The organism is Micromonospora sp. NPDC005197 (genome assembly GCF_040608295.1).
Taxonomy (GTDB): domain Bacteria; phylum Actinomycetota; class Actinomycetes; order Mycobacteriales; family Micromonosporaceae; genus Micromonospora.
The window spans coordinates 1-55,920 of sequence record NZ_JBEXHY010000012.1; the positions used below are offsets into that span (position 1 = coordinate 1).

The 55,920-nt window shown below is 72.2% G+C and carries 53 protein-coding genes, 1 pseudogene and 1 riboswitch (1 of these 55 only partly in view); of the genes and pseudogenes, 29 read left to right on the plus strand and 25 right to left on the minus strand.

From position 1 onward, the window contains the following. Window positions 1-662, plus strand: a 662-nt coding sequence (locus ABZU46_RS07075; RefSeq protein WP_354855535.1) for a type VII secretion protein EccE, incomplete at its 5' end; no start/stop codon positions are given. Between the two features lie 22 nt (window positions 663-684). On the opposite strand, the gene eccD is transcribed toward ABZU46_RS07075, so the two are convergent. Beyond that, a complete protein-coding gene (gene eccD / locus ABZU46_RS07080; protein ID WP_354855536.1) occupies window positions 685-2,082 on the minus strand; it encodes a type VII secretion integral membrane protein EccD in 1,398 nt (465 codons plus the stop codon). A 166-nt stretch (window positions 2,083-2,248) separates the two neighbouring features. On the opposite strand from eccD, the gene eccCa reads away from it, so the two are divergent. From eccCa to ABZU46_RS07110, 6 genes are all read left to right on the plus strand, one after another. After that, entirely contained in the window at window positions 2,249-6,211 is a 3,963-nt protein-coding gene (gene eccCa / locus ABZU46_RS07085) for a type VII secretion protein EccCa (RefSeq protein ID WP_354855537.1), read from the plus strand. Window positions 6,212-6,486: 275 nt separating this feature from the next. Continuing rightward, on the plus strand, window positions 6,487-6,795 hold the full coding sequence (locus ABZU46_RS07090; protein ID WP_354855538.1) for a WXG100 family type VII secretion target: 309 nt from the start codon (window positions 6,487-6,489) through the stop codon (window positions 6,793-6,795). Window positions 6,796-6,820: 25 nt separating this feature from the next. Beyond that, a complete protein-coding gene (locus tag ABZU46_RS07095; RefSeq protein WP_354855539.1) occupies window positions 6,821-7,099 on the plus strand; it encodes a WXG100 family type VII secretion target in 279 nt (92 codons plus the stop codon). 117 nt (window positions 7,100-7,216) lie between these two features. Then, a complete protein-coding gene (locus tag ABZU46_RS07100; RefSeq protein WP_354855540.1) occupies window positions 7,217-8,638 on the plus strand; it encodes a S8 family serine peptidase in 1,422 nt (473 codons plus the stop codon). Window positions 8,639-8,675: 37 nt separating this feature from the next. Next, window positions 8,676-9,239, plus strand: a complete 564-nt coding sequence (locus ABZU46_RS07105; protein ID WP_354855541.1) for a hypothetical protein — start codon at window positions 8,676-8,678, stop codon at window positions 9,237-9,239. A gap of 18 nt (window positions 9,240-9,257) precedes the next feature. Beyond that, on the plus strand, window positions 9,258-10,598 hold the full coding sequence (locus ABZU46_RS07110; RefSeq protein WP_354855542.1) for a WXG100 family type VII secretion target: 1,341 nt from the start codon (window positions 9,258-9,260) through the stop codon (window positions 10,596-10,598). 90 nt (window positions 10,599-10,688) lie between these two features. Here ABZU46_RS07110 and mycP read toward each other — a convergent pair whose 3' ends face one another. Continuing rightward, on the minus strand, window positions 10,689-11,921 hold the full coding sequence (mycP, locus tag ABZU46_RS07115) for a type VII secretion-associated serine protease mycosin (protein ID WP_354855543.1): 1,233 nt from the start codon (window positions 11,919-11,921) through the stop codon (window positions 10,689-10,691). Between the two features lie 222 nt (window positions 11,922-12,143). Beyond that, window positions 12,144-12,473, minus strand: a complete 330-nt coding sequence (locus ABZU46_RS07120; protein ID WP_354855544.1) for a MarR family winged helix-turn-helix transcriptional regulator — start codon at window positions 12,471-12,473, stop codon at window positions 12,144-12,146. A gap of 248 nt (window positions 12,474-12,721) precedes the next feature. Here ABZU46_RS07120 and ABZU46_RS07125 point away from each other — a divergent pair, with 248 nt between their 5' ends. Continuing rightward, entirely contained in the window at window positions 12,722-13,450 is a 729-nt protein-coding gene (locus tag ABZU46_RS07125; protein ID WP_354855545.1) for a carbonic anhydrase, read from the plus strand. An 88-nt stretch (window positions 13,451-13,538) separates the two neighbouring features. Here ABZU46_RS07125 and ABZU46_RS07130 read toward each other — a convergent pair whose 3' ends face one another. Together ABZU46_RS07130 and ABZU46_RS07135 are read right to left on the minus strand one after the other, a co-directional pair. Beyond that, entirely contained in the window at window positions 13,539-14,558 is a 1,020-nt protein-coding gene (locus tag ABZU46_RS07130; protein ID WP_354855546.1) for a hypothetical protein, read from the minus strand. Between the two features lie 4 nt (window positions 14,559-14,562). Beyond that, window positions 14,563-14,693: riboswitch (cyclic di-AMP (ydaO/yuaA leader) on the minus strand. A gap of 166 nt (window positions 14,694-14,859) precedes the next feature. After that, window positions 14,860-16,224, minus strand: coding sequence for a YibE/F family protein (locus tag ABZU46_RS07135; RefSeq protein WP_354855547.1), 1,365 nt, complete (start codon window positions 16,222-16,224; stop codon window positions 14,860-14,862). Window positions 16,225-16,686: 462 nt separating this feature from the next. Here ABZU46_RS07135 and ABZU46_RS07140 point away from each other — a divergent pair, with 462 nt between their 5' ends. Next, window positions 16,687-18,648: a heavy metal translocating P-type ATPase gene (locus tag ABZU46_RS07140; RefSeq protein WP_354855607.1), complete on the plus strand. Its 1,962-nt coding sequence runs from the start codon at window positions 16,687-16,689 to the stop codon at window positions 18,646-18,648. Window positions 18,649-18,653: 5 nt separating this feature from the next. Here ABZU46_RS07140 and ABZU46_RS07145 read toward each other — a convergent pair whose 3' ends face one another. After that, window positions 18,654-18,950: a metal-sensitive transcriptional regulator gene (locus tag ABZU46_RS07145; protein WP_030329541.1), complete on the minus strand. Its 297-nt coding sequence runs from the start codon at window positions 18,948-18,950 to the stop codon at window positions 18,654-18,656. Between the two features lie 62 nt (window positions 18,951-19,012). On the opposite strand from ABZU46_RS07145, the gene ABZU46_RS07150 reads away from it, so the two are divergent. From ABZU46_RS07150 to ABZU46_RS07165, 4 genes are all read left to right on the plus strand, one after another. Then, complete coding sequence (locus ABZU46_RS07150; protein ID WP_354855548.1) at window positions 19,013-19,222, plus strand: copper ion binding protein; 210 nt, start codon at window positions 19,013-19,015, stop codon at window positions 19,220-19,222. A gap of 14 nt (window positions 19,223-19,236) precedes the next feature. Beyond that, on the plus strand, window positions 19,237-20,184 hold the full coding sequence (locus tag ABZU46_RS07155) for a hypothetical protein (protein WP_354855608.1): 948 nt from the start codon (window positions 19,237-19,239) through the stop codon (window positions 20,182-20,184). A gap of 12 nt (window positions 20,185-20,196) precedes the next feature. Continuing rightward, window positions 20,197-22,446 carry a heavy metal translocating P-type ATPase gene (locus tag ABZU46_RS07160; RefSeq protein ID WP_354855549.1) on the plus strand — a complete coding sequence of 750 codons (2,250 nt, stop codon included), beginning with the start codon at window positions 20,197-20,199 and terminating at the stop codon, window positions 22,444-22,446. 75 nt (window positions 22,447-22,521) lie between these two features. Continuing rightward, on the plus strand, window positions 22,522-22,695 hold the full coding sequence (locus ABZU46_RS07165; RefSeq protein WP_139583988.1) for a CsbD family protein: 174 nt from the start codon (window positions 22,522-22,524) through the stop codon (window positions 22,693-22,695). Window positions 22,696-22,731: 36 nt separating this feature from the next. Here ABZU46_RS07165 and ABZU46_RS07170 read toward each other — a convergent pair whose 3' ends face one another. The 3 genes from ABZU46_RS07170 to ABZU46_RS07180 form a co-directional block, all read right to left on the minus strand. After that, window positions 22,732-24,039, minus strand: coding sequence for a DUF6596 domain-containing protein (locus ABZU46_RS07170; RefSeq protein WP_354855550.1), 1,308 nt, complete (start codon window positions 24,037-24,039; stop codon window positions 22,732-22,734). Then, on the minus strand, window positions 24,036-24,392 hold the full coding sequence (locus ABZU46_RS07175; protein ID WP_354855609.1) for a YciI family protein: 357 nt from the start codon (window positions 24,390-24,392) through the stop codon (window positions 24,036-24,038). Before ABZU46_RS07175 ends, ABZU46_RS07170 begins: the two co-directional genes overlap by 4 nt. Window positions 24,393-24,540: 148 nt before the next feature. Next, window positions 24,541-25,782: a DUF2786 domain-containing protein gene (locus ABZU46_RS07180; RefSeq protein ID WP_354855551.1), complete on the minus strand. Its 1,242-nt coding sequence runs from the start codon at window positions 25,780-25,782 to the stop codon at window positions 24,541-24,543. Between the two features lie 138 nt (window positions 25,783-25,920). Between ABZU46_RS07180 and ABZU46_RS07185 the strand changes: the two genes are divergently transcribed. Further along, window positions 25,921-26,412, plus strand: coding sequence for a DUF2243 domain-containing protein (locus ABZU46_RS07185; protein WP_354855552.1), 492 nt, complete (start codon window positions 25,921-25,923; stop codon window positions 26,410-26,412). Further along, window positions 26,409-27,263, plus strand: coding sequence for a cytochrome c oxidase assembly protein (locus ABZU46_RS07190; protein ID WP_354855553.1), 855 nt, complete (start codon window positions 26,409-26,411; stop codon window positions 27,261-27,263). The genes ABZU46_RS07185 and ABZU46_RS07190 overlap by 4 nt, the downstream gene beginning before the upstream one ends. On the opposite strand, the gene ABZU46_RS07195 is transcribed toward ABZU46_RS07190, so the two are convergent. The 9 genes from ABZU46_RS07195 to ABZU46_RS07235 all read right to left on the minus strand — a co-directional run bounded on the left by ABZU46_RS07195 (window position 27,264) and on the right by ABZU46_RS07235 (window position 36,046). Further along, entirely contained in the window at window positions 27,264-27,542 is a 279-nt protein-coding gene (locus ABZU46_RS07195) for a hypothetical protein (protein ID WP_354855554.1), read from the minus strand. 14 nt (window positions 27,543-27,556) lie between these two features. Then, window positions 27,557-28,636, minus strand: a complete 1,080-nt coding sequence (locus ABZU46_RS07200; protein WP_354855555.1) for a hypothetical protein — start codon at window positions 28,634-28,636, stop codon at window positions 27,557-27,559. Beyond that, complete coding sequence (locus ABZU46_RS07205) at window positions 28,620-28,961, minus strand: hypothetical protein (protein ID WP_354855556.1); 342 nt, start codon at window positions 28,959-28,961, stop codon at window positions 28,620-28,622. Before ABZU46_RS07205 ends, ABZU46_RS07200 begins: the two co-directional genes overlap by 17 nt. A 3-nt stretch (window positions 28,962-28,964) precedes the next feature. After that, the gene (locus tag ABZU46_RS07210) at window positions 28,965-29,411 is read right to left on the minus strand and encodes a YbaB/EbfC family nucleoid-associated protein (RefSeq protein ID WP_354855557.1); all 447 of its coding nucleotides are present in this window, start codon (window positions 29,409-29,411) and stop codon (window positions 28,965-28,967) included. Window positions 29,412-29,499: 88 nt separating this feature from the next. Next, a complete protein-coding gene (locus ABZU46_RS07215; protein WP_354855558.1) occupies window positions 29,500-30,621 on the minus strand; it encodes a CaiB/BaiF CoA-transferase family protein in 1,122 nt (373 codons plus the stop codon). After that, window positions 30,618-32,759 (minus strand): 3-hydroxyacyl-CoA dehydrogenase NAD-binding domain-containing protein, encoded by a 2,142-nt coding sequence (locus ABZU46_RS07220; protein ID WP_354855559.1) that lies wholly within the window; start codon window positions 32,757-32,759, stop codon window positions 30,618-30,620. Before ABZU46_RS07220 ends, ABZU46_RS07215 begins: the two co-directional genes overlap by 4 nt. 17 nt (window positions 32,760-32,776) lie before the next feature. After that, window positions 32,777-33,991 (minus strand): acetyl-CoA C-acetyltransferase, encoded by a 1,215-nt coding sequence (locus ABZU46_RS07225; RefSeq protein ID WP_354855560.1) that lies wholly within the window; start codon window positions 33,989-33,991, stop codon window positions 32,777-32,779. Continuing rightward, a complete protein-coding gene (locus ABZU46_RS07230; RefSeq protein WP_354855561.1) occupies window positions 33,981-35,141 on the minus strand; it encodes an acyl-CoA dehydrogenase family protein in 1,161 nt (386 codons plus the stop codon). The genes ABZU46_RS07225 and ABZU46_RS07230 overlap by 11 nt, the downstream gene beginning before the upstream one ends. A 32-nt stretch (window positions 35,142-35,173) precedes the next feature. Next, window positions 35,174-36,046: an alpha/beta fold hydrolase gene (locus ABZU46_RS07235; RefSeq protein WP_354855562.1), complete on the minus strand. Its 873-nt coding sequence runs from the start codon at window positions 36,044-36,046 to the stop codon at window positions 35,174-35,176. A 61-nt stretch (window positions 36,047-36,107) separates the two neighbouring features. Here ABZU46_RS07235 and ABZU46_RS07240 point away from each other — a divergent pair, with 61 nt between their 5' ends. After that, on the plus strand, window positions 36,108-36,422 hold the full coding sequence (locus ABZU46_RS07240) for a hypothetical protein (protein WP_354855563.1): 315 nt from the start codon (window positions 36,108-36,110) through the stop codon (window positions 36,420-36,422). Window positions 36,423-36,473: 51 nt separating this feature from the next. Here ABZU46_RS07240 and ABZU46_RS07245 read toward each other — a convergent pair whose 3' ends face one another. Further along, on the minus strand, window positions 36,474-36,692 hold the full coding sequence (locus ABZU46_RS07245) for a hypothetical protein (RefSeq protein ID WP_354855564.1): 219 nt from the start codon (window positions 36,690-36,692) through the stop codon (window positions 36,474-36,476). A 113-nt stretch (window positions 36,693-36,805) separates the two neighbouring features. Here ABZU46_RS07245 and ABZU46_RS07250 point away from each other — a divergent pair, with 113 nt between their 5' ends. Beyond that, complete coding sequence (locus ABZU46_RS07250; RefSeq protein ID WP_354855565.1) at window positions 36,806-37,063, plus strand: hypothetical protein; 258 nt, start codon at window positions 36,806-36,808, stop codon at window positions 37,061-37,063. A gap of 78 nt (window positions 37,064-37,141) precedes the next feature. Here ABZU46_RS07250 and ABZU46_RS07255 read toward each other — a convergent pair whose 3' ends face one another. Next, entirely contained in the window at window positions 37,142-38,098 is a 957-nt protein-coding gene (locus tag ABZU46_RS07255) for a YafY family protein (protein ID WP_354855566.1), read from the minus strand. Between the two features lie 120 nt (window positions 38,099-38,218). On the opposite strand from ABZU46_RS07255, the gene ABZU46_RS07260 reads away from it, so the two are divergent. Then, window positions 38,219-38,617 carry a VOC family protein gene (locus tag ABZU46_RS07260; protein ID WP_354855567.1) on the plus strand — a complete coding sequence of 133 codons (399 nt, stop codon included), beginning with the start codon at window positions 38,219-38,221 and terminating at the stop codon, window positions 38,615-38,617. Window positions 38,618-38,712: 95 nt separating this feature from the next. Further along, window positions 38,713-39,345 (plus strand): TetR/AcrR family transcriptional regulator, encoded by a 633-nt coding sequence (locus tag ABZU46_RS07265; RefSeq protein ID WP_354855568.1) that lies wholly within the window; start codon window positions 38,713-38,715, stop codon window positions 39,343-39,345. 20 nt (window positions 39,346-39,365) lie between these two features. Here ABZU46_RS07265 and ABZU46_RS07270 read toward each other — a convergent pair. Continuing rightward, window positions 39,366-39,702 (minus strand): annotated as a pseudogene (locus ABZU46_RS07270) (pyridoxamine 5'-phosphate oxidase family protein). A gap of 137 nt (window positions 39,703-39,839) precedes the next feature. On the opposite strand from ABZU46_RS07270, the gene ABZU46_RS07275 reads away from it, so the two are divergent. Further along, window positions 39,840-41,318, plus strand: a complete 1,479-nt coding sequence (locus ABZU46_RS07275) for an NAD(P)/FAD-dependent oxidoreductase (protein WP_354855569.1) — start codon at window positions 39,840-39,842, stop codon at window positions 41,316-41,318. A 7-nt stretch (window positions 41,319-41,325) separates the two neighbouring features. Here the strand turns inward: ABZU46_RS07275 and ABZU46_RS07280 are convergent, their stop codons facing one another. Beyond that, window positions 41,326-42,150 carry a zf-HC2 domain-containing protein gene (locus tag ABZU46_RS07280; RefSeq protein ID WP_354855610.1) on the minus strand — a complete coding sequence of 275 codons (825 nt, stop codon included), beginning with the start codon at window positions 42,148-42,150 and terminating at the stop codon, window positions 41,326-41,328. A gap of 72 nt (window positions 42,151-42,222) precedes the next feature. Between ABZU46_RS07280 and ABZU46_RS07285 the strand changes: the two genes are divergently transcribed. The 8 genes from ABZU46_RS07285 to ABZU46_RS07320 all read left to right on the plus strand — a co-directional run bounded on the left by ABZU46_RS07285 (window position 42,223) and on the right by ABZU46_RS07320 (window position 53,196). Further along, a complete protein-coding gene (locus ABZU46_RS07285) occupies window positions 42,223-43,263 on the plus strand; it encodes an SAM-dependent methyltransferase (protein ID WP_354855570.1) in 1,041 nt (346 codons plus the stop codon). A 383-nt stretch (window positions 43,264-43,646) separates the two neighbouring features. Then, entirely contained in the window at window positions 43,647-43,736 is a 90-nt protein-coding gene (kdpF, locus tag ABZU46_RS07290; protein WP_036390805.1) for a K(+)-transporting ATPase subunit F, read from the plus strand. Beyond that, window positions 43,736-45,391, plus strand: coding sequence for a potassium-transporting ATPase subunit KdpA (gene kdpA / locus ABZU46_RS07295; protein WP_354855571.1), 1,656 nt, complete (start codon window positions 43,736-43,738; stop codon window positions 45,389-45,391). The genes kdpF and kdpA overlap by 1 nt, the downstream gene beginning before the upstream one ends. A 20-nt stretch (window positions 45,392-45,411) precedes the next feature. Further along, window positions 45,412-47,607 (plus strand): potassium-transporting ATPase subunit KdpB, encoded by a 2,196-nt coding sequence (gene kdpB, locus ABZU46_RS07300; protein ID WP_354855572.1) that lies wholly within the window; start codon window positions 45,412-45,414, stop codon window positions 47,605-47,607. Continuing rightward, a complete protein-coding gene (locus tag ABZU46_RS07305) occupies window positions 47,607-48,488 on the plus strand; it encodes a potassium-transporting ATPase subunit C (protein ID WP_354855573.1) in 882 nt (293 codons plus the stop codon). Before kdpB ends, ABZU46_RS07305 begins: the two co-directional genes overlap by 1 nt. A 73-nt stretch (window positions 48,489-48,561) precedes the next feature. Beyond that, window positions 48,562-51,114 carry a DUF4118 domain-containing protein gene (locus tag ABZU46_RS07310; RefSeq protein WP_354855574.1) on the plus strand — a complete coding sequence of 851 codons (2,553 nt, stop codon included), beginning with the start codon at window positions 48,562-48,564 and terminating at the stop codon, window positions 51,112-51,114. Continuing rightward, window positions 51,111-51,791, plus strand: a complete 681-nt coding sequence (locus ABZU46_RS07315; RefSeq protein ID WP_354855575.1) for a response regulator — start codon at window positions 51,111-51,113, stop codon at window positions 51,789-51,791. The genes ABZU46_RS07310 and ABZU46_RS07315 overlap by 4 nt, the downstream gene beginning before the upstream one ends. Window positions 51,792-52,050: 259 nt before the next feature. Continuing rightward, on the plus strand, window positions 52,051-53,196 hold the full coding sequence (locus tag ABZU46_RS07320; protein ID WP_354855576.1) for an XRE family transcriptional regulator: 1,146 nt from the start codon (window positions 52,051-52,053) through the stop codon (window positions 53,194-53,196). A gap of 427 nt (window positions 53,197-53,623) precedes the next feature. Here the strand turns inward: ABZU46_RS07320 and ABZU46_RS07325 are convergent, their stop codons facing one another. The 3 genes from ABZU46_RS07325 to ABZU46_RS07335 all read right to left on the minus strand — a co-directional run bounded on the left by ABZU46_RS07325 (window position 53,624) and on the right by ABZU46_RS07335 (window position 55,041). Continuing rightward, window positions 53,624-54,043 carry an SAV_915 family protein gene (locus ABZU46_RS07325; RefSeq protein ID WP_354855577.1) on the minus strand — a complete coding sequence of 140 codons (420 nt, stop codon included), beginning with the start codon at window positions 54,041-54,043 and terminating at the stop codon, window positions 53,624-53,626. A 426-nt stretch (window positions 54,044-54,469) separates the two neighbouring features. Further along, window positions 54,470-54,634 carry a hypothetical protein gene (locus ABZU46_RS07330; RefSeq protein ID WP_354855578.1) on the minus strand — a complete coding sequence of 55 codons (165 nt, stop codon included), beginning with the start codon at window positions 54,632-54,634 and terminating at the stop codon, window positions 54,470-54,472. Continuing rightward, on the minus strand, window positions 54,631-55,041 hold the full coding sequence (locus tag ABZU46_RS07335) for a hypothetical protein (protein WP_354855579.1): 411 nt from the start codon (window positions 55,039-55,041) through the stop codon (window positions 54,631-54,633). Before ABZU46_RS07335 ends, ABZU46_RS07330 begins: the two co-directional genes overlap by 4 nt. 163 nt (window positions 55,042-55,204) lie before the next feature. Between ABZU46_RS07335 and ABZU46_RS07340 the strand changes: the two genes are divergently transcribed. Beyond that, on the plus strand, window positions 55,205-55,920 hold the 5' portion of the coding sequence (locus ABZU46_RS07340; RefSeq protein ID WP_354855580.1) for a dienelactone hydrolase family protein. The gene runs 40 nt beyond the window's last position; the window shows 716 of its 756 coding nt (coding positions 1-716); its start codon is at window positions 55,205-55,207; its stop codon lies beyond the right edge, outside the window.

Below are 55,920 nucleotides of genomic sequence, written 5' to 3' on the forward strand. Positions count from 1 at the left end.
ACTTCCCGGCCCCGGGGGCCAGGGCCCAGGTGGTCGCGCCCACCCTGGTCTGGTACCCGCCCCCCGGGGCGCCGCCGGCGGCGCACCGGACCGTCTGGGTGGCGCTGCGGCTCACGGTCCACGATGCGCGGGTCGAGACGGTGAGCCGGGGCGGCGGGCTGCCCGGCGTCCACCGGACGCTGGCCGCCGGAATCGGCCGGTTGGGCAAGGCGCTGACGGCGGCCGGGTTGGCCCACCGGCCGCTGGGTCGCGACGAGCTGCGCGCCGCCGTGGTGTCGGCCGCCGGGCTGGACCTGGTGCCGGAGCCGCCGACGGAGAGCTGGCGGGGGCTGCGCGGCGGCGGCTGGACGCACCGCTGCCTGACCCTGCGGGGCCGCCCGGACGCGCCGCTGGGCCCGCTGGTGGACGCGATCACCGCCACGTCGGCCCCCTCGCACACGGTGGCCGCGGCGGTGTCGCCCGACGGGCGCATGGCGGCACCGCTGCTCCGGGTCGCGGCCATGGACAACCACGTCGAGGCGCTGGTCAAGGTCGTCCGGGACGTCGCGCACCGCGCCGGCACGCCGGCCCGGCCGATGGACGGGCAGCACGGCCCGGGCGTCTACGCCAGCGCGCCGGTCGCGTCGGCGCTGGGCGGCGCCGGTCGTCGGCAACCCCGCTGACGGCGCGCTGGAGCCTCCCCGGTCAGGGCCGCAGGTTGACGATCCAGCCGTACAGGCCGCAGACCCAGACGGCGAGCGGCACCAGCGCGATGATCAGCATGATCTCGACGATGTCGAGCAACCGGCCCCACACCGGCGAGATGCGCTTGCCGACGACGGTCAGGCCGTAGATCAGGCTGACCACGGCAGCCAGCAGCAGGCCACCGAGGATCAGACCGAGCCGGACCGGAAGCGATCCACCGGCGAAGGTCGCCGCGGCGGCCAGGCCCAGTCCGACGGTGCCGGCGAGCAGCACCGGAACGCGCTGGGCCCGACCCAGGAGCGGACGCGCCCGCAGCAACGACAGCAGGGCCAGCACCAGGCAGAGCAGCACCGCCGGCAGGCGGCCGTCCAGGGCCAGCACGAGCTGCGCGCCGAGCACCAGCAGCGAGACCGTCCACAGCAGACCGGTGAGGAACTGGTCGGCCCGGTCGCTCCGCTCGAGCACCTGCCGCCCGTCCACCGACTCGCTGTCGGTCTTCAGGTCGTCCGGGCCGGTCGGGATCGACGGCACCGGCAGCCGGGCCAGCCGGTAGGCCACCATCGGCAGCGCCGGCACCACGCCGAACGCCACCGCCGCCACCACCGCGGCCCCGGCCGCGGCGTCGATGCGGAGGGCCAGGCAGAGCAGCGCGCCCAGACCCGTCCCCGCGCCCACCCCGATCGCGGCGAAGAAGAGGGGGTACCGGTCACCGACGGCCAGCACGGCCACCGCCCCGGCGACCACCACGGCGGTGGCCGCGAGCAGGACGTGCGGACTGGCCAGCTCGGTCAGCTTCCGGTCACCGGCGAGCAGCAGCAGGCCACCGGTGCCCGCGTGCACCAGCCCGACCATCGCCAGCACCGAGCCCGTCCCGCTGTCACCCGCGGCCCGGGCGAGCACCGCCGCGCCGACCAGCAGCGCCACCGCGACCAGCAGGGCGGCCAGCGTGCCGGGCAGGTGGGGAGGGCCGGTGAACAGGGCGGCCAGGGCGCCGCCGCCGAACGCCGCGGCGGCGAACAGCACCGCGAACGATCGGGTCGCCCCGACCTGCCAGGAGCCCGGCCGCCGGGTGGTCGCGGTGGCGACCGCGTCCACCACGTCGTCGAATACGACCTCCGGCGCGGAGGCGGACCGGGGCTTGAAGTACAACACCTCGCCGTCGCGGACACCGAGCTGCGCGGCGGTACGACCACCCTCCAGAGGTGCGCCACCCAGGCGGGACAGCGCCCAGCCGCCGTGCCGCACCCCGTCGTCGGCCAGGTCCTCCCCGGCGTAGCGCAGCAGGGTGGGCAGAAGGTCCGCCATCGGCACGTCCGACGGCAGGGCCAGATCAATCCGGGTACGGGGGGCCACAATGGTGATCCGGCTCAGACCACCGGTCGCCGTCTTCGTCGCCACAGTGGCCTCCTGGTGTCCATCTACGATCGGCGGGCCGGGGTCCCGCGGTGCGGGTGCACCGCGCCCACGGGAGATTACCTACGATGACGGGCACGTACAGTGCCCACCCGCGGGCTTCGGGCCGCGCCGGCACGACAGCAGGGCCGCTTCTGGGGAGGAGACAGCCGTGAGCACGGTCGTGTTCCGCCGACCTCCGCGCCAGCCGGGGCCGGCCTTGCCGCGCGGTGAGGTGCTGCTGGAGTCCCCGCCCGAGCTGCCCGAGCCGACGCCCCGCGGGATGGGGCAGCTGCTCATGATCCTGCCGATGGTCTGCGGTGTCGGTGCGATGGCGTTCCTCTACGCCGGCCGGGGCGGCGGCATGATGACGTACGTCGCGGGTGGCCTGTTCGGCGTCTCGATGCTCGGCATGGCCATCGGCTCGCTCAGCAACGGTGGCAACGACAAGGCCGAGCTGAACGCGGACCGCCGCGACTACATGCGTTACCTGGCACAGATGCGCAAGCGCACCCGGCGGGCGGCGGCCCAGCAGCGGGACGCGATGAACTGGCGGCACCCGGAGCCCGACGCGCTCTGGTCGATCGCGGCGTCCCGCCGGCTGTGGGAGCGGCGGATCACCGAGCCCGACTTCGGTGAGACCAGGATCGCGCTCGGCCCGCAGCGGCTGGCCGTGGAAATCGTCCCCCCGGAGACCAAGCCGGTCGAGGACCTGGAGCCGATGAGCGCCATCGCGCTGCGTCGGTTCGTCCGCGCACACTCCACTGTGCCCGGCCTGCCGACCGCGCTGTCGGTGCGCGCGTTCAGCCGGGTGGTGCTGCGCGGCGACCGGGAGCCCGTGCTCGATCTGACCCGGGCGGCCCTGGGCCAACTGGCGACGTTCCACGCCCCGGACGACCTGGTCGTCGCCGTGGTCGCCGCGCCCGACCGGCAGTTGGCCTGGAACTGGGTGAAGTGGCTTCCCCACGCCCACCACAGCGGCCGGACGGACGCGGCCGGCGCGCGCCGGCTGGTCTTCGCCAGCCTGGCCGAGGCCGAGGCGTCTCTCGCGGCCGAGCTGGCCGGGCGACCCCGGTTCGCCGCCGAGGCCAAGCCGCTGACCACCGCGCCACACGTGGTCGTGGTGGTCGACGGTGGCGAGATCTCCCCGACCTGCCAGCTGGTGGGCCAGGGGCTGCTCGGCGTCACTCTGATCGACCTCTCCGGGACGGTGCCGCGCGACGTCGGCCGCTGGCTGCTCTGCCTGGACGTGGGCGACGGCACCACCCTCGACCTGATCCGGGGCAGCTCGTCGTCGCGGCTCGGACGACCCGACCGGCTCACCGCCGAGGCCGCCGAGGGGCTGGCCCGGCAGATCGCGCCGTACCGGCTGTCGCAGCAGCAGACCAGCAACGAGGAGCCGCTGGCCCGCAGCACGGAGCTGCCCGACCTGCTCGGCGTCGGTGACGCCGCCGCCGTGGACGTGCACCAGACCTGGCGGCCGCGCGGTCACCGGGACCGGCTGCGCATCCCGCTCGGCGTCGGCCCGGACGGCAACGTCGTCGAACTCGACTTCAAGGAGTCGGCGCACGAGGGTATGGGCCCACACGGCCTGGTCATCGGCGCGACCGGCTCGGGCAAGAGCGAGCTGCTCCGTACGGTGGTGGCCGCCCTGGCGGTGACCCACTCGTCGGAGGAGCTGAACTTCGTCCTGGTGGACTTCAAGGGCGGCGCGACGTTCGCCTCCCTGGAGGCGTTGCCGCACACCAGCGCGGTGATCACCAACCTGGCCGACGAGCTGCCGTTGGTCGACCGGATGCGCGACGCGCTGGCCGGTGAGATGGTGCGCCGGCAGGAGCTGCTGCGCGCGGCGGGCAACTACGTGTCCCGGTTCGAGTACGAGAAGGCCCGGGCGGCCGGTGAGCCGTTGGCGCCGATGCCGAGCTTGTTGATCATTTGTGACGAGTTCAGCGAGTTGCTGGCCGCGAAGCCGGACTTCATCGACCTGTTCGTGATGATCGGCCGGCTGGGTCGGTCGCTCGGTGTGCACCTGTTGCTGGCCTCGCAGCGCCTGGAGGAGGGCAAGCTGCGCGGCCTGGACACCCACCTGTCGTACCGGATCGGTCTGCGCACCTTCTCGGCGGTGGAGAGCCGGATCGTGCTCGGCGTGCCGGACGCCTACGAGCTGCCGAACGCGCCCGGGCACGGCTACCTCAAGACGGACACCAGCACCATGCTGCGGTTCCGGGCCGCGTACGTCTCGGGGCCGTACCGGGCGCCCGGCCAGCAGGCCTCCGCGTCGCAGGCCCTGGTGCAGCGCCGGATCGTGCCGTACGGCGTCAGCTTCATTCCGGCGCAGGCCACGCAGGTGTCGGTGGACGCCATGCCGGAGCCGGAGCAGCCGGCCGACGGCAAGGCCGTCGCGATGCTGGACGTCCTGATCGACCAGCTCAAGGGTCGGGGCCGCCCCGCGCACCAGGTGTGGCTGCCGCCGCTGGCGGAACCGCCGGGCCTGGGCGAGCTGCTCGGTCCGCTGGCCGTCGACCCGACCTACGGGTTGTGCACGGCGTCCTGGCCGGGCCGGGGTCGCCTCACCGTGCCGGTGGGCGTGGTGGACCGCCCGTACGAGCAGCGCCGCGACCCGATGATGGTCGAGCTGGCCGGAGCGGGCGGCAACGTCGTCATCGTCGGCGGTTCGCTCAGCGGCAAGAGCACCATGCTGCGGTCGCTGCTGGCCTCGCTGGCGCTCACCCACACGCCGCGCGAGGTGCAGTTCTTCTGCCTGGACTTCGGCGGTGGCGCGCTGCGCAGCCTGGAGCGCCTGCCGCACATGGCCGGGGTGGCCGGCCGGCGCGACGTCGAGGCGGTGCGGCGCACGGTGGCCGAGGTGGTCGCGGTGCTGGACGAGCGGGAGATGCGCTTCGCCCAGTACGGCATCGACTCGGTGGCGAGCTACCGCCGTCGCCGGGCGGCCGGCGAGTTCGCCGACGACCCGTTCGGCGACGTGTTCCTGGTGGTGGACGGCTGGAACACCCTGCGCCAGGATTACGAGGAGCTGGAGCAGACCATCACGACGCTCGCCAACCGGGGTCTCGGCTTCGGGGTGCACGTGGTGCTCACTGCGGTGCGCTGGGCGGAGATCCGGATCAACATGCGCGATCTGCTCGGCACCAAGCTGGAGTTGCGCCTGGGCGACGCGGCGGAGTCCGAGATCGACAGGCGCTCGGCGATGAACGTGCCGGAGAAGTCGCCCGGTCGCGGCCTGACCCGGGACAAGCTGCACTTCCTCACCGCGATCTCGCGGATCGACGGTCGGCGCGACATCGAGGATCTGAGCGAGGCGTCGGTCGCGCTCGCCGGGCACGTGGCGGCGAACTGGCCGGGGCGTCCGGCGCCGAAGGTGCGGCTGCTGCCGCGCCGGCTGCCGGTGTCCGAGCTGGCCCGGATCATCGACCGGTCGGCCCCCGGTCTGCCGATCGGCGTCAACGAGTCGGCGCTCGCGCCGGTCTACCTGGACCTGGCCAACGAGCCGCACCTGACCGTCTTCGGCGACGCCGAGTGCGGCAAGACCAACCTGCTGCGGCTGATCGCCCGGGGCATCACCGAGCGGTACACGCCGGCCCAGGCGCGGCTGGTGATCGCCGACTACCGGCGTGGGCTGCTGGGCGCGGTTGAGGGCGATCACCTGCTCGACTACGCGCCGTCCAACCAGGCGTTCGCGCAGGGGCTCGGCTCGATCCGCAGCGCGCTGTCCAACCGGCTGCCCGGCCCGGACGTGACCACCGCCCAACTGCGGGACCGCAGCTGGTGGAAGGGCCCGGACCTGTACATCCTGGTGGACGACTACGACCTGGTGGCCTCCGGTGGCAGCAACCCGCTGAGTGCCCTGCACGAGCTGCTGCCGCAGGCCCGTGACATCGGTCTGCACCTGATCGTCACGCGTCGGGTCGGCGGGGTGTCCCGGGCGCTCTACGAGCCCGTGCTGCAACGGCTCCGCGAGCTGGACTCGCCCGGCCTGCTGATGTCCGGCAACCGGGAGGAGGGCACCGTCTTCGGCACGCTGCGTCCGAGCCCGCAGCCACCCGGCCGGGGCACGCTCGTCCGCCGACGCGACGGCCAGCAGTTGATCCAGACGGCCTGGTCCGAGCCAGCCTGACCGAGCCGTCACGGGGCTCGCTGAGCCGGCGGTCCGGAATCGGCGGGTGACCATGCGTGGTCGCGGGGCCGTTCGGGTCGGATTCCCGTCCGAACGGGCCGCACAAACGACGCGATTCACCGCCATCCATGGAACGCGGCCGGTCAGGGCTGCGATGGCTGGACAGATTCCGCTACGGTCTCAGGTGGAGTGTCCGTCGGTGGGGTGTTGCTGCCTTGCCGCGGGGGAGGGGCGCGGCAAAGCCGCCGCCACAACATGACGGAAGGGTGTGAAGCATGGCGTTCGAGGTCGAAGCTGCGACTCTGCATACCGCCGCGAGTGACGTGCGGTCCACGCGCAGCGAGGTCGACGGCGAGCTGAAGAAGCTGTGGAACGTAGTCGACGACCTGGCCATGGCGTGGAAGGGTCAGGCGTCCACGGGGTTCCAGTCGCTCATGGCTCGCTGGAACGAGGACACGGTGGGCCTGCTGACCGCGATGGACAACATCGCGGACCTGCTCGACAAGTCGGGTACGACGCACCAGGTCAACGACGAGGAGCAGCAGCAGATGCTGGACAAGTTCCACTCTGCGCTCAACCCGTGATCCGTAGCCAGCAGAGGAGGAAGTCGTGACGATCAAGGTTGACTACGCGGTCCTCGAGAGCAGCAACCAGCAGATGCAGGCCATCTCGAAGACCATCGACGAGAAGCTGGACACGCTGCGGTCGATGCTGTCCAAGCTGCAGTGGGAGGGCGAGGACCGCACCGCCTACGAGCAGCACCAGGCGAAGTGGGACTCGTCGGTCCGGGACATCAACCGGATCCTGAACGAGATCGGTGGTGCCGTCGGCATCGCCCGCGAGAACTACGTCTCCACCGAGATGAGCAACTCCAAGGTGTGGGGCTGACACAATCACCGATGCGGCTCCGGTCCGGCTCGACCGGGCCGGAGCCGCATCGTGTTGGCGTCGGTGAGATACGGGAGAGCGATGCGTACGGGGAAGCCTTTCCGATCGACACGGGCCGTGGGCGCGGCCGCGCTGGCGCTGTGCGCCGCGCTGGCCCCCGCGGTGACAGTCGCGCCGGCGCCGGCTCGGGCCGCTGACACGGTCCGTGGCCTTCAGTGGTACCTGGACTACCTCAAGATCCCCGCCGCGCACAAGATCACCAAGGGCGCGGGTGTCGTGGTCGCCGTCGTCGACACCGGGGTCGAGGCCAGTCATCCGGACCTGCGCGGGCAGGTGCTCGCGGGGCACGGCACCAACGCCACGGCCGCCCCGGACGGCCGGCGTGACGACGACAAGGTGAAGGGGCACGGCACCTCGATGGCCGGCATCGTCGCGGGACGCGGCGGTGGCGAGATGCACGAGTTGGGCATCGCCCCGGCCGCGAAGATTCTCCCGGTCTCGATGGGCGCCAATTTCGATAACCAGGACGTGGTCCTGGGAATCCGTTGGGCTGCCGACAACGGCGCTGACGTCATCAACCTCTCGCTCGGCGACGAGGGGACGGCTCAGCCGGAGCTGGTGGACGCCATCAACTACGCGCTGAGCAAGGACGCCGTGGTGGTCGCCTCGGCGGGCAACATCGAGCAGGGCGACCGACAGGTCACCTCACCCGCCAACATCCCGGGCGTCATCGCCGTCTCCGGGTTCGACAAGCGCGGCGGGTTCTTCGCCGGCTCGGTGCAGGGCCCGGAGATCGTGATCGCGAGTCCGATGGAGAGCATCATCGCCCCGGCGCCCAAGGCGGTCTCGCCGAACGGCTACACGCTGGCCAGCGGCACCAGTTCGGCGGCCGCCATCATGTCCGGTGTGGTGGCGCTGATGCGCTCGAAGTACCCGAAGCTCGATGCGCCCAACGTCATCAGCCGTCTGATCGAGACCGCCCGCGATGCCGGTCCGGCCGGCCGGGACCCGCAGTTCGGCTTCGGCCGAGTCGACCCGATAGCCGCCCTGACCCGATCGGTGCCGGCCGTGACGGCGAACCCGCTGTTGGAGGGCGCGGCGGCCGGTCCGACCCGCTCCGGCGGGGCCGCCCGGCCCGGCAACGACGACGACGGACCGGCGGTCGAGTTCGGCGTCTCGAACAAGGCCGGCGCGATCGTCCAGGTGGGACTCTGCCTCGGCGTGCCGATCATCGGGCTGATCGTGCTGCTGGTGGTGCTGCGACGCCGCAAGCGGCGCGCACCGCCGGCCGCCGTCGGCCCGTACCCCGGCGCACCCGGCGTGCCGCCACCCGGCTGGCCCGCCCAGCCGCCACCGGCCTACGGCCCGCCGCCGCAGCCCGTCCCCGGGTACGGTCCGCCACCGGGCCAGCCCGGGCAGGGATACCCGCCGCCCGGCCATCCCGCGCCGGGTCATCCGCCCGCGCCGACCGCTCCGGCGCCGGGCGCGCCCGGCTGGCCGGGCTCGGGCCCGCCGCCGAACGGCCCACAGCAGCAGTGAACGCAGACCACCAGTCAGGGTTTCGGGGAGGGGACCGATGACGGACGACAGGACCACCCAGCCGGCACGGTACGTGAACGACGACCTCTACATCCCGATCCCGGTGGGCGGGATGCCGACGTCGGGCCTCGCCCTGACCGGCCTGGAGATGGACAACGTCGACCACGCCGCGACGCCGAAGGGCCTGGTCACCGCGCCCGGTGAGGCAGGCGTCAAGACCGAGTGGGACGCGACCAGCCTGGACTCGGCCATCACCTGGCTGGAGACCCACGCCGCCTACCTGAACAAGCTCTCCTACGACATGGTCGACATCCAGGACCTGATGGGTGGCGCGGCCAGCGGCGTGGCGGGTGGGGCGGGCGGCCAGCCGAGCCCGCTCGGGGGGTTCGACTGGGCGGCCCGGTTGGCCGCCAAGCACCAGGGGCTCTACCAGGGCACCGAGTCCGGTGTCCGGAAGCTCTCGCAGAGCCTGTACGACGCGGCGGAGGCGCTGCGCCAGGTCAAGCAGAACTACGAGACGGCGGAGGAGCAGAACAGGATGTCCGCCGCCGACATGCAGCGTGTCTTCGGCGACGTGGCCGGCAATGGCGACGGACGCTAGGACGGGGGAGGACGGCAGATGGGCCTGAGCTGGGAAGAGATGTGCCAGAAGGTCGTCATCGACGGCCGGCCGGGTGACGTGGAGAGCGCCGCCCTCGGCTGGGAACAGCTGATCAAGAATCTCAACAACGTCAAGCAGAGCCTCGACACCAACATCAAGGACCTGGGTACGACCTGGAAGGGTCCGGCGTACGAGGCGTTCAAGGGTCACATCGAGCAGATCTCCAAGGACACCGGGCAGATCGTGGCGGACGCGGAGAAGGGCACCGGCATCGTCCAGTCGCTCAAGACCGCCGCCGACAAGCTCACCGCGGCCCAGCGGGACTTCCCGGTCCCGGCGACCTGCGTCAACGACGTGTTGGAGGCGCGTAACGCCAAGCTGACCCTCGGGGTCGGCTTCTTCGAAGCGAAGGTCTCGCCGGACTTCCTGGGCTGGTTCGACCCGGTGACCGCGATCGCCGACTGGATCAACGACCAGTCGGAGGACGCGGCCCGGGTCTACGAGCAGGTGAGCGGTGACTACCAGGCCATCGCGCCCGGCACTCCGGGCGATGCCGGCCCCCCCACCACACAGAGCCCGACGACCGAGATTCCCGATCTGGGCACCGGTGGTGGCGGTGGTGGCGGTGGCGGTGGCGTGCCGAAGCTCGGCGGCGGCCCGTCCACCGGCGGCCTGGGGGCCACGCCCTCGATCGGCGCCACCGACATGCCGGGCACGGGCAACCTGCCCAGCGGGTCCGGTGCCCATCCCGACCTCTCGGGCGGGTACGACTCCGGCACGGGCACCTACCCGAGCACCGGTGGCGTCCCGGGCGTCGGCGGTGCGGACGACGAGTTCAGCAGTGGCCTCGCGGGTGCGGGTGGTGGCGGTTCGCCCGGTCTCGGCTCCGGTCTCGGAGGCGGCCTGGGCTCGGGTGGCCTGGGCTCGTCCAGCGGGCTCGGCAGCGGCGGTGGCGGCCTGGGCGGCGCCGGTGCCCTCGCGGGCGGCGGCGCGCTCGGCCGGGCGGTCTCGCCGGGCATGGGCCCGATGATGGGCGGCGGCGCGGCGGGTGCCGGTCGTGGCGGTGGCCGGGGCGCCGGTGGCCGACTCGGCGCGGGCGGCAAGCTGGGCGGCGGCATGGCACCCGGTATGGGTGGCGTCGCCGGTGGCGGCGGTGCCGGCGCCGGTCGGGGCGGCGCCGGGCGTGGCGCGGCGGGGGCCGGTGGTCGGGGCGCGGGTGCTCGCGGCGCCGGTGGCGTGGCCGGGACGGGCGGCGGTGCCGGCTACGGCGAGGAGGACACCGCCCGCAACACCTGGTTGGAGGAGGACGAGGACGTGTGGGGCGCCGACAGCGGTGGCACCTCCGGCATCCTGCGCTGAGCTTTCCGCGTCACGGCGCTGCTGCGGTCGACCGCAGCAGCGCCGTGACGTGTCCCACGGACCAACCGTCCCGAGGGCTGTGCCGGCCGCTCAGCCGGTGACCGGTTCGTCGGTACGTCGGCCCGGCCGCCAGCCGCGCCGGCGGCCGCGCGCCACGATCGGTCGCGTGATCAGCAGCAGTACGGCGAGTAGAGCTCCCACCGCGGCGGCCCAGATCGCGACGGTGCGCTGCCAGCTCAGCGGGTCGGCCGCCGGGGCGGGTGCGGCAAGCGCGTCGACCGGCGGGTTGGTGCGGGTGCCCAGCAGGCTCGACACCGCCCGGTACGGGTTGACCACGCCGTAGCCGACCTCGGCGTTGCGCCCCTGCGGCGGGTTGTCCGCCGTCCGCTCCAACCGGTCGGCGACCTGCTCCGGAGTGAGATCCGGGTAGGCGGCCCGAACCAGCGCGGCCACCCCCGAGACGTACGCGGCCGCGAAGCTGGTGCCACCCGTCGGCTCGGCGCGGTAGCCGGATCCACCCGGTGCCGGGCCGATGATGTTCAGTCCCGGCGCGGCGACGTCGACGAAGGTGCCGCTGACCGAGGTGCCCACGTGCCCGCCCTGCTCGTCCACGCCGCCGACGGCGATCACCCCGGGGTACGCCGCCGGGTAGGCGGGCCTGTCCTCCTGGGTCTCCTGCCGGTTGCCGGCGGCGGCGACCAGCACCACCCGCTTGGCGAGGGCGCGTTCGACGGCCTGTGCCAGTTCGGGGCGGGGCAGGGTCACCAGGGACAGGTTGATCACGTCGGCGCCGTTGTCGACCGCCCAGTCGATGGCTGCGGCGATCTGCCCGGGCAGCCCCTCGTCGTTGGTGCCCTTGGCGTCCGGCAGGACCCGGATGGGCAGGATGCGCGCCGCCGGGGCGATACCGCTGAACGGCACCCCGGTGCCGTCCTTGCCGGCGATGATGCCGGCGACCATCGTGCCGTGACCGGCCAGGTCACACTGCCCCCGGTTGGCCGGCAGGTTGTTGAAGTCGCGGCCCTCGAGCACCTGACCCTGCAGGGCCGGGTGGATGGCGGAGACCCCGGAGTCGATGACCGCGACCGTCACCCCGGCACCCCGGGACAGCGGCCACGCCGAGGCCGGATCCACCCTTCGCAGTGCCCACGGCATCTGCACCAGACCGTCCTCGCCGGCCGGGCCGCAGGTGGGCGGTGCCGCGACCGCGGGGGAGGAGGGGACCACCAGGGCGGCGAGCAGGGCCGCCAGCGTTCCACTGAGGACAGCTCGGACGGCACGGCGGGACGGCTCGGTCGCGCTCGGCGGCAGGCATTCGCGCACCCGCAGAGATTACCGCCGCACCGCGTCGGGCAGCGGCCCGGCGACGCCGTTCCGGGCGGGAACGATGACGTCGCTCAGCGGCGGGCGCGACGACGCCGGTCCGGGCCGGTGTGTCGCCGCTCGAAGCCGGCGTGCGGCGACGCCGGTCCAGGCCGGCGTGCGGCGACGCCGGTCCGGGCGGGTAGCAGGTCGCCGCGCCAAGCCGGCGTGCGGCGGCGACGGTCAGGGCCGGGACGCGACGTCGTCGGCAGGTGCTTCGGCGAACAGCGCGAGCAGGTCGCCGACCTGGCGGTCGGCCTCGGCGGGGTGCCGGAACCGGCCGGCGGGGTTCAGGGTGTACTCGTTGCGACGCCCCACCCGGGTGCGGTGCAGGTAACCACCGGCCTCCAGGTCGGCGACGATGGCCTGGGCGGCCCGTTCGGTGACGCCCACCTCGGCCGCCACGTCGCGCAGTCGCGCGGTGGGATCGCGGGCGATGGCCAGCAGCACATGCCCGTGGTTGGTGAGGAACGTCCAGTTCCGGCCGCCTCCGGCCGTCGCCGCGCTCGTCATGGTGGAGCCGCCTCTCCGGTTGTCCGCCCCACCTCCGTGCCCGCCGGAGGGTCGGGCCAGGTGCCGACGGACCGGCCCGGTCCCAACGGCCGGAGGGCCGGTTCGGGGGTCAACGTATGAAATCTAAATCACGCATATCTTGACGCATCTTGCGGTGCGTGTGACCGTGGAGCCCGAGCCAGCGCCCACCGCCGGCCCGACTGAAAAGCCTCTTGAGCAGGTCAAACGCGTGGAGACGAGGTGCGGGGATGAGCCGTTCCGGTACGCCTGGCGGGCAGCCGGGCCCGCAGCGGGCCGCCGATCGAGCGCCGACGCCGACCGAGCCGGCCCGAGCGTACGCCGAGCTGGCCGCGGGCAACCGGCGCTTCGTCAGCGGGGCGCCGCGCCACCCCAACCAGGACGCCGGGCACCGGGCCGCCGTGGCCGACGGGCAGCACCCGTTCGCGGTGATCGTGGGCTGCTCCGACTCCCGCCTGGCGGCTGAGATCATCTTCGACCGGGGGCTGGGCGACCTCTTCGTGGTCCGTACGGCCGGACACACCGCGGGCCCGGAGGTGCTGGGCAGCGTGGAGTACGCGGTGACGGTGCTCGGAACCCCACTGGTGGTGGTCCTCGGCCACGACTCGTGCGGTGCCGTGCAGGCCGCCCGTGAGGCGGCCGCCACCGGCGTCGCGCCGCCGGGGCACCTTCCCGCGGTGGTCGACGCGGTGCTGCCCAGCCTGCGACGTGCCACCGCCGAGGGCGTGGACGACGTCGACGGCATCGTCGACATCCACATCGCGCAGACCGTCGAGACGCTGCTCGGGCAGTCGCCCGTGCTGGCCGACGAGGTGGCGCAGGGGCGGTGTGCGGTGGTGGGCATGTCGTACCGGCTCGCCGCCGGTGTGGTGCGCGCGGTTACCCCCGCACCGGCGGGTGCCGCGACGTTCGACGCGCCCGGCGCCTCGGACGACCCGGCAGCTTCCGCCGCCGCCTGACGCGGACCGCCCCGGCAACTTCCGCCGCCTGACGCGACGAGGGCCGCCCCGCCTGCTGCGGGACGGCCCTCGACTTCTTGGCACCGGGTCAGAGCAGCGACATGTGCACGTGGTCGGTGTGGTTCGACGGTCCGCTGTACGACTTCCAGCCGGTCGCCGGGAACCAGATCTGCCGGTTCCAGATCACGTAGTAGATGCCGAGGCGGTCGGCGTTGCGGATGAGGAACGCGGCGACGTTGTTGCCGTACATGCGGGTGTCGTTGTTGTGCCACGGGCTGAAGCCGCTCTTCTGCAACGACCAGTCACAGGCGCGGCCCTTCGGGTGCTCGAACGGGCCACCGTTGCGGTGGCAGCCGACGAACCGGTTGAACCCGGCCCGCTTGACCTCCTTGTACGCGTGCAGGGTGCGCGGCGTGACACAACCGGAGGTGGTGGGGTCGTCCTCGCTGCATGACTCGGCCTTCCAGTCGCCGTCGGCGGTGCGACCCGGGCCGATCCGGGCGACCGGCGAGACGGCGTCGACCAGACCGCCGGTGAAACCCTGACCGCCGACCAGCGCGAGCGCCTTGTCCGCGTCGCGTTTGTCCTTCGCCATCAGGGCGGTCTGCTTCTGCTGCTCGCGGACCTCCGCGTCGAGGGCCAGCTTGGCCTGCTCGGCGCGGGTCTTGACCGTGTTGACCTCGGCGAGCTTCTTCTCGTTGACCATGTTCATCTCGTCGAGCGCCGCGGCCCGTCGGACGAACGAGTCCGGGGCGTCGCTCTCCAGCAGCATCGCGATCGCGCCGATCCGCCCGGTCCGGTACGACTGGGCGGCGATCTGCCCGACCTGCGGGGCCAGCGCCTCCAGGTCGGCCTTTGCCCGCTCGACCTGCAACGCCAGCTCAAGCTGCCGCTTCTTGGACTTGTCCAGCTTGGACTTGGCCGCCACGTAGTCCCGGTTGGTCTGCTCGATGACGTCGTTGAGGAGCTTGGGTTCGTCTTCCTCTTCGTGCCCGGACGGTGTGGGGGTCGTCGGGGCGGCGTGGGCCGGGAGGGGCCCGGCGAACACGGTCAGCGCAGCGAGCACGGCCACCACGGGTGTCAACCAGCGGCGTAGGGGTGCCGTCACAATGTTCCCTTCCGTCGACCGCCGACCGGGTTAGCTGACGGGTTCGGGGCGGAAGTGGCCCCTACCGCTGTCGCGGATTCACCCCACGTACCTGGGTCCCCGGCTCGCCGGTTGGCGATTGGGCGGTGGCACCGCAGGCGCCGCTGCGCGCCTTCGTCGGTGACCGGCAGCGAGGTTACCCGAGAGTCCACCGCCTGAGCTACGTCCTGATGCCGACTAAAAGCGTCATTTCGCCATGGCGTTGAGTGACCAGTGACGCGGTTCTCAGGGCGTAGGCCCGATCCGGTCACGCTGAGGAGTGTCACCATGCCGTATCCGTGCTCCTGTTCGGCTCTGGCCACCCGGTGGTGGCGGTGGATGGGGGTGCGCTCCGCTCCGGGTCGGGCCCGTCGGACCGACCCGCTGGCGGGGAGCTGAGGGCGGCCAACGCCTCCGTCCGGTCCGGACGGGGGCGCGGCGTCAGGACGTCGGCGGCCGCGTCCTGCGCCGGCGTCGACCCGGCCGCGGTCACCACGGCGGCGAGCCCGGTGGTGAGGGGTACGGCGGCGATCAGGCCGAGCGTGGCGACCGCGCTGCGGACGATCTCCTGGGCGAGGAACTCGCTGGTCAGGATCTGCCCGAGGGGGCGGGTGTCGGCGGTGAGCAGAAGCAGCAGCGGAAGTGAGGCGCCCGCGTACGCCAGGACGATGGTGTTGACCGTGGAGGCGATGTGCGCCCGGCCGACCCGGGTGGCCGCCCGGTAGAGCTGCAGCCGGCTCAGGCCGGGGTTGGCGTTCGCCAGCTCGGTGACGGTGGCGGCCTGGGTGACGGTCACGTCGTCGAGCACCCCGAGTGAGCCGATGATGATCCCGGCGAGCAGCAGGCCACGCAGATCGACATCGGCCTGGAACATCGACAGCGTGGTGGCGTCCTCGCTGCCGAAGCCGGTCAGGTGGGTGGCGGCGGTGGCGATGGTCGCGAGCACGCCGGTGAGCACCAGGCTGCCCAGGGTGCCGAGCACCGCGACCGAGGTCTGCGCGGTCACCCCGTGTGTCAGGTAGAGCACCACGAACATGATCAGGGCTGCGCCGACCACCGCCACCAGCAGCGGTGACCGGCCGGCGCTGATGCCCGGCAACACGAAGGTGAGCAGGATGGCGAAGCTGGCGGCCAGCCCTGCCAGCGCGGCCAGGCCCCGCCACCGGCCGAACGCGACGATCGCGGCGGCGAAGACCACCGCGAGCCATACCAGCGGCTTTCCGCGCTGATGCTCGGCGATGTTCCAGCTGCTGGTGGCGGGATCGGTCGGGTCGGTCAGCTCGACCAGGACGACGTCGTCGCCGACCTCGATCCGCGGAGCGCCGGGCCCGGCGGGGACGGGCGTCTGCACCTGCTGGCCGGCGCTCGGCCCGTCCTCGATCCGTACGTCCACGGTCCCGCACGGCCCGATGGCCGGCGTGCCCGCCGGGTTGGCCGACGGTGGGCAGGGTTCGGTCACCACCCGGGTGACCGTGCCGTGGTGGCGCGGCGCGTCCGTGCCGCCGCCGGTCTGCGGCGCCCCGTCCCGTGGCCAGAGCACCACGGCGGCGACGACGGTGGCCACGAAGAGTGGCACCACCGTCGCGACGAGGATCCGCCGGACCCGGGGTGGGACGGGCGGAGCGGTACGGCTGTGGTCGGAACCCAATGCGAGAACTCCCAACGATCCGGTGCGGGGTACGTGCCGACGGGCCGGTCGGTTCACCTCCGCCGGTCGAACGCGGTGCCGGGCGCATCGGATTGCCGGCTGGCGACCCGGTGATCACACAGGGTGAGCCGTCGGACCGGCCGGTCGGCGGAGGCGCCGCGCCGTGGCGGCGCCGGTGCCCGACTGGGCGGTGGGGTCCGGTAGGCCATCGCCGGAAATGCTAGCCAGCCGGACCGGGTGTCGCAGGTCGTGGCGGAGTGTCGGATGGTCGAACCGCCCGCGCGGCGTCGCCCGGAGCGGCATGTTGGAGTCATGCCCGCGTCCGAGCCCGCCCCTGAGCAGGCCGCCGACCAGAGCCAGCACGCGACGCCGGCCGGCCACGATCAGCACGCCGGCCCGGAGAGGCACGCCGGCCAGGACAAGCACGCTGGCCACGACAAGCACGCCGGCCACGACCCGGCGATGTTCCGCCGCCGGTTCTGGGTCTGCCTGGTGCTCACCCTGCCGGTGGTGCTGACCAGCCACCTGGTGGTGGACGGGCTCGGGCTCCGGTGGGACGTTCCGGGCCGCTCCTGGGTCGGGCCGGTGCTCGGATCGGTGATTTTCCTCTGGGGTGGCTGGCCGTTCCTGGTCGGTGCGGTGCGGGAGATCCGGGACCGGGCGCCGGGAATGATGCTGCTGGTCGCGATGGCGATCACGGTGGCGTACTCGGCGTCGTTGGCCACCAGCCTGGGCGCCTTCGACCTGGACTTCTGGTGGGAGTTGGCCGCGCTGGTCACCATCATGCTGCTCGGGCACTGGCAGGAGATGAAGGCCATCGGGCAGGCCCGGGGGGCGCTGGCGGCGTTGGCCGCGTTGCTGCCCGACGAGGCCGAGCGCGTGGCGGCGGACGGGCAGGCCGAGCCGGTGCCGGTCGGCGCGTTGCGGGTGGGCGACGTGGTGCTTGTCCGGCCCGGGGGTCGGGTGTCGGCGGACGGCCGGATCGTCGATGGCGACGCCGAACTGGACGAGTCGATGATCACCGGTGAATCGCGGCCGGTGGCCCGGTCGACGGGCGAGCGGGTGGTGGCCGGCACGGTCGCCACCGACTCGGCGATCCGGGTCCGGGTCGAGGCGCTGGGTGACGAGACCGCGCTCGCCGGCATTCAGCGCATGGTCGCGCAGGCGCAGCGCTCGGGTGGGCAGGCCCAACTGCTGGCCGACCGGTTCGCCGCCGCGCTGTTCTACGTGGCCGCCGGCACCGCCGTGGTGACGCTGGCGGTCTGGACCGCGCTCGGTGATCCCGACCAGGCGGTGGTCCGTACGGTCACCGTCCTGGTGATCGCCTGCCCGCACGCGCTCGGCCTGGCCATCCCGCTGGTCGTGGCGCTCTCCACCGCCCTGGCGGCGCGGCGCGGGATCCTGGTCAAGGACCAGTTGGCGCTGGAGCGCATGCGGACCGTCGACGCGGTGCTCTTCGACAAGACCGGCACGCTGACCCGGGGTGAGCACGCGGTGAGCGACCTGGTGACGACCCAGGGGCTGGAGCGGGAGGAAGCGCTGCGGATCGCCGCCGGCGTCGAGTCCGACAGCGAGCATCCGCTGGCTCGGGCGATCGTGACGGCGGCCGGGTCCGCCGGCCCGGCGCGTGCCACCGGCTTCCGGTCGCTGCCGGGCCGCGGCGTGCGGGCCACCGTCGACGGTACGGAGTACGCGGTGGGCGGCCCGGCGTTGCTGCGGGATCTGGGCCGAGCGCTCCCGGACGACCTGAAGGCGGCGACCGGCAGATGGTCGGCGCGCGGGGCCGTGGTGCTGTACCTGGTGCGGCTGCCGGGCACCGTGCTCGGGGCGTTCGCGCTCACCGACGAGGTGCGTCCGGAGGCCCGGCAGGCCGTCGCCGAGCTCCGTGCCGAAGGCGTCCGCACCATCGCCATGATCACCGGCGACGCGCGGTCGGTGGCCGAGTCGGTGGCAGCCGATCTCGGTTTCCGGTCGGGGGTGGACGAGGTCTTCGCCGAGGTGCTGCCGGCCGAGAAGGACAGCCGGGTCGCGGAGCTCCAGCGGCGAGGGCTGACCGTGGCGATGGTCGGCGACGGGGTGAACGACGCGCCGGCGCTGGCCCGCTCCGACGTCGGCATCGCGATCGGGGCGGGGACCGACGTGGCGATCGAGTCCGCCGGGGTGGTGCTGGCGTCGTCCGACCCGCGCGGTGTCGGTGCCGTGGTCCGGCTCTCCCGGGCGTCGTACCGCAAGATGCGGCAGAACCTGGCCTGGGCCGCCGGCTACAACGTGGTGGCGTTGCCCCTGGCGGCCGGGGTGCTCGCCTGGGCCGGGGTGGCGTTGAGCCCGGCGGTGGCGGCGGTGCTGATGTCGGCGTCCACCATCGTGGTGGCGCTCAACGCCCAGTTGCTCCGCCGGGTACGCCTCGACGCGGAGCCCGACTGACCGGCTCAGCCGCGTTTCATGAGTCGGCCGACGGCCGCCATCATCTCGGTGGCCATCTCGTCGGCCCGGCCCTCGGCCGCCCCCTCGTGCATGCAGTGCCGGGCGTGCCCGTCGAGCAGGCCCAGGGCCACCTTGTCGAGCGCGGCCTGGATCGCGGAGATCTGGGTGAGGACGTCGATGCAGTAACGGTCGTCGTCGACCATCTTCTCGATGCCCCGGACCTGCCCCTCGACGCGGCGGAGCCGCGCGAGCAGCTGGTCCTTGCTGGCGGTGTAGCCGCGGATCGGCGTGGGTGCGGTCATGGCGACGAGGATAGCGTACCCCTGGGGGGTATAGGCTGGCAGGCGACGAAGGGAGAGATTCGATGGTCGACACGACGTTCCAGGTGCGGGGCATGACCTGCGGGCACTGCGTCAGCGCGGTCAGCGCCGAGGTGGGCGCCATCGCCGGGGTGCGCGACGTGCAGGTGGATCTCGCCACCGGCCGGGTCACCGTCACCAGCGAGCAACCCGTGGACGCGGAGTCCGTCCGGGCGGCGGTCGACGAGGCCGGTTACGACCTCGTCGAGGCGTGAGCGGGAAGCCCGGGATGAACACGGTGACCAGAATGGGCGGGTTCGCCCTCGGTCTCGCGGCGGTCTTCGGCGCGGCGTACGGGATCGGCCGGGTGGTCGACCCGGCCGCCCCGGTCGCCGAGAGTCGGCCCGACGGCGGCGTCGCCCACAGCTCGGGCCCCACCGCGCGCGACGAGGTGACCGACCGGACTCCCGGCGGTCTGCTCGTCTCCGACCGTGGCTACACGCTCGTTCCGGTCGCCGCTCCGGCCGGTGAGTTCGCCTTCCGGATCGGCGGGCCGGACGGCCGCCCGGTGATTGGGTACGACGTGGCACACGACAAGCGGATGCACCTGATCGTCGCCCGGCGGGACCTGTCCGGCTTCCGCCACGTGCACCCCGACCTCGCCCCGGACGGCACCTGGCGGGTCGACACCCCGCTGGACGGCCCGGGGCAGTGGCGGGCGTTCGCCGACTTCACGCCGACCGGGGGCGAGGCGCTGACCCTCGGGGTGGACGTGACCGTCCCCGGTGAGCTGACCGAACGGCCGCTGCCCGCCCCGGCCACCAGCACCACGGTCGACGGCTACACCGTCACCCTGGCCGGCGTGCCGCAGCCCGGCCGCACCTCGTCACTCACCCTGAGCGTCAGCCGCGACGGGCGACCGGTCACCGACCTGGAGCCCTACCTGGGCGCGTACGGGCACCTGGTGGCGCTGCGCCGGGGCGATCTCGCGTACCTGCACGTACACCCGGACGGAACACCCGGCGACGGGCGCACCCGGCCCGGTCCGGAGGTCACCTTCCTCGCCGAGGTGCCCTCGGCCGGCAGCTACCGGCTCTACCTCGACTTCCGGCACGGCGGGCGGGTGCACACCGCCGAGTTCACCGTCGTCGCCGGCACCGCCACGACCGGGGGCGACCCCACTCCGAGCGGGCCGGCGCCGACCGAGCACGGCACCCCCGGCCACGGGCACAACTGACGGGACCAGACGATGACCACCACCAGCAGACCACTGCCCGAGGCGCCGAACCGGATCGAGCTGGCCATCGGGGGAATGACCTGCGCCGCCTGCGCCGCCCGGATCGAGAAGAAGCTGAACCGGATGGACGGGGTGAGCGCCACCGTCAACTACGCCACCGAGAAGGCCACCGTCCGGTACGTCGACAGCGTCACCCCGGACGACCTGATCGACACGGTGCAGAAGACCGGCTACACGGCGGCCCTGCCGGCACCGCCGACGACCGAACAGCCGGTCGACCCGCTGCGGGGTCCGCGTACCCGTCTGTGGGTGTCGGCGGTGCTCAGCGTGCCGGTGGTCCTGCTGGCCATGGTGCCGCCCTGGCAGTTCGACTACTGGCAGTGGCTCTCGCTGACCCTCGCCGCCCCGGTGGTGGTCTGGGGCGGGCTGCCGTTCCACCGGGCCGCGTGGACCAACCTGCGGCACGGCGCCGCGACCATGGACACCCTGGTCTCGCTGGGCACCCTGGCCGCGTTCGGCTGGTCGCTCTGGGCGCTCTTCCTGGGCGACGCCGGCATGCCCGGGATGACGCATCCCTTCCGCTTCGCCATCACCCGCACCGACGGCGCCGGCAACATCTACCTGGAGGCGGCTGCCGGGGTGACCGTGTTCATCCTGGCCGGCCGCTACTTCGAGGCCCGATCCAAGCGGACCGCCGGGGCGGCCCTGCGCGCCCTTCTCGAACTCGGCGCCCGGGACGTGGCGGTGCTGCGCGACGGGGTGGAGACCCGAATCCCGGTGGACCGGCTCGTCGTCGGTGACCGGTTCGTGGTCCGCCCCGGCGAGAAGATCGCCACCGACGGGGTCGTCGACGAGGGCACGTCCGCCGTCGACGCCAGCATGCTGACCGGCGAGTCGGTGCCGGTCGAGGTCGGCCCGGGCGACGGCGTGGTCGGCGCCACGATCAACGCGGGCGGCCGGCTGGTCGTCACCGCCACCCGGGTCGGCGCGGACACCCAGCTCGCCCGGATGGCCGACCTCGTCGAGCAGGCGCAGAGCGGCAAGGCGGCCGTGCAGCGGCTGGCCGACCGGATCTCCGGTGTCTTCGTGCCGATCGTCATCACCCTCGCGGTGGGCACCCTCGGCTGGTGGCTCGGCACCGGAGCCGGTCCGACCACCGCGTTCACCGCCGCGGTGGCCGTGCTGATCATCGCCTGCCCGTGTGCCCTCGGCCTGGCCACGCCGACCGCGCTGCTGGTCGGCACCGGTCGCGGCGCCCAGCTCGGCGTGCTGATCAAGGGACCGGAGGTGCTGGAGTCCACCCGTCGCGTCGACACCGTCGTGCTGGACAAGACCGGAACCGTGACGACCGGCCGGATGACCCTGGTGGACGTCGTGCCGGCGAGCGGCGAGGACCGCGCCGAGCTGCTCCGGCTCGCCGGGGCCGTGGAGGCCGCCTCCGAGCACCCGATCGCCCGGGCCGTCGCCGCGGGCGCCGCCGAGGCCGGAGCGCTGCCCCCGGTTACCGGCTTCGCCAACCTCGAAGGGCTGGGCGTCACCGGCACGGTCGACGGTCGGACCGTGCTGGTCGGCCGGCTCCGGCTGCTGCGCGAGCGCGGTGTCGACGTACCGCCGGAGGTCGATCTGGCCGTGCGTGACGCGGAGGCCGCCGGGCGTACGGCGATCGTCGCCGGCTGGGACGGACGGGCGCGGGGCGTGCTCGCGGTCGCCGACGTGGTCCGGCCGACCAGCCGGACGGCCGTGGCCCGGCTGCGCGCCCTGGGGCTCACCCCGGTCCTGCTGACCGGGGACAACCCCACCGTGGCCGGGGCGGTCGCCGCCGAGGTGGGCATCGACGAGGTGATCGCCGAGGTGCTGCCCGCCGGCAAGGTCGACGTCGTCCGGCGGCTCCAGGCGCAGGGGCGGTCGGTGGCGATGGTCGGCGACGGGGTGAACGACGCGCCGGCGTTGGCCCAGGCAGATCTGGGGCTGGCGATGGGCACCGGCACCGACGTGGCGATCGAGGCGTCCGATCTCACCCTCGTCCGGGGCGACCTGGATGCGGCGGTGGACGCCATCCGGCTGTCCCGGCGCACGCTCGCCATCATCCGGGGCAACCTGTTCTGGGCCTTCGGCTACAACGTGGCGGCGCTGCCGCTGGCCGCCGCCGGCCTGCTCAACCCGATGATCGCCGGTGCCACCATGGCGCTGTCCTCGGTCTTCGTGGTGGCCAACAGCCTGCGTCTGCGCCGGTTCCGTTCGGCCGCCGATCGCGGATTGTGACGGCGGTGATGGTTGGGCGGTGGACTGCGGGGGTATTGCTGAGGTCGTAGCGACGCTCGCAATGGAGGTTGGCACATGGGTATCGATGACAAGATCAACAACGCCAGCGAGGACGCGGCCGGCAAGCTCAAGGAAGGCGCCGGTCGGGCCACCGACAACGAGCAGCTCGAGGCCGAGGGGCGCGCAGACCAGTCCACGGCCAAGCTCAAGCAGGCGGGCGAGAAGATCAAGGACGCTTTCAAGAGCTGACGTACGACGTAACCCGCACGCCGGGCCGGTGATCATTCACCGGCCCGGCGTGCTGTGTGTCCGGGCCCGTGAACCCTGAGATCCCCCCTGTGACGGCCGGCCCGCCAGCCGGGCGGCTCTCAGCTCCAGGTAGCGCTGCTCGGGCAGGCTCGTCGTGCCGCGTGCCGCCGCCAGGTACGCCTCCCGTGCCGCGCCCGGCTCCCCGGCCAGCTCCAGCAGGTGCGCCCGGACCGCGGCGAGCCGGTGGTGCCCGGCCATCCGCTCGTCGGCGTGAAGCGGGGTGAGCAGGGCGAGCCCCGCCCGCGGCCCGTCCACCATGGCCACGGCCACCGCCTGGTTGAGCGTGACCATCGGGTTCGGAGCGATCCGGGCCAGCAGCCGGTAGAGCGCCACGATCTGCGGCCAGTCCGTCTCCGCCGCCGTCGGCGCCTCGGCGTGCACCGCCGCGATCGCCGCCTGGAGCTGGTACGGGCCGGGCGGCGACCAGGTCAGCGCCTCGGTGACCAGGGCGACTCCCTCCGCGATGGCTCCGCCGTCCCATCGGGTGCGGTCCTGCTCGGTCAGCGGCACCAACTCGCCGTCCTCGCCGACCCGGGCCGCCCGGTGCGCGTCGGTGAGCAGCATCAGCGCCAGCAGCCCGGTCACCTCACCGTCGTCGGGCAGCAGCCCGTGCAGGACGCGGGCCAGCCGGATCGCCTCGCCGGTCAGCTCGGCCCGTCGCAGGTCCGGTCCGCTGGACGCGGTGTACCCCTCGTTGAAGATCAGGTAGAGCACCCGGAGCACGGTCCGCAGCCGCTCGCCGCGCTCACCCGGCCCGGGCATCAGGAACCGGGCCCCGGCGGCCTCGATCCGCTGCTTGGCCCGCCGGATCCGCTGGCTCATCGTCGCCTCGGGCAGCAGGTGTGCCCGGGCGATCTGGGCGGTGCTGAGCCCGCCGACCGCCCGCAGGGTCAGCGCCACCTGCGCCGAGGGCGCCAGCGCCGGATGGCAGCAGAGGAAGAGCAGGGTGAGGGTGTCGTCCGCGTCCACCACTGCCGGCTCCGCGTCGGCCGCCGGCGCCACCTGGGCGTACGCCGGCTCGCGCAGCGCCACCGCCACCTCGCGGTCCCGGCGGGCGCTCTCGCTGCGCCACTCGTCGGTGAGCCGGCGGGTGGCCACGGTGAGCAACCATGCGCGCGGGTTGTCCGGTACGCCCTGCCCGGGCCACTGCGTCGCGGCGGCGAGCAACGCCTCCTGGACCGCGTCCTCGCACCTGTCGAACTGGCCGTGCCGGCGGACCAGCAGGCCGAGGACCTGCGGCGCGAGCGTGCGCAGCAGATCCTCGACCGTCCGGTCGTCGGTCACATCTCCGTCCCGGCCTGCTCCATGATCGGGCGGACCTCCATCGCCCCGCCGAAGCGCACGTCCGGCCACCGGGCGGCGATCTCGGCGGCCCGCTGCGGGCTGTCGCAGTCGACGGTCAGGTAGCCGGCGAACTGCTCCTTGCTCTCCATGAACGGCCCGTCGACGATTTCCGGGTGACCGCCGGCGAGCCGGACCGTCTGCGTCTGCGACGGGTTGGCCAGCGCCTGGCCGTCGACCAGCTCGCCGCTCTCGGTCAGCTCCTTTATGATCTCGTCCACCTCGCCGAACAGGGCGTTACGGTCCTCTTCGGTCAACTCCTCGGTGAAGCCGGGCCGGTTCCAGATCAGCAGCATGTACTTCACGGCGATGCTCCTCGCTTGGCTGGCCGCCTCCCGGTTTGGGCGCGGCTCACCGGAGGGTCGGAGCCGAGACCCCGTTCCCTACCGCGTACCGAAGAAAATCGCAGAAAGACTCTCCGGCGGTGGTCCCACGCCGTGCGGATCAGGGTCGGCCCGGCACCTGTCGAGGCCGCTGGCCGCCGCCGAGGTCGAGCGCGGCACGGTCGGCGGCCGAGGTGCCGGACGACCAGCCCTCGGCGTCGCGGACGCTGAGCCGGTGTCGGGTGACGCCCGGAAAGAGGGCGCCCAGCCGCTCCTGGACCGCCTCGCCACGGGCGGCGAGCACCGGTAGCAGACGCTCCGGCCCGGCCGTCTCGGCAGCCGCCTGGTCGGCCGCCTCGGTGGCCGCGCGCAGCCGCTCACCGATCCGCAGCGCGAACGCGTTGAGGAAGGACTCGTCCCACACCTTCGTCCGCCGGCCCGACCCCGGCCGGCGCTCGGTGCGCCCGCGCAGCATCGCGGCGGTGGCCTGCACCAGCAGCGAGGTGTAGAGCAGCTCCACCGCCACGAGGTCCGCCGGCCACCCCAGCACGGTGGTGAAACCGAGGTCGTCGGACCAGACCGCCTCGCACCGGTTCGCCGCCGCCACCTCCTGCACCAGCAGCGCCTTCGCCCCGGCGTACGGGGTCTCGGTGCCCAGCCGGACCCCGCCCGGCACATCGCCGGGCTCCGCCCCGGCGGCCAGCAACGCCTCGTCGATGCTGTGCCGGGCGATCAGCTCCTGCGCCTTCCCCGTCAACGCCTCCGCCTCGGCCGGGAAGGTGGTCGACTCGGCCTTCGCGAGCAGCGCGCGTACCCGGTCCAGCATCGGCGACCCGCTGCGGACCGTACCGGCGGTGCGGGGGATCGTCGCCCCGGTCGAGCCGGGCGGCGGGCGTAGCACCGCGATCGGCGGCAGGCTCTCCACCAGCGCGAGCACGTCGACCGCGGCGCGGAGAGCGTCGGCCCGGTCCAGTCCCTCCGCGGCGGTCCAGGCGGCCAGCAGGTCGTCGCCGTCGTCCCGGCCCTCGGCGGCCAGAGCACGTAGCTGGTCGTCCCACCAGTCGGGGACCGGCCCGGCCTGCTCGCGTCGCTGAGCGGCCAGCGCGTCCCGGACCAGCCGGGCCGCCCGTGCGTCGAGCCGCCGCGCGGTGATCCGGTGCACGTCGACCGGCTGCCAGCCGCGTGGCCAGAGCTGCCCGAGGCCACGGACCAGCCGACGCCGCAGGGCCGCGTCCACCGCCGTGGCGCCGTCCGCCGCGCCGGTGCCGACCATCAGCCGGTCCAGCTGCCGTTCGGCCTGTCGTACGTCGGTGCCGCGCACCGCCGCGAGCGCGTCGGCGACGAGTTCGTCCGCGTCCGGCACAGGCACCTCCTTCGGTCTCCGCTGCCGGCGAGGCATCCGGCCGCCCCACCCAATGATCATGCCGGCACGGCTTCGGCGGGCATGACTCGGCCAGTTTGGGGTAGTTCGGCGGTGACCCGGGCGGATGCGAGGTGTGTGGTGGTCGGTTCGAGCCTGCCGCGGGGGCGTCCCGTCGCCGCGCCGGACCGCCGGTCGTCCACGCTCGCGGGCGTCCTGATCGGGGTCGCGATCATGGCCGCCGTGGACGAGATCGTCTTCCACCAGTTGCTGGCCTGGCACCACTTCTACGACCGGTCCACCCCGTCGGTGGCGCTGCTCTCGGACGGGCTGCTGCACGCCGCTGAGGTGATCGCCCTGGTCGGTGGGTTCTTCTGGTTCGCCGATCTGCGCCGACGGCTGGCCCTGTCACCCCGGCTGGTCTGGGGTGGCTTCCTGCTCGGCGCCGGAGGATTCCAGCTCTTCGACGGGCTGGTCGACCACAAGGTGCTCCGGGTGCACCAGATCCGCTACGGCGTCCACCTGGTGCCGTACGACGTGGTGTGGAACGTGGGCGGCGCGGTCCTGCTGCTGGCCGGCGCGGCGCTGGTCTGGCGGACGCGGTCCCGCCGACCGGATGACGGCCCCCGGTGACGGCAGTCGCTCCGGGCCCGGCGGCGGTGGTGCCATGGGCGCACGGGGGCCACCCGGCGGACGGGCCGGGCTGGTTGCCGCTGCTCCCGGTCGCGGTGCTGGCCGTCGGCTACCTGCTGGCCGCCGTACGCGACCCGCGAGGCTGGGACCATCGGCGTACTCTCGCCTGGCTGGCCGGCTGCACCGTGCTGGCGGTCGCGGTCGGGCCGCTGGCCCACCTCTCGGACGACCCGCGCGGGCACATGGCGCAGCACCTGCTGCTCGGCATGTTGGCACCGCTCGGGCTGGTCCTCGGCGCCCCGGTGACGCTGCTGCTGCACGTCGCGCCCACCTCGACGCGTCGGCGGGTGGGCCGGCTGCTGCGCGCCCGCGCGCTGCACCTGATCGCCCACCCGGTCACCGCCGCGCTGCTGAGCACGGGTGGGCTGGCGCTGGTGCTGCTCACCCCGCTGTACGCGACGGCGGAACGCCAGCCAGCCCTGCACCACGGCGTACACCTGCACTACCTGGGCGCGGGCTACCTGTTCGCCTGGTCGCTGGCCGGGCCGGACCCCGCGCCCCGCCGCCCCGGGCTGGCCGTGCGGGTCGGCGCGCTGCTCGGCGCGTCGGCTGGCCACGCCGCGCTCGCCAAGTACCTCTACGCGCAGGCCGGCACCCTGCCCCCGGGGCTGACCGACCCGGACGCCGCGGCGTTCGGATCGGCCGCCCACCTCATGTACTACGGCGGCGACGTCGCGGAGCTGCTGCTGGCGGTGGCACTCTTCGCAACCTGGTACCACCGCTCCCGCCCACCCCTGGTGAACAGGAGTTTCGCGTCACGACACCGCGATGCCGTGACGCGAACCTCTTGATCAACTCTGTGCGGGCGGGGCCGCCAGGGCGGCGGAGAGCCGCCGGAAGAACGCGCGGATGTCGTCCTCGCTGTGGTGCGTCTCGGCCTGGTCGTTCAGCGGGCCCGAGTAGAGCAGCGCCTGCTCCAGCGCGTCCCGCGTCTCGGCCCGGCCACCCGGGTAGAGCCCGGCGGCCACCCCGTCGGCGACCCGGGTCACCACCGAATCGTCGAGCGACCTGTCGAACTGGACCCCGTAGAGGATCCCGTTGACGTGGCCCTTCCAACTGTCCGTACCCATGCTCGTCGACTCCCCTAGAAGATCCGGCCGCCATCCCAGCCCAGAATCGGAACCCCGTTGACGCCGTTGCGCTTGAACTCGGCGTCGAGATTGGCCATGTGGCTGGGGTCGGGCTGGTAATGACCGCTGCGCGCCGTGGCGTACTGGACCCTACCGTCCTTGACGACCAGCTCGCCGGCCGCGGCGACCGGGTTTCCGTTGCCCAGAGTGGAGTGGTGGAAGTCGCCGACCTTCTGGTAGTTGGACGCGTAGAGGTTGCCGTTGCGGTCCATCACGAAGATCGCTTGACCGTTTCCGCTGAATACGGTCTGCGCGCTCGACGTGTCGAACGGCTCGCCGTTGCGCGCGCTGCGCAGCACGCCGTTGCTGTCGAAGAAGACCCGGTGCTGTTCCAGCTCCTCGGGGCTGAGCCGGCGCACGGCCGTCGGAAAGTGCCCTCCGGGCAGATGCTCGTTGCGGTACTTGTCGAGCATCGGCTTGGTGTTGGAGTAGCGCGGGGTGGTGTGCGGGCCGGGCACGCCGGGCCGCTTCGGGCCGCCGCGCTTCGCGCCCTTTCGGGTGAAGCGGCGCAGCAGTGTCTTCGCGCGCTTCAACAACTGCGGGATGATCTCCTTGACGACCTTCTCGATGACCTCCTTGATGACCCGCTGGATCGCCATCCGGGCCAGGCCGATCGAGACGGGGATCTGGGCCAGCGAGGCGCCGAAGCTGGGTGCCGCCGCCGCCAACGCGATCGCCACCTGAATGACCAGGATCGTCAACTGGACGATCACGATGATCTTCTGCGTCAGGGTGATGATGGCCATCACCAGCAACGCCATGCCGATCAGCTCGGCCGCCTGCGCGCCGTCCTCCATGCGGCGCGGCGCACCCTCCTCGTCCTGCCACGCCTGCTCGAACGCCCGGATGTCGTCGCCGCTGTTGGTCGTGCTGACCTGCGCCGCGCCCGCCTGGGCCTCCCCGACCGCCGTCTGCAGCCGGCCGGCGAACGCGAACCACATCTGGGACGCCTCGAACAGCAACTCCTCGTCGGCTGTCGGCCAGGTGAAGCCGACCCAGCCCAGCGCCTCGGCGAGCTCAGGAGGAAGCTGCATACCCACTGGGCAGCTCCATCCTCGTGAAGAGTTCCGCGTTGGCGAGGTCGGTCGCCTCGTGCGCGTCGGCACCGAGGTCGAGGTTCTCGGCGGCCTCCAACAACTGGTCGGCCATCGACCGGTACACGTCGAGCGCATGCGTCAGGACCTCGACGTACACGGCCCCGAAGAGGGAGCCCGCCTCGTCGGCGCCCCAGGGATTACCCGCTCCGTTCACCGTCGACTCGAGACCGCTGACCGCCTCGCCGAGCTGCTGGCCGGTTGTCGCGATCGACGCGGCTGCGGCGTGCAGAGCGTCGACGTCCACCTGAATTCCGTCGGACATGGCTCAGCGACGATCCATCCGGCGGGTGGCCGCGTCCAGGTCACCGATCATCTGTTGGAAGCCACGGAACGCCTGCTCGGAGACCCGTTCGAGCTGCTGGGTGAGGGCCGTGCTGTCGACCTGGGCCCCGGCCGTCAGGTCGGCCCGGCGGGCGCGCTCGTCGGCCTGTGCCGCCTGGACCGCCTCCAGGACGTACTCGGCGATCGTGCTCGTGCCGGCCCGGGACAGGCTCGGGTCGATCACCAGCGTCTGCAGGGCGCCGAACGCGGAGACCTCCGCCTCGACGAGACCGTCACCGCCGGTGCCCCGCCCTACCATCTGCTCGGCGTCCGGCGCGGGCCCGTCGCCGTCACCCGGCTGCGCCGTGACAGCACCCGTTGCCTGGCTCAGCAGGCGCATCGCCTCTTCGAGCGAGCTGCTCAGGCCGGACGGATCAATCCCGCTCGCCATGCACGTCCCCCCACGTCCGCAGTCCACCGTCGGTGCACGACCGTATCAATGCGGCACCCGCACGGCTGCCCCGGAAGTCGGCTGTGGATCACTCCCAGGTGGACAGAATGTCCTCGACCGGCGCGACGTCGCGCCCCGGATCGGGCGCCGGGGCGGGCGGGCCAGCCGGCGTACGGTCGAAGCGGGGTGCCGGCGCCGGTTGGATCTCGCCGTCGACCTCGACGAACGTCCCCCGGGCCGCGTTGTGCGGGTGCCGGTGCGCCTCATTCGGGGCCAGCACGGGGGCGACGCAGGCGTCCAGGTCGGCGAAGACCGCCGTCCACTCGTCCCGGGTCCGCTCGGCGAACCGTTCGGTGAACCGCCTCCGCAGCTCGTCCCAGCCGCTCGGGTCGTACTGGTCGGGCAGCTCCGCCTCGTCGGCCAGGCCGAGACCTGCCAGCAGTACGGCGTAGAAGGCCGGCTCCAGCGCCCCGACGGCCATGAAGCCGCCATCGGCGGTGGCGTACGTGTCGTAGAAGGGCGCTCCTCCGTCGAGCAGGTTCCGCCCGCGCGGGGCGGCCCACAGGCCGGTGCCGAGCAGCCCGTGCAGGAACGAGGTGAGCAGCGCCGATCCGTCCACCATGGCCGCGTCGACGACCTGGCCGACGCCGGAGCGTTCCCGCTCCAGCAGCGCCGCCAGCACACCTACGGCCAGCAACATGCCGCCGCCGGCGAAGTCACCGATCAGGTTCAGCGGCGCGTGTGGGCGTGCGTCGGCTCGACCCAGTGGCTCCAGCGCCCCGGCGACCGCGATGTAGTCGATGTCGTGGCCGGCCCGAGCCGCCAGCGGGCCGTCCTGGCCCCAGCCGGTCATCCGCGCGTACACCAGCCGGGGGTTGCGGGCCTGGCAGACGTCCGGGCCGAAGCCGAGCCGCTCGGCGACCCCCGGCCGGTACGCCTCGACGAGCACGTCCGCCCGTTCGATGAGGCGCAGCAGGTCGGCCACACCGGCCGGGGACTTCAGGTCCAGCGCGGTGACCCGCCGGCCGCGCTGCAACGGTCCACCGGTCGGCGCGGCGAGGCGCCCGTCTCCCGGGCCGCCCGGCCGGTCGACGCGTACCACGTCCGCCCCGAGGTCGGCGAGCACCATGCAGCCGAACGGGGCCGGCGCGAGGCTGGCCAGCTCGACCACCCGCACCCCGGCCAGCGGCCCGCCGCGCGCCGCCGTCACGCGACGCCAACCGGCTCAGCGAGCCGGTCCGCCAGGTCGACGGGAGGCGTGAACCGGTCGCCGTACCGTTCGGCCAGCTCGGCGGCGCGGGCCGCGAAACCGGCCGGGCCGCCCGCGTACTGCCGGACGTAGCGGATCACGCCGCCCGTCCAGGCGGGGAAGCCGATGCCGAAGATCGAGCCGATGTTGGCGTCGGTCTCGGTACGCAGCACCCCCTCGTCGAGGCAGCGCAGCGCGTCCAGCGCCTCGGCGAAGAGCATCCGTTCCTGGAGGTCGGTGAACGGCACCGCCTGGCCGGCGTCGGTGACCAGGTCGGCGAGGCCTGTCCACAATCGACCCCGGACGCCGTCGTCGTAGGAGTAGAAGCCGCGTCCGGCGGCGCGGCCCGGCCGGTCGTACGCGTCGACCAGCTCGTCGACGAGCCGGTGCGCGGGCAGCGGCAGGTACTCCTCGCTGGCCGCCTCGAACTGGCGGCGGATCCGCTGGATCAGGGTGAGGCTCACCTCGTCGGCCAGCGCGAGGGGCCCGGTCGGGTAGCCGGCCTGCAACGCGGCCTGTTCCACCGACGCGGCCGGTACGCCGTCGGCGACCATGCCGACCGCCTCGTCGATGAACCGGCCGATGACGCGGCTGGTGAAGAAGCCCCGGCCGTCGTTGACCACGATCGGGGTCTTGCCGATCCGCCGGCCCAGGTCGAACGCGCGGGCCAGGGCGGCGTCCCCGGTCCGTTCGCCCACCACGATTTCCAGCAGCGGCATCCGGTCCACCGGCGAGAAGAAGTGCATGCCGATGAAGTCGGCCGGCCGGTCCACGCCGGCGGCCAGCTGAGTGATCGGCAGGGTGGAGGTGTTGGAGGCGAGCAGCGCGCCCGGCGCGAGCACCGGCAGCACCTCGGCGAAGACGGCCTGCTTCAGGGCCGGGTCCTCGAAGACCGCCTCGATGACGGCGTCGCAGCCGGCGAGCGCGTCCACCTGGTCGGTGGTGGTGATCCGGTCCAGCACCGCGCGGGCGTCGGCTTCCGTGGCGCGGCCCTTGCGGACCCGGCGGGCCAGCAGTCGTTCGGCGTGCTCCCGGGCCCGCCCCGCGGCCTCCGGCGACACGTCCCGGACCACCACGTCGAGGCCGGCGCTGGCGCAGGCGTACGCGATGCCCGCGCCCATCATGCCGGCGCCGAGCACCGCCACCCGCCGCACCGGCGGGACGTCCACGGCTGGTCGGGCGGCGCCGCCGTTGACGGCCTTGAGGTCGAAGAAGAACGCGCCGATCATGTTCTTGGCGACCTGCCCGGTGAGCAGGCCGATCAGGTGTCGGGTCTCCACAGTGAACGCGGTGTCCAGGTCGACCTGTGCGCCCTCGACGGCGGTGGCCAGGATCGCCTCGGGCGCGGGCAGCCGGGCGCCCTTGAGCTGCTTGCGCAGGGTGGCCGGGAAGGCGGGCAGCTGCGCGGCCAGCGAACGGCTGGCCGGGGTGCCACCGGGCATCCGATAGTCCGGCCGGTCCCACGGCTGCTTCGGGTGCGGGTTGGCAGCGATCCAGGCCCGCGCGCGATCCAGCATCTCCGCCTCGGTGGCGACGACCTCGTCGACGATCCCGGCGGCCAGGGCGTCGGCCGGACGCATCCGCCGGCCGGTGAGCAGCACCGTGGTCAGCGCCCCGGCCAGGCCGAGCATCCGCACCGTCCGGGTGACGCCGCCGGCCCCGGGCAGCAGACCCAGGGTCACCTCGGGCAGCCCGAGCCGCGAGTCGGGCGCGTCCAGCGCGATGCGGTGGTGGCAGGCGAGGGCGATCTCCAGGCCGCCGCCGAGCGCGGAGCCGTTGACCGCCGCGACGACCGGTCGGCCCAGCGTCTCCAGTCGGCGCAGGTCCCGCTTGATGGTGCCGAGCAGGTCCGCCAGCGCGGGCGCGTCGGCGCGGGTGGCGCGGATCATCTCGGGCAGGTCGCCGCCGGCGAAGAACGTCGACTTCGCGCTGGTCACGATGACGCCAGCGAGATCGTCCTCGGCCTCCAGCCGGTCCAGCACCGCGCTCATCGATGCCGCGTACGCCCGGTTCATGGTGTTGGCGGACTGGTCGGGGTCGTCCAGGGTGAGCGTGACGATGCCGTCGGCGCTGCGGTCGTACCGGATGGTGGTGGTCATTGGTCTTGTCCCCCGGGTCAGCAGCGCTCGAGAACGGTGGCGACGCCCATGCCGCCGCCGATGCAGAGGGTCACCACGGCGCGGCGCAGGTCGCGGCGCTCCAACTCGTCCAACGCCGTGCCGAGCAACATGGCTCCGGTGGCGCCCAGCGGGTGGCCGAGAGCGATCGCGCCGCCGTTGACGTTCACGCGGTCCGGGTCGAGGCCCAGGTCGCGGACGTACTTGAGGACCACGGCCGCGAACGCCTCGTTGATCTCGAACAGGTCGATGTCGTCGAGGGTCAGCCCGGCGACGGCGAGCGCCTTGTGGGTGGCCGGGATCGGGCCGGTCAGCATGAGCGTCGGGTCGGCGCCGGTGACGGCCGCGCCGACGATCCGGGCGCGCGGGGTGAGGCCGAGGTCCTGCCCGACCTGCTCCGAACCGATCAGCACCAGCGCCGCGCCGTCCACGATGCCGGACGAGTTACCGGCGTGGTGGACGTGCTCGATGGCCTCCAGCCAGTGGAACTTCTGCAACGCGACCGCGTCGAAGCCCGCGGCCTCGCCCATGGTGGCGAAGGACGGGGTGAGCCGGGCCAGTGCCTCCCGGGTCGTCTCCGGGCGGGGGTGCTCGTCGACCGTCAGGATGTCCAGCCCGTTGCCGTCGCGGACCGGCACGACCGAGCGGGCGAAGTGCCCACCGGCCCACGCCTTGGCGGCCCGCTCCTGTGACCGCAGCGCGTAGCCGTCCACGTCGTCGCGGGTGAACCCCTCCAGGGTGGCGATCAGGTCGGCGCTGACGCCCTGCGGCACGAACGACGTGGCCAGCGCGGTCTGCGGGTCGGTGGCCCAGGCGGCGCCGTCGGAGCCCATCGGCACCCGGGACATCGACTCGACCCCGCCGGCGAGCAGCAGGTGCTCCCAGCCGGAGCGGATGCGCGCGGCGGCGGAGTTGACCGCCTCCAGCCCGGAGGCGCAGAACCGGTTGAGCTGCACCCCGCCCACCTCGTCGGGCAGCCCGGCCAGCAGCGCGGCGGCCCGCGCCAGGTCGCCGCCCTGCTCGCCGACGGGGGTGACGATGCCGAGCAGCAAGTCCTCCAACCGGCCCACGTCCAGGCCGGGGTTGCGCTCGCGCAGCGCGTCGATCAGGCCGACCACCAGCGAGATCGGCTTGACCCCGTGCAGCGCGCCGGTGTCCCGGCCGCGTCCGCGCGGGGTGCGGACCGCGTCATAGACGTACGCCTCAGAGGGCACGGGCGATCAACTCCTTCATGATCTCGTTGGTGCCGCCGTAGATCTTCTGGACGCGGGCGTCGGCGTACATCCGGGCGATCGGGTACTCCGTCGTGTAGCCGTAACCGCCGAACAGTTGCAGGCACCGGTCGATGACCTCGCACTGCCCGTCGGTGAGCCACGACTTCGCCATCGCGGCCGTGGCGACGTCCAGGTCGCCACGGGTGTGCCGGACGATGCAGTCGTCCAGGAAGACCCGGCTGACCCGGGTGCGGGTGGCGCACTCGGCGAGCACCATCCGGGTGTTCTGGTGCCCCATCAGGGTCTTGCCGAAGGCGGTGCGCTCCTTGGCGTACGCCACGGTCAGCTCGACCGCGCGTTCCATCGCGGCCACCGCGCCGACGCCGATGACCAGCCGTTCCTGCGGAAGTTGCTGCATGAGTTGGATGAAGCCCAGCCCCTCGGCACCGCCGAGCAGGTTGGCCGCCGGCACCCGGAACTCGTCGAAGAACAGCTCGGCGGTGTCGTTGGCGTGCAGCCCGATCTTGGACAGCAGCCGGCCCCGGCGGAAGCCCTCCGGGTCGCCGCCCACCTCGCACACCAGCAGCGAGACGCCGGCTGCCCGCTGCTCGGGGTCGGTCTTCACGGCCACCAGAATCAGGTCGGCCAGGCCGCCGTTGGTGATGAACGTCTTCGCGCCGGTGACCAGGTAGTCGTCGCCGTCGCGGACCGCCCGCGTGCGCATCGCCTGGAGGTCCGAGCCGCCGTCGGGCTCGGTCATCGCGATCGCGCCGACCAGCTCACCGCTGCACAGGCCGGGCAGCCACCGTCGCTTCTGCTCCTCGCTGCCGTACGCGACGAGATAGCCCGTCACGATGCCACTGTGGACGGCCAGCCCGAGGCTGCTCTCCCCGGTGTACGCCTGCTCGTGCAGCAGCACTGCCTCGTGGGTGAACCCGCCGCCTCCGCCGCCGTACTCCTCGGGGACCGACAGGCCGAGCAACCCCAGCTCACCGGCACGCCGGTAGTGCTCGCGGTCCGGGTGCCCCTGGGCCAGCAGGCGGTCCGTGTGCGGCAGCACCTCCTTGGTGAAGAAGGTGCGGGCCAGGTCGGCGAGGTCGTCGTGCTCAGGTTCGCGCCAGGGCGAGGGGGAGCCATCGAGCGTCGGCATGTGCACCACCCTCGCGCGCTGTTGGCGGCATGTCAATAAGTCTGGATCAGCAGCCGGGCACAGGCTTCCGGGTCGTCCGCGAAGGGCAGATGTCCGCAGCCCGCCAGCGGCACGTGCCGGGCCGCCGGCAGCGCCGCGCGGGCCCGCCGGGCCTGACTGGGGTACGGCAACACGAGATCGCGCGTACCCCAGGCGACCGTCACGGGGATGTCGTCGAGCGCGCCGGCCGTCCCTCGACGGAGCTGCCATCCGGCGAACGCGGCGCGGGCCACCGCGAAGCCGGGCGCGTCAGCCAGTGCCGCCGCCGAGTCGACGCACTCGTCGGGGTCGAGGTGACCCGGGTGGCCGTAGAACAGGCCGCAGAACGCCACCCGCCCGGCCCGGCTCGCCAGCAGCCGGGGCAGCGCCGGCCGCAGCCCGCCAGCCGCCGACCGGGCTCCGCCGACCGCCAGTTGACACCAGCGTCGCCCGACCGGCCCCCAGAACCCGATGGGCGAGAACGCGGTCACCGAGTGGGCCAGCCCGCGTCGCCCCAACTCCAACGCGATGCCGCCACCGAGCGAGTTGCCGGCAACGGCGGGCCGGCGCACGCCCAGCGCGTCCAGGAACGCGGCGACCCGATCGGCCAGGTGCTCCACCGACCCGGGGGCCGCCTGCGCCAGCGGCTCGGGTGGCGTCGGCGGCTTCGGCGGCTTTGATGGCTCCGACGGCTTCGGTGGCTCGGGCCACGGTGGTGAGGCGCCGAAGCCGGGCAGGTCCAGCGCGATCACGTCGCGGTGTCGGGCCACCTCGTCGAGCACCGGTTCCCACACCTGCCACCGACTACCGATGCCGTGGATGAGCACCAGCGGCGGTCCATCACCACGCCGCGAGTGAGCGAGCCAGTCCGGGTCCCCACGGTGCATCCACCCACCCTCACACGCCGGGGCTCACATTCAATTCCTGCCGATGGGCGAGGATCGTGCCATGAGTGCCACACCGCCGGCTCTGCTCGACGGAGCCCGGGTCACGATGTTCGCCAATCTGGGACGAGAGCAGTCGCCAACCGGTGCGACGCGCCACTCCGTCGGCAACTTCGCTGACGTGGTCGTACGCCTCGCGATCGCCTGCTACGACGGCGATACCGACCGCTACCTCTTCTACTGCAACCGGAAGTGGGAGGTTGTGGCAGACACGTGTCATCCGACGGAGAGGGAGGCCGTCGCCCAGGCGGAGTTCGAGTTCCGGGGCGTGACGTTTCTGCGAGTGCCGCCGAGCGAACCTGGTGACCCGACGGCGTGAGGCGGCCGTCCCGAGCAGATCCGCGGGTGCGTGAAGGTGGCGCCGCGTGACCTACTCCGGCTCGTCGCCATCGGTAGGGCGCGGTGGGCGGTGCTCGGCGATCCACGCCTCCACGTCGGCGCGCAGCCAGACCGTGGTGCCATGCAGCCGTTGAAACGGCGCGGGGAAGGTCGGATAGCGGATGAGCTGACGCATCCGGGTCCGGCTCACGCCGCCGAGCAACTCCTGTAGCTCGTGCGGGCCGACCAGCGGACCCGGGACCTCACCCATCACTCGACGGTAGGGCGATCAGGAATGCCGAATTGCGTCTACCTACTTGCGCAGCCCGTTCGAGTGGGCGAGGGTAGAGCCACGACAAGAAAGATGACGAGAGGGGCTGGCCGATGGATCAGGCGACGGAGTTGGCGTGGCTTCGGGAGCGGGTCGGGGGATTGGAGACGGCGCTGCACTGCGCACGGAGAGAGTTGTTCGATCTCCGTTGTCGGCTGACGTTGATCGGTCGGGTCGTCCAGGACATCGACCGGGTGCAGCGAGCCCCGGGCGTCGCAGTGGGTGCGATCAATGCGGCGCTCTACGCCGAGACGTCCAACCTGCGGCATCTCGGCCGGCACCTGATCCGGCGTCAGCGCGGAATTCAGTGATCACTTGATGCTCAGCAGCTCAGGAACGGCGCTGATAACTGGTGAGCATCAAGTGATCAAGGTGAGGGTGGCGGCTTGCTAGTTGCGGGCCGACTCACGTCGTGCCGAGGCCGCCAGCCGCTCGGCGAGTGCGACGACGCGGTCGCGGAGCTCGTCCGGGCGTTCGATGACGAACGGCAGGTCGAGCGCGGCGAGCACGCCGGGCAACCAGTCGAGGCTCTCTGCCCGGATCTCCACGTCCTGCCAGCCTTCGTCCGCACCCTCTCGCACCTCGGCGATGCTGGCCGGTAGTCGTCTGCGGATCTGCTCGGCTGTTCCTTGTATCCGCAGCGACACCGCATGCTGGTACGGCGCTTGTGCCATCGAGGTGAGAAGGCGCCCGGCCGGATCGTTTCCGGCGGGCGGCTCGAACGAGCCCGGCAGCGGTCTCGCGTCCGCGATGCGGTCGAGTCGAAGGGTGCGGTCCTCGCCGATCTCCGGATCGACCCCGGTGACATACCACCGGCCGGCATGGTTGACCAGCCCGAACGGATGCAGCACGCGGACGCTACGCCTGCCGTCGCCCGAGGTGTAGTGCAGCGAGATCGGCCGGTGATGGCGGACCGCCTCGGCGACGGCGAGTAGTACCTCGGTCTGCGGTGCAGGGAAGTTACCGGGTTCGGCGGTGAAGGCAAGGGACTGGAGTGCGGCGTCCAGCCGGTCCGCGGTCCGCGACGGTAGGACGCGGCGGATCTTCGCGGCGGCTGTTTCGCCCGCCGCGCCTGTTGCCGTCGCCAACCCGGCACGGCGGCCGGCGATCAGGCCGAGTAGGACGGCCAAGGCTTCGTCGTCGCTGAGCATCAGCGGCGGCAGTCGATAGCCGGCGGCGAGCCGATACCCGCCGTAGCGACCGCGCACCGACTCCACCGGCAGGTCCAGGTCGACCAGATGACTCACGTAGCGCCGCACCGTGCGCGGTTCGACACCAAGGCGCTCGGCAAGCTCGGCCATCGTCCGGACGCCGCCGGACTGCAGGAGCTCCAGCAGTGCGAGCACCTGGGCTGTCGGTCGTGCCACGGTCCGAACTTTATCAAAATACTGGACCAAATCTGTCCAGTATTTGCCCTAGCGTGATCTCCACAGACCGGTACCGACCGTACTGAGCAGGGAGAAGACATGGACTTCGTCTCCATCCGCATCATCACCGACGAGATCAACCGCCTGGTCGGCTTCTACGAGAAGATCACCGGCGTGCAGGCGGCCTGGGGCAACGAGGACTTCGCCGAGTTGCGCACCGCCCACGGCACGCTGGCGATCGGCAGCACCCGCACGGTCCCACTGTTCGCGCCAGGCTCCGCCCGCCCGGCCGACAACCACAGCGTCATCATCGAGTTCCTCGTGGAAGACGTGGACGCGCTCTACGAGAGACTGAAAAGCGTGGTGGAGGACTTCGTGAACGAGCCCACGACCATGCCCTGGGGTAACCGAGCCCTGCTCTTCCGCGACCCCGACGGCAACCTGGTCAACTTCTTCACTCCGGTGACCCCCGGGGCGATCGAGAGGTTCCGCCGTTGATCGGTCGGCGCGGCCTCGAGGCCGGCGGCTCCGACAAGGCATGGGGGACGTCGATGCCGAAGCTGGCGGCGTGAGCTGCCGATAGGGTCGGGCAGATGAGTGTCGAGACGGCTCCGCGCCGCCGCAGGTTGGAGCCGGACGCCCGGCGCGGGCAGATCCTGGCCTGCGCGGTCCGGCTGTTCGGCGAGCGGCCGTACGCGGACGTGTCGACCACCGACGTCGCCCGGGAGGCGGGTGTCGCCCGGGGCCTGGTCAACCACTACTTCGGCACCAAGAAGGACCTTTACCTGGAGGTCGTCCGGGTCATGGTGACTATCCCCGAGGTTGCCCTGGAACGACTGCCCAAGGGTGACCTGCGGACCCGGGTCGATGCCAGTGTCACCTGGTTCCTCGACGTGGTGTCCCGGCACAGCACCTCGTGGCTGGCGGCGGTCACCGCCAGGGGGATGGGCGGCGACGCCGACGTGGAACGGGTGCTCGCCGAGGCCGAGGAGGTCGCCGCCGACCGGATGCTCGTCGCCGTCGGGCTGGCCGAGGAGGCCGAGGACCACGAGGAGTTGCGGGGGATGGTCCGGGCGTACTGCGGGCTGGCGACGTCCACCGCCCGGGAGTGGCTCCAGCGCGGGGCGTTGACCCGGCCGCAGGTCCACCTGCTGCTCACCACCACCCTGCTGACCATCGTCGAACAGGTCGTCCCACAGGTCATCGCGGCCAGCGACCCGTCCTGACCGCAGCCGGCGAAGGCTTTTCAGCGACGCCAGAACTGGCGGGGCGCGAACCCCTCGCGGCGCAGCCAGTGCTCGGTGTAGACGATCCGCTCCGCCTCCACGACCACGAGGGTGTCCTCGGGCGGCTCGGACAGCGGTCGCCCCCGCTCGGCGTGCTCGTTCTCCCAGCGGAACGCCGACCGCGAAGCCGAGCGGGTAGTACCGCACCGGCGTGGCCAGCGGCCCGTCCGGACCCGTGGTGGCGAGCACGCACATGTTCTGCGACGACAGTAGGTTGTGAATGCGCTCTTCAAGTCGTTCACGGTCGAGCCGCTTCGCCGGCGTGGGTCCAGCCAGCCACGGATTCGTCAACGGCATGAAACCCTCGCGACCATGGCGAGCACCCTACCCACGTGGCCCCGCCGGGCGGCTACAGGATCGGCGGGGTGCGCTCGCATCGTTGGCGAGCCGCCAACAAGCTGTTACGGTCGGCCGCACCGCCGAGGGAGCCCGCCATGACCGACAGCGCAGCGACCGCCCGACGTCCCGGTCGGGTGCGGGTGGCGATCATCGGCTCCGGGTTCGGCGGGGTGGCGGTGGCCGCCGCGCTGCGCCGCACCGGCGACGCGGATGTGGTGCTGCTGGAGCGGGCCGACCGGATCGGCGGCGTCTGGCGCGACAACACCTACCCGGGCTGCGCCTGCGACATCCCGGCGCCGCTCTACTCGTACTCCTTCGCGCTGAACCCGGACTGGTCGCGGCGCTTCCCGCCGCACTCGGAGATCCTGGATTACCTGCACCGCTGCGTGACCGAGCTGGGGCTTACCGACAGCGTGCGGTTGCGTACCGAGGTCACCGACGCGTCGTGGGACGAGGCCGGCGCGTGCTGGCGGCTGCGTACCGCCGATGGCGCCGAACTGACGGCGGACGTCCTGGTCCCGGCGGTCGGGCAGCTCTCGCGGCCGGTGGTGCCGACGCTCCCGGGCGCGCAGCGGTTCGCCGGGCCGGCGATGCACACGGCCCGGTGGGACCCGACGGTACGACTGGACGGCGCCCGGGTGGCGGTGATCGGCACCGGCGCCAGCGCGGTGCAGTTGGTGCCGGCCATCGCGGGCCGGGCGGCCCGGGTCACCGTCTTTCAGCGCACTCCGCCCTGGACGCTGCCCAAGCCGGACCGCCGGCACGGGCGACTGGGCCGGGCGCTCTACCGGCGGGTGCCGGCGCTGATGCGGGTGCCCCGGGCGGCGTTCTGGTCGGTCACCGTGCTCACCGGGCTGGCGGTGACCGGCAACCGGGTCGCCGCGGCGGTGCTGCGGGGTGTGTCGCGGGCGCAGCGGTGGTGGCAGGTACGCGACCCGGAGCTGCGCGCCCGCGTCACGCCGGTCGAGCCGATGGGCTGCAAGCGGGTGTTGTTCACCAACGACTGGCTGCCCGCCCTCGGTCGGGATGACGTCGAGCTGGTCACCGAGGCGATCGTCGAGGTGACCGAGGACGGTATCCGCACCGCCGACGGCCGGGCCCACCCCTGCGACGTGCTGGTCTACGGCACCGGCTTCGCGGCCACCGACTTCCTGGTGCCGATCCGGGTCACCGGACGCGCCGGCCGTCAGCTCAGCGAGGAGTGGCGCGACGGCGCGTACGCGTACCTCGGGATGGCAGTGCCCGGGTTTCCCAACCTCTTCCTCATGTACGGCCCGAACACGAACACCGGCAACACGTCGGTGATCTACTTCCATGAGGCGCAGGCCCGGCACATCGCGCAGGCGGTGCGCCTGCTCGCCGCCGGTGGCGAACCTCTGGAGGTACGCCCCGAGGTGGCCGCCGACTACGACGCGGAGCTGCAACGCCGGCTCGCCGCAAGCGTGTGGACCGCCTGCCGGAGCTGGTACCGCACGGCCACCGGCCGGATCGTCACCAACTGGCCGGGGATGGCCGCCGAGTACCGCCGCCGTACCGCCCGGCTGGATCCGGCCGACTACGGCCGCGTGACGTGATCGATGCTCAGGCGGCGCGGCGGCCGGCCTGCGCTGTCGGGGCGGCGTAGCGGTCGGCGGCCTGCGCGGGGTACGCCCCGGAGTGCACCACCCGCAGTGGCCGTTCGGTCTCGTCCGCGCCGAACCTCCAGCGCGACGGCGTCGGCTGACGCTGTGGCGCGGGTCCGCCGGGGCGCAGCCCGGGCCGGGACAGCAGGGCGGTGATCAGGTAGCCGACCACCAGGAACCCGTGGCTGACCAGGCGTTCCCCCTCCACCGAGCCGGTGGCGAGGTCGTTGACCGAGAGCAGCAGGAGCGTGCCGACGAACGCGCTGAGCATCGGCAGGAGACCCGCCGGAGGGCTGCGGCGTACCGCCACGAAGAGGAAGCCGGCCCCGACCGCCACGTTCCAGGCGGCCGACTCGTGCCACAGGTGCTGGCCGGCGGCGTGCACGTGGTCCGCGCTCGCTCCCCGGCCCACCTGGGCCAGGCCGAGCACGAGCTGGACCGCGCCGAGCAGCCCGAGCGCCGCGCGCAGCCCGACGACCAACCCGGCGCGGCCGGGCAGGCGGGGTCGCCAGCGCGACCGGCCAGCCGGCGGCGTGTCACCGGCGTCGGCAACCGCGTCGCCAGCGGCGCTGCCACCGACGGCGGCCAGGATCGCGTCGGTCCGGTCGGGCACCTCGGTGACCAATCGGGTACGAACGCGGCGCGTCACCGCGACCGCCGCCGCGAACCAGGCCCGGCACTGGGCGCACTCGTCCAGGTGCCCCTGCGCCGCCGCCCCTTCGGCGGCGGTCTCCTCCCCGTCCAACTGCGCGGACAGGACCTCCCGCCACTGCTCACACCCCATGTGTGGGTAGTCGGTCCGCAGGCCGCTCCGGTTCCCGGCGACCGTCACGCGTTGTGGAATACTCGCCGGATCATGACGCGCTACGGCCTGCTGATCCTGCCCGCCACCAACCGGGTGTACGCCCGCTCCGCCATCGACCTCACCCGGGCCGAGCTGGAGATCTTCGGCCGGTCGGCGCTCGACGGCCGGATCGGCGAGCTGGACACGGAGGTCGTCGGCGGGGCGACCTACGTCACGTTCGCCGGTGACGGGCTGACCGAACGGGACCTGGCCGTCCTGGGCAACCTCTCCGCCGGGTACGCGCTGTTCGAGATCGTCGGCGACCTGCTGCGCCCGGTCGAGTGGAGCCGGCTGGACCGCTACGACGACGATCTGCTCACCATCCAGAAGTACCCCGGCAAGACCAACGAGCAGTTCACCAAGCTGCTGCTCAACGTCACCCTGCTCGCGTCGGACTGGGCCGGCGAGCTGACCAGCCGCCGGTTCCGGGTGCTCGACCCCCTCTGCGGTCGCGGCACCACCCTCAACCAGGCGCTGATGTACGGCTTCGACGCCGCCGGGATCGAGCGCGACCAGAAGGACGTCGAGGCGTACCGCGCGTTCGTCACGACCTGGCTGAAGCAGAAGCGGGTCAAGCACCGGGTGCTGGAGTCGGGGCCGGTGCGGCGGGAGCGCAAGGTGGTCGGCCGGCGGGTGCGCATCGAGTTGGCGCCGACCCGCGAGGAGCACAAGGCGGGCCGTACGCAGCTGCTCGACGTCGTCAACGCCGACACCACCCGCGCGGGGGAGTTCTTCCGACCGGAGACCGTCGACCTGGTGGTCGCCGACGCGCCGTACGGCGTGCAGCACGGCAGCCGTACCGCCGATCAGGGTCTGACGCGTGACCCGCTGGCGCTGCTCGCGGACGCCGCGCCGGTCTGGGCGCGGCTGCTGCGCCCCGGCGGGGCGCTGGGCATCTCCTGGAACACCCACGTCGCCAGCCGCGACGACGCGGCGGCGGCACTGGCCGACGCCGGCCTGACAGTTGTCGACGCGGAGCCCTACCGCGCGCTGCGGCACCGGGTGGACCAGTCGATCATGCGCGACGTGCTGGTGGCCCGCCGCCCGGCCTGACCGGCCGCCCATCCCCTTCGGGCCCTTTGCTCTGCTTCAACCGGCGCAACAGTGTCGGTGCCTCGCTGTCGCCTCCGTTGAAGCAGAGCAAAGGGTGGACAGCCACCCCTCGTCTCCCCGGCTGACGCGCCTCTGTGCCGCATTTCACCTGTTCATGGGCAGGTGTGAAAACCGCGTCAAGAAAAGGTTCGCCGCCGTCATGGTCGCGTTATGACCCCTGCCGTCCGGCGGGTGGTGGGGCTTTGATTGCCCGGCGCGACCGGAAGGCGGTCGCGACGAACCTTTCCGGTTAGAGGAGTCAGCGTGTCTGACGTGGTGTTCGTGGTCCTCACGGTGGCGCTGTTCGCAGTGCTCGCCCTGGTGGTCCGGGCGGTGGAGAAGCTGTGAACGCGGTCAACGCCGTCGGTCTGGTGCTCGCGATCGTCCTGGGCGCGTTCCTGGTGTTCGCCCTGCTGTTTCCGGAGCGCTTCTGATGACCATGACAACAGCGGGCGTCATCTTCGTGCTGACGCTGGTGGCGGCCCTGGTCGCCGTCTACAAGCCGTTCGGTGACTACATGTTCCGGGCGGTCTCCGGGACGAAGCAGTCGCGAATCGAGCGGGGGATCTACCGCCTGGTCGGGGTCAACCCTGCCGCCGAGCAGACCTGGGGCGTGTACGCCCGCAGCGTGCTCGCGTTCTCCGCGGTCTCGATCCTGTTCCTGTACCTGTTCCAGCGGGTGCAGAACCACCTGTGGCTGTCGCTGGGCTTCGACCCGGTGGTGCCGCACGGCGCGTGGAACACGGCCGTGTCGTTCGTGACCAACACCAACTGGCAGTCGTACTCGGGTGAGTCGACGATGGGCCACCTGGTGCAGATGGCCGGTCTCGCCGTGCAGAACTTCGTCTCGGCGGCGGTCGGCATCGCGGTGGCGGTCGCGCTGGTACGCGGCTTCGCCCGCAGTCGCACCGGGCAACTCGGCAACTTCTGGGTCGACCTGACGCGGATCGTGCTGCGCATCCTGGTGCCGATCGCGGTCCTCGGGGCCATCGTGTTGATGATCGGCGGGGTGGTGCAGAACCTCTCCGGCGGCACCGACGTGAGCACGCTGACCGGCGGCACCCAGACCATCACCGGCGGCCCGGTCGCGAGCCAGGAAGTGATCAAGGAGCTGGGCACCAACGGTGGCGGCTTCTACAACGTCAACAGCGCCCACCCGTTCGAGAACCCCACGACCTGGACGAACTGGTTGCAGATCTTCCTGATCCTGCTGATCCCGTTCAGCCTGCCCCGGGTGTTCGGCCGGATGGTCGGGCAGAACCGGCAGGGTTACGCCATCGCCGCGGTGATGGGCATCCTCGCGTTCCTCAGCGTCGCCATCACCAACATCTTCGAGCTGGCCGGCCACGGCACGGTCCCGCAGGCGGTCGGTGCGGCGATGGAGGGCAAGGAGGTGCGGTTCGACGTGTCGAACTCGGCCACCTTCGCCGCCGCCACCACGCTCACCTCGACCGGAGCGGTCAACTCGTTCCACGACTCGTTCACCTCGCTCGGCGGCATGATGACGATGGTCAACATGATGCTCGGCGAGGTCGCGCCCGGCGGCACCGGTTCCGGCCTCTACGGCCTGCTGATCCTCGCGGTGATCACGGTGTTCATCGCCGGCCTGATGGTCGGCCGCACCCCGGAGTACCTGGGCAAGAAGATCGGGTCGCGGGAGATCAAGTTCGCCTCGCTGTACTTCCTGATCACGCCGATCCTGGTGCTGGTCGGCACGGCGGCGGCGTTCGCCACCGGCAACAACTCGACGGCGCTCAACGTCGGCCCGCACGGCCTCTCCGAGGTGCTGTACGCGTTCACCTCGGCCAGCAACAACAACGGTTCCGCCTTCGCCGGCATCACGGTGAACACCACCTGGTGGGACACCGCGTTGGGGCTGTGCATGCTGCTGGGCCGGTTCCTGCCGCTCATCTTCGTGCTCGCGCTGGCCGGCTCGCTGGCCCGCCAGGCACCCACCCCCGCGTCCGAGGGCACCCTGCCGACCCATCGACCGCTGTTCATCGGCATGGTCGTCGGCGTCACGGTGGTCCTCGTCGCGCTGACCTTCCTGCCCGCGCTCGCGCTCGGCCCGCTGGCAGAAGGGCTCTGACCATCATGAGGAACGAGGACATGTCCGTCACGTCCGCCCCGACAGAGCAACTGCCAGGCACCCCGGCAACGCAGGGCAACCGGGTCGGCGGGGGCCTGCTCGACCCCCAGCAACTCATCCGGTCCCTGCCGGACGCCGTACGCAAGCTCAACCCGACCACCCTGTGGCGCAACCCGGTGATGCTGATCGTGGAGATCGGCGCGGCCTTCACCACCGTCCTGGCGGTGACCGACCCGTCGGTGTTCGCCTGGGCGATCACCATCTGGCTCTGGCTGACCGTGATCTTCGCCAACCTGGCCGAGGCGGTCGCCGAGGGCCGGGGCAAGGCCCAGGCCGCCGCGCTGCGACAGGCCAAGCAGGACACCATCGCCACCCGGCTGGTCGACTGGAAGCCGGGCGCGCGGGCCAACACCTACCGCGACGAGGCGGTGCCCGCGCCGCAGCTGCGCCAGGGCGACATCGTGCTGGTCGAGGCGGGCGGCATCATTCCCGGCGACGGCGACATCGTGGAGGGCATCGCGAGCGTCGACGAGTCGGCCATCACCGGCGAGTCGGCCCCGGTCATCCGGGAGTCCGGCGGGGACCGCAGCGCGGTCACCGGCGGCACGAAGGTGCTCTCCGACCGGATCATCGTGAAGATCACCCAGAAGCCGGGGGAGAGCTTCATCGACCGGATGATCGCCCTGGTCGAGGGCGCCAACCGGCAGAAGACGCCGAACGAGATCGCGCTGAACATCCTGCTCGCCGCGCTCACGATCATCTTCCTGCTGGCCGTGGTCACCCTTCAGCCGCTGGCGATCTTCTCCAAGGCGTACCAGGCGGCCGCGCCGGACAGCGGGGCGATCACCGGTTCCGGTGTCACCGGTGTCGTGCTGGTCTCGCTGCTGGTCTGCCTGATCCCCACCACCATCGGCGCGCTGCTGTCGGCCATCGGCATCGCCGGTATGGACCGGCTGGTGCAGCGCAACGTGCTGGCCATGAGCGGCCGGGCCGTCGAGGCGGCCGGCGACGTCAACACCCTGCTGCTGGACAAGACCGGCACCATCACGCTGGGCAACCGGCAGGCCGCCGAGTTCGTCCCGGTCGAGGGGGTCGACGCGGCGTGCCTGGCCGACGCCGCGCAACTGTCCAGCCTGGCCGACGAGACCCCGGAGGGGCGCTCGGTCGTCGTCCTGGCGAAGAACGAGTTCGGGCTGCGCGAGCGCCAGCCCGGCGTGATGCCGCACGCCACGTTCGTGCCGTTCACCGCGCAGACCCGGATGAGCGGCGTCGACCTGACCCCGGACGCCAGCGTCGACGGCGGCGCGTCGGGCACGGCCCGCCGGGTCCGCAAGGGCGCCGCCGCCGCGGTCATGAAGTGGGTACGGGAGAACGGCGGCCACCCGACCGAGCAGGTCGGCGAGATCGTGGACGGGATCAGCAGCACCGGCGGTACGCCGCTGGTCGTCGCCGAGCACGTCGACGGTGAGCCGGCCCGCGCCCTGGGCGTCATCCACCTCAAGGACGTCGTCAAGTCCGGCATGCGGGAGCGGTTCGACGAGATGCGCCGGATGGGCATCCGCACCGTGATGATCACCGGCGACAACCCGCGTACCGCGAAGGCGATCGCCGACGAGGCCGGGGTGGACGACTTCCTGGCCGAGGCGACGCCGGAGGACAAGCTCGCGCTGATCAAGCGGGAGCAGGAGGGTGGCCGGCTGGTCGCGATGACCGGTGACGGCACCAACGACGCGCCGGCGCTCGCGCAGGCCGACGTCGGGGTGGCCATGAACACCGGCACGTCGGCCGCCAAGGAGGCCGGCAACATGGTGGACCTCGACTCCGACCCGACCAAGCTGATCGAGATCGTGGAGATCGGCAAGCAGTTGCTGATCACGCGTGGGGCGCTGACCACGTTCAGCATCTCCAACGACATCGCGAAGTACTTCGCGATCATCCCGGCCATGTTCGCCGGCCTCTACCCGAGCCTGGACGCCCTGAACATCATGCGGCTGGCCAGCCCGGAGTCGGCGATCCTGTCCGCGGTCATCTTCAACGCCCTGGTGATCATCGCGCTGATCCCGCTCGCCCTGCGCGGCGTGCGGTACCGGCCGGCCGCCGCGTCGAAGCTGCTCAGCCGCAACCTGCTGGTGTACGGGCTGGGCGGCATCATCGTGCCGTTCATCGGGATCAAGCTCATCGACCTGCTCATCCAGTTCATTCCGGGGATTTCGTGATGCGCCTACCCACCTGGCTCGCCCAACACCTCGCCGCCCTGCGTGCCCTGCTCGTCTTCACGGTGCTGCTCGGGCTGGTCTACCCGCTGGCCCTGGTCGCGCTCGGTCAGCTGCCCGGCCTCAACCACAAGGCCGACGGCTCGCTGATCACCGTGGGCGGCAACACCGTCGGCAGCTCGCTGATCGGCCAGTCCTTCACCGACGCGGACGGCAACCCCGTCCCGCGCTACTTCCAGTCTCGCCCGTCGGCCGCCGGTGACGGCTACGACCCGACGTCCACCTCGGCCAGCAACCTCGGCCCGGAGAGCGTGGTCGACACCGTGGCCACCGACCCGGAGGAGTCCAGCGAGAGCCTGCTCACCCAGGTCTGCGGGCGCAGCAAGGCCGTCGGCGAGCTGAACGGCGTCGACGGCCGCCGCCCCTACTGCACCGACGACGGGGTGGGCGCGGTGCTCGCGGTGTTCCGTGCCGACGGTCTGACCGGCCCGGTCACCCGGGTGGTAAGCGTCAACCAGGCCGCCCCGGCCACGCCGTTCGTCGGCTCCTACGAGGGGGTCACTGTGCAGTTGGCCCAGCCCGGCGAGGACTACGTGGCCGCCGGTGGGGTGGTCACCCCGATCCGGGGCGACGCGCCGGCCGACCCGGCGGTGCCCGCCGACGCGGTCACCGCCAGCGCCAGCGGCCTCGACCCGCAGATCAGCCCGGCGTACGCCGAGTTGCAGGTGACCCGGGTCGCGCGGGAGCGCGGCGCTGACCCGGCGGCGGTCCGCAAGCTGGTCAAGGACCACACCGGCGGGCGTGGGCTGGGCTTCATGGGTGAGCCCGGCGTCAACGTGCTGGAGCTCAACCTCGCCCTCGACAGGCAGTTCACCGCACGCTGAGCACCCTCGCAGGCGGGGTCGTGCCGACCGGGCGCGGCCCCGCCCGCCGATCTGACCAGGGAGGATGGTCCCCGTGCCACGCGGAGAACTGCGCATCTATCTCGGGGCCGCCCCCGGCGTCGGCAAGACGTACGCCATGTTGGAGGAGGCCCAGCGGCGGGCCGCGCGCGGCACCGACGTGGTGATCGGTTTCGTGGAGACCCACGGCCGCCCGCACACCGCCGCGATGATCGGCGACCTGGAGCAGGTCCCCCGCCGCGCGATGACCTACCGGGGCGTCGAGTTCACCGAGATGGACGTGGACGCCGTGCTGGCCCGCCGGCCGGAGATCGCGGTGGTCGACGAGCTGGCGCACACCAACGTGCCCGGCTCCCGGCACGACAAGCGCTGGCAGGACGTCCAGGAGCTGCTGGACGCGGGGATCGACGTGCTGTCCACGGTCAACGTGCAGCACCTGGAATCCGTGAACGACGTCGTCGCGCAGATCACCGGCACCACCCAGCGGGAAACCGTGCCCGACGAGATCGTCCGCGCCGCCGAGCAGGTCGAGCTTGTCGACATGACCCCGGAGGCGCTGCGCCGGCGGATGGCGCACGGCAACATCTACCGACCCGACAAGATCGACGCCGCGCTGGGCAACTACTTCCGGGTCGGCAACCTCACCGCGCTGCGCGAGCTGGCGCTGCTCTGGCTGGCCGACAAGGTCGACGAGCAGCTCGACCGCTACCGCAGCCAGCAGGGCATCGCCGCCACCTGGGAGGCCCGCGAACGCGTCGTGGTGGCGCTGACCGGCGGCCCGGAGGGCGAGACGCTGATCCGCCGGGCGGCCCGGGTCGCGGCCCGCAGCAAGGGCGCCGACCTGCTCGCCGTGCACGTGGCCCGCAGCGACGGTCTGGCCGGCGCCGATCCCGCCCAGCTGGCCCGCCAGCGGGTGCTCGTCGAGAGCCTCGGCGGCACGTACCACCAGGTGCTCGGCACCGACGTGCCGGCCGCGCTGCTCGACTTCGCCCAGGGCGTGAACGCCACCCAGCTGGTGCTCGGGGCCAGCCGGCGGGGCCGCCTCGCGCAGATCTTCGCCCGGGGCGTCGGGCTGACCACCACCGCGCTCTCCGGCTCGATCGACGTGCACCTGGTCACCCACAAGCAGGCCGGCAAGGGCCGTCGGGCGGCGGCCGTGCCGGCGGCGCTGTCCCGCCGCCGCCGGCTGCTCGGCTTCGGCCTGGCCGTGCTCGGCATGCCGTTGCTCACCCTGCTGCTTGAGGCTCTGCCCGACCTGACGCTGACCAACGACATTCTGCTGTTCCTCGCCGGGGTCGTCGGGGTAGCGCTGGTCGGCGGGGTGTGGCCGGCGCTGATCGCCGCGCTCGGTGGGTCGCTGCTGCTCAACTGGTTCTTCACCCCGCCGTACCGCACACTGACCATCGCCGAGGCCGACAACCTGCTCGCCCTGGCCGTCTTCGTCGGTGTGGCGCTTGCCGTGAGCTGGATCGTCGACGTGGCCGCCCGGCGTACGCGGGAGGCCGCGCGGGCCGCCGCCGACGCGCAGACCCTCGCCGCCGTCGCCGGTGGCGTGCTGCGCGGCGAACGTCCCCTGCCCGCCCTGCTGGACCAGCTCCGGGAGACCTTCGGGCTGCGCGCGGTGAGCGTGCTGGAGCTGGCCGAGGAGGCGAGCGGCCGCCCCGACCGGTCCCGCGAGGAGCACGCCTGGTGCGTCGTCGCCAGCGTCGGCGACCAGCCCGCCTGCACGCCCGACGGCGGCGAGACGGCAGTACCCGTCGACGACCGGATCACCGTCGTGCTCAGCGGCCGGCGCCTGGAGGCCGCCGACCGGCGGATCGTCGAGGCGTTCGCCGCCCAGGCCGCCGTCGCGCTGCGCCAGGAACGGCTCGCCGAGGAGGCCGCCACCGCGCGGCCGCTCGCCGCCGCCGACCGGATGCGCACCGCGCTGCTCGCCGCGGTCAGCCACGACCTGCGTACGCCGCTGGCCTCGGCGAAGGCGGCCGTGACCAGCCTGCGCAGCCACGACATCGAGTTCGACGAGGCCGACCGCGAGGAGCTGCTGGAGACCGCGGAGGAGTCGCTGGACCGGCTCGCCCGGCTGGTCGGCAACCTGCTGGACATGAGCCGCCTGCAGGCCGGCGTGCTGGGCATCTCCGCCACCGCGATCGGCCTGGAGGACGCCGTACCCCTCGCGTTGGACGAACTTGGCCCGGCGGCCGCGACTGTCGCCACGGACATCCCGGCCGACCTGCCCGCGGCCACCGCCGACCCGGGCCTGCTGGAACGGGTGCTCGTCAACGTCATCGCCAACGCGCTGCGCTACAGCCCGCCCGACCAGCCGCCCACCGTCACCGCGAGCGCGCACGCCGGCCAGGTGGAGCTGCGGGTCATCGACCGGGGGCCGGGCATCCCGGAGGACCAGTGGGAGCACGTCTTCCTGCCGTTCCAACGCCTCGGCGACCGGGACAACCAGACCGGCGTCGGCCTCGGGCTCGCCCTGTCCCGGGGGCTGGCCGAGGCGATGGGTGGCAGCATCACCCCCGAGACCACGCCCGGCGGTGGGCTCACCATGGTGCTGCGGCTGCCCGCCGCCGCGCAGAGCAGCCCGGAGGAGCCGCAGGAATGACGCGCATCCTGGTCGTCGACGACGAACCGCAGATCCTGCGGGCCCTGCGGATCAACCTGCGTGCCCGCCGGTACGACGTGGACGTCGCCGCGACCGGGGCCGCCGCGTTGAAGGCCGCCGCGAGCCACCCGCCCGACCTCGTGGTCCTCGACCTCGGCCTGCCCGACATCGACGGCGTCGAGGTGATCCGCGGCCTGCGCGGCTGGACCGCCGTGCCGATCATCGTGCTCTCCGGCCGGGCCGGCAGCGAGGACAAGGTCGCCGCGCTCGACGCGGGCGCGGACGACTACGTCACCAAGCCGTTCGGGGTGGAGGAGCTGCTGGCCCGCATCCGCGCGGTGACCCGGCGGCTCGGCGCGCCCAGCGAGGCCGTGCCGGCGCTGCGGATCGGCCGGCACACCGTCGACCTGGCCGACCACCGCGTGTGGCGCGACGACGACACCGAGGTCAAACTCACCCCCACGCAGTGGAGCGTGCTGGAGAAGCTGCTGCGCCACCCCGGCAAACTGGTCAGCCAGCGCCAGCTCCTCCAGGACGTGTGGGGGCCGGAATACCAGAACGAGACCAACTACCTGCGGCAGTACCTGGCCCAGCTGCGACGCAAGCTGGAGGACGACCCCGCTCGGCCCCGCCACCTCATCACCGAGCCGGGGATGGGCTACCGCTACCGGCCGTGACCACCAGCGCTGTCGCGCCCTGTTCTGCCAAGGCTTTGCTTACCTAGGTGCGGCATTACTCGGAGACATCAGCACTGGCGAAGCTACGGAACTCAAGGGGCCGCGCCACCCCTCGATGCGCCTGAGCTGTCTGTACCGCGCTAGCGATGATTTTATGATCTCGGACACCACTGCAACGGTCTCGGAAGCCCGCCCCTTGTGTCCGCAATGCCTGGCCTGTATCCTTGCGATTTTCGCAAGATCTCATTAGGCTGTTGGCATGCCAGCCAGCCGTGAGACCCTTGCCACCCGCATTCGAGCTGGGATGCAGCGGGCCGGACTCAGTCAGCAGAAGCTTGCTGAGTCCGTCGGCCTAGATCCCTCGGCGTTATCACGCGCCCTCACATGTCAGCGCAACTTCAAGTCTTTGGAAGTGGCGCTAATAGCCGAAAAGCTGGGCGTTACCGTCCAGTCGCTGCTCGCGGAGGAAGAGGAGCAACGAGCTCCCGTGCTGCTGGCCGCGAGGGCGCAACCGGCAACGAGTCCGGCTCTCAAGTCGGCCCTCGAGCGCACGGACGAAATTCTTGAATTGGACCGCCTGTTATCGGATGTCGGCTTCCCGTCCGCTGTTGCGCTGCCCTCATTCGGCGACTTAGCTGGAAGTCCTCACCAGCAGGGCGAGGAACTTGCGATTAGAGTCCGCCGCGAAATGGGGTGCGACGACGACCATCTTCCGTATGACCTTGCAAAATTCGCTGATCTGCTTGAGCGAACGCTTGGAATTGATGTAGCCTTCGAGCCCTTGCCTGCTGGTCTTGACGGTCTAAGCGTCTCCACTGATGGGTTTTGCCTGGCTCTCGTGAGCAGTGGCATCTCTGGCACTCGCCAGCGATTTACATTGGCGCATGAGGTGGGTCACTTGATCGCTGGCGATTCGCAGGATCTGCGAATCGATGAAAGCGTGCTCGGAAGAAGGCTTCCTGATGAGGAGCGTGCCAATTCTTTCGCTGCTTCGTTCTTAATGCCTGCTCGGGCTCTTCGGGCGGAGGTTCCGCGGGCTCTAATAGATGAAGGTGCCGTGGCGGAGCTGCTCGGCACTTACGGGGTTAGCTTAGACGCCCTGGCATTTCGCCTGCACAACATCGGCATCGTTAACGCCGAGGGTCGTGACAGGATGAGGCGTATGTCTTCCGGGCGCATTGCCCTACGAAGTGGTCGAACTAGCGATCTTCAGGCGCGAGGGGACCGGAGGGCACCGGGAAATCTATTGTATCGGGCTATTCAAGGGTACGTGCAGGGCAAGATTAGTGTCCGGCCGCTAGCTAGTCTCCTCCGCGTCTCTCCCCATCAGTTGCTAGAAGAGCTCATGCCCCCTAGCAATGTCAGGCGGGCGGAGAGTTTAGATTCGATGGAGCCGGCCCTGTGAGCGTTCAGCTTGGCCGAGCCTGGTTCGATGCATGTTCATTATCAAACTTCGCTGCCGTTGACCGCCTCGACCTACTCGAGGAAAGGTACGGCTATCGGGCCAGTTGGACCGAAACCGTTAAATTCGAGATTCAGCGCGGCGTGTCGGGAAGCCCCTATCTGCAGCGCGTCCTAGATGCGAGCTGGCTCGGTGAACCTGTAGAAATTGGCGGGTCGGTCAGTTCCTTAAGGGAGATTGACAACATAAGGAGAGGTTTGGGTGGGCAGCCCGGCGAACCGATGCAACATCTCGGCGAAGCCGAGCTGATATACCAATTAGGCTATGCCGACGTTTCGGGGATTCTGATAACTGACGACCAGTTTGCATTCGACTTCGCAATCCGTCGCGGCATAACGGCAATCGACACCCGAAGGGTCTTGGAGGAGTGTCACTCGCAGGGTGAGATCGGGTGTCCGGCGGCATTTGAGTTGATTAAGCAAATGCGTTCGGCAGGGCGAGGCGTTCGAGTCCCTGAGAGCCACATGTCGGTGTGCCCAAGCTGATCGGTCCGGATCGGCCGGGGATACAGATTCGACACCGCGCGGGCCGGCACGATCGGCGCGGCCCGGTCGCCGCTGCTCGGGTCGAGCGGCGGCGCCACCAGCAGCGGGTCGACCTGGATCCGGTCGATGCCGAGCGGGCGCAGCATGCCGCGCAGTGCGGGTTCGCACAGCTCTTCCCATGGCTGATCCGCACCCATCGCGGCGACCAGCAGCTCCGGCCGGGTGAAGGCGATGCCCACCCGTTGCCCCTGCGGCGAACGGCCGGTCCGCACCGTCCGCACCAGCCGTCCCGGCAGGTCGTGCACCGGAACGGCGAAGATTATCGGGGCCTCGTCCATGGTCGGGTCGGTCCTTCACATGTGTCGTGGAAGCGGCGGTCACCGGCGGTGCCGCCACGGCATCGGTCATCGACTGAATCGTTCGAGGTCGCGGGCGAAGCGGCGGATCGTCGCGGCCCGCGCCCAGCTCGGGGCGGGCACCGCGACGACCGGCACGGCCGCACGCGTCACGCAGTACCGGGTGACGTGGCCACGGGACCGGCCGAACCGGGCTGCCGACGACCAGCAGATCGGACTCCCGGTGCGCGTGGTCGACAAGCACCTGCCCGGCGTACCCCTGGGTCGCCACCAGTCGCACGGTCACATCCCGGGGCATGCCACCGAGTGCCGCGTCGAAGACGCCGCGCAGGTAGACCAGCGCCGCCCGGTCGCACTCGTCCTGCCAGCGCCAGGTCAGGGTGCCGGGCCGCCACGTCGGCGCGAAGACCCACGCGCGGACGGCGTCCAGCTGCGCGCCGTCGCGGCGGCCAGCTGCGTCGCCCGGCGCAGCGCCTGCATCCCGGCGAACGAGCGGTCGACTCCCACCACGATCCGGTGGGCACCGGTGGGGCGGCTCATGCGGCGGACACCACCCAGGCCGGGGAGTCCGTCGCGGTACGCGGGTCGGCCGGCGTGGTCAGGTCGAGCGCGCGGAGGATGTAGTTGGCCTCGGCCACCTCCACTCCGGCACGCAGGCGCAGATCGGCCACGGCGCGGTGCAGCACGGTGATGCTGTCGGCGGAGAGGCGGACCACGGCGTCGACGTCGGCGGCGATCCACCACGCCGCGACGGCGCACGGCTCGTGCCGCAGGTACTCCACCAGGTGACTGCCGGGCGCCGACGGGCCGAGCCGGACGCTGACCAGCGCCTCGTGCCGCCGCTCCGGCTCGTCCCTTCTGTTCGCGGGCTCGCCGGATTCGCTGGCTGTGTCGGTGCCGGGTGGCAGGTCGCCGCGCTCCCAGCGTGTCATCCGCCAAGGACTCATGGACCCATCGTCACCACCGCGGGACGGCGGGGCTCCCGTCGATACGCCGTTTCGACGGGCCACAGCCATTTCTTGACGCCACGTTCACGCGGCTGCCGGCCGGGCACGCCGGCGCGGCGAGTAACGTGCCAGACGGACCAAGATCGGCGTACGAGGAGGCTCGGTGCAGACGACGACGGTGGACATCCCGACCGGCGATGGGATCGCGGACGCAAGCCTCACCCGCCCGGACGGGGACGGCCCGTTTCCGGCGGTGCTGCTGTTCATGGACGCCTTCGGGCCTCGGCCCCGCCTCGTGGAGATGGCGGAGCGGATCGCCGAACGCGGCTACCTGGTGCTGACGCCGCACCTGTTCTACCGGGCCGGCCGGGCGCCGCTGTTCGACCTGTCCCGACTCGGTGAGGCGGACCAGCGCGGCGCGCTCTTCGAGAAGATCATGCCGCTGGTCGGCGCGTTGACCCCCGACGTGATCAGCCGGGACAGCGCCGCGTACCTCGACTACCTGGCCGCCCGCGACGACGTCCGGCCGGGCCCGGTCGCCATCACCGGCTACTGCATGGGCGGCACCAACGCGCTCCGGGCCATCGAGGCGCACCCGGACCGGATCACCGCGATGGCGAGCTTCCACGGCGGGCGGATCGTCACCGACGCGCCGGACAGCCCACACCTGGGCGTCGGCTCGATCACCGGCGAGGTGTACTTCGGCCACGCCGACGCCGACCAGTCCATGACGCCCGAGCAGATCGCCACGCTGGAGAAGGCGCTCGACGCCGCCGGGGTGCGCTACCGCTCCGAGGTGTACGCGGGCGCGCACCACGGCTACACCATGGCCGACACCCCGGCGTACGACGAGCAGGCCACCGAGCGGCACTGGGCGGC

Bases quoted from the DNA above. Each gene is read 5' to 3' on its own strand.
- ABZU46_RS07090 (WP_354855538.1), top strand. From the start codon at position 6,487: ATGGCGTTCGAGGTCGAAGCTGCGACTCTGCATACCGCCGCGAGTGAC.
- ABZU46_RS07105 (WP_354855541.1), top strand. From the start codon at position 8,676: ATGACGGACGACAGGACCACCCAGCCGGCACGGTACGTGAACGACGAC.
- ABZU46_RS07110 (WP_354855542.1), top strand. From the start codon at position 9,258: ATGGGCCTGAGCTGGGAAGAGATGTGCCAGAAGGTCGTCATCGACGGC.
- ABZU46_RS07120 (WP_354855544.1), bottom strand. From the start codon at position 12,473: ATGACGAGCGCGGCGACGGCCGGAGGCGGCCGGAACTGGACGTTCCTC.
- ABZU46_RS07125 (WP_354855545.1), top strand. From the start codon at position 12,722: ATGAGCCGTTCCGGTACGCCTGGCGGGCAGCCGGGCCCGCAGCGGGCC.
- ABZU46_RS07140 (WP_354855607.1), top strand. From the start codon at position 16,687: ATGTTCCGCCGCCGGTTCTGGGTCTGCCTGGTGCTCACCCTGCCGGTG.
- ABZU46_RS07145 (WP_030329541.1), bottom strand. From the start codon at position 18,950: ATGACCGCACCCACGCCGATCCGCGGCTACACCGCCAGCAAGGACCAG.
- ABZU46_RS07150 (WP_354855548.1), top strand. From the start codon at position 19,013: ATGGTCGACACGACGTTCCAGGTGCGGGGCATGACCTGCGGGCACTGC.
- ABZU46_RS07155 (WP_354855608.1), top strand. From the start codon at position 19,237: ATGAACACGGTGACCAGAATGGGCGGGTTCGCCCTCGGTCTCGCGGCG.
- ABZU46_RS07160 (WP_354855549.1), top strand. From the start codon at position 20,197: ATGACCACCACCAGCAGACCACTGCCCGAGGCGCCGAACCGGATCGAG.
- ABZU46_RS07165 (WP_139583988.1), top strand. From the start codon at position 22,522: ATGGGTATCGATGACAAGATCAACAACGCCAGCGAGGACGCGGCCGGC.
- ABZU46_RS07175 (WP_354855609.1), bottom strand. From the start codon at position 24,392: ATGCTGCTGATCTGGAACCGGCCCGGCTTCACCGAGGAGTTGACCGAA.
- ABZU46_RS07195 (WP_354855554.1), bottom strand. From the start codon at position 27,542: ATGGGTACGGACAGTTGGAAGGGCCACGTCAACGGGATCCTCTACGGG.
- ABZU46_RS07200 (WP_354855555.1), bottom strand. From the start codon at position 28,636: ATGCAGCTTCCTCCTGAGCTCGCCGAGGCGCTGGGCTGGGTCGGCTTC.
- ABZU46_RS07205 (WP_354855556.1), bottom strand. From the start codon at position 28,961: ATGTCCGACGGAATTCAGGTGGACGTCGACGCTCTGCACGCCGCAGCC.
- ABZU46_RS07210 (WP_354855557.1), bottom strand. From the start codon at position 29,411: ATGGCGAGCGGGATTGATCCGTCCGGCCTGAGCAGCTCGCTCGAAGAG.
- ABZU46_RS07220 (WP_354855559.1), bottom strand. From the start codon at position 32,759: ATGACCACCACCATCCGGTACGACCGCAGCGCCGACGGCATCGTCACG.
- ABZU46_RS07230 (WP_354855561.1), bottom strand. From the start codon at position 35,141: ATGCCGACGCTCGATGGCTCCCCCTCGCCCTGGCGCGAACCTGAGCAC.
- ABZU46_RS07235 (WP_354855562.1), bottom strand. From the start codon at position 36,046: ATGCACCGTGGGGACCCGGACTGGCTCGCTCACTCGCGGCGTGGTGAT.
- ABZU46_RS07240 (WP_354855563.1), top strand. From the start codon at position 36,108: ATGAGTGCCACACCGCCGGCTCTGCTCGACGGAGCCCGGGTCACGATG.
- ABZU46_RS07245 (WP_354855564.1), bottom strand. From the start codon at position 36,692: ATGGGTGAGGTCCCGGGTCCGCTGGTCGGCCCGCACGAGCTACAGGAG.
- ABZU46_RS07250 (WP_354855565.1), top strand. From the start codon at position 36,806: ATGGATCAGGCGACGGAGTTGGCGTGGCTTCGGGAGCGGGTCGGGGGA.
- ABZU46_RS07260 (WP_354855567.1), top strand. From the start codon at position 38,219: ATGGACTTCGTCTCCATCCGCATCATCACCGACGAGATCAACCGCCTG.
- ABZU46_RS07265 (WP_354855568.1), top strand. From the start codon at position 38,713: ATGAGTGTCGAGACGGCTCCGCGCCGCCGCAGGTTGGAGCCGGACGCC.
- ABZU46_RS07275 (WP_354855569.1), top strand. From the start codon at position 39,840: ATGACCGACAGCGCAGCGACCGCCCGACGTCCCGGTCGGGTGCGGGTG.
- ABZU46_RS07280 (WP_354855610.1), bottom strand. From the start codon at position 42,150: ATGGGGTGTGAGCAGTGGCGGGAGGTCCTGTCCGCGCAGTTGGACGGG.
- ABZU46_RS07285 (WP_354855570.1), top strand. From the start codon at position 42,223: ATGACGCGCTACGGCCTGCTGATCCTGCCCGCCACCAACCGGGTGTAC.
- kdpA (WP_354855571.1), top strand. From the start codon at position 43,736: ATGACCATGACAACAGCGGGCGTCATCTTCGTGCTGACGCTGGTGGCG.
- kdpB (WP_354855572.1), top strand. From the start codon at position 45,412: ATGTCCGTCACGTCCGCCCCGACAGAGCAACTGCCAGGCACCCCGGCA.
- ABZU46_RS07305 (WP_354855573.1), top strand. From the start codon at position 47,607: ATGCGCCTACCCACCTGGCTCGCCCAACACCTCGCCGCCCTGCGTGCC.
- ABZU46_RS07315 (WP_354855575.1), top strand. From the start codon at position 51,111: ATGACGCGCATCCTGGTCGTCGACGACGAACCGCAGATCCTGCGGGCC.
- ABZU46_RS07320 (WP_354855576.1), top strand. From the start codon at position 52,051: ATGCCAGCCAGCCGTGAGACCCTTGCCACCCGCATTCGAGCTGGGATG.
- ABZU46_RS07330 (WP_354855578.1), bottom strand. From the start codon at position 54,634: ATGAGCCGCCCCACCGGTGCCCACCGGATCGTGGTGGGAGTCGACCGC.
- ABZU46_RS07335 (WP_354855579.1), bottom strand. From the start codon at position 55,041: ATGAGTCCTTGGCGGATGACACGCTGGGAGCGCGGCGACCTGCCACCC.